Consider the following 55,539-nt stretch of genomic DNA (forward strand, 5'->3'; position numbering starts at 1 on the left):
TCCTCGCCTTCGCCGTGTCCGAACCGGGTGCGCCTATGCCTGCGGTGCAGGCGAGGGTCGGGGCGGGGGCGGTGCCGCGGTAGGTGCCGTTCCCGGCGGCGTAGCGGACCGACAGCGCGTACAGGCGCGTACAGGCCACCAGGATGGGGATTCGGCGTGCTCGTCCGCGCCGGCGGGCATGGCGGCCGGCGGCAGGAGCGACACCTGTGCGTGTCGGCCGGACGACGTCAACAGGTATGCGACGAGCAGGACTTGCGGAAGCCGAGTGGCGGAAGTCGGGTGCTCGGAACCGGCACCGTCCCTATGGTTGCCGCATGCGCACACACCATGCCGATCACCATGTCGACCGACCGGCCGACCTCGATGTCGTCCGTGAGTCCTATGACCGCGTGGCCGACAACTACGCCCACATGGTGGCGACGACGGGCATGGGTGACATCCGCCGTCATCCATGGTTGAAGGCGTCCATCGATGCCTTCGCCGACACCGTGAGCGGACTAGGTGCGGTTCTCGACGTCGGCTGCGGACCTGGAACGGTGACCGCGTACCTCGCCGAGCGCGGTATCGACGTGTCCGGCGTCGATCTCTCTCCTCGCATGATCGAGAACGCGCGCCGACTGCATCCGCAGTGCCGGTTCGGCGTCGCCTCCGCCACCGAGCTGGACCTCGAAGAAGCCTCCCTGGGCGGCGTCCTGGGATGGTGGTCACTTTTCAACCTCCCCCGTGACGTCCTTCCTCAGGTCCTCGCCGTGTTCGCGCGCGCCCTGGAGCCGGGCGGACACTTCATCACCGGAACCCACGTCGGCGACGAGGACGCGCTGCGCACCGAGGCCTACGGAGGCGTACCGGTTCGCTGGACGACCCACAAATGGCGGCCCGAACAACTCGTGGCCCTGATCGAGCAGGCCGGACTGCACCCGGTCGCCGAGCTTCGGCTTCCGGCGGACGAGCACAGCGGGCCGGGCGTTGTCGTCATGGCCAAGCGACCGGGTTGAGACGGGGCCTCCGCAGCGGCGGTGGTCAAGCGAGCCGGCTGAGAACGGGGACGCCTCCGCAGCGGCACGGTCACTGAACGCTGCCATACGGCCGCGCCCAGGACGACGGCCTGCGAACAGGTGCTCCAGTCGTCACCCGTTCGGTGCTCTTTCACCGGTCGGTGGAATGTCCCCGCGAGCTGCCGGAAAGGCCCGAGCAGACTCATGGGGACCGGCCCGACCCGAGCCGTCCTGGTCGGCCGCACCGCCGGGCCGGAGGTCCGGACCCCGGTCGGTGTGCCCCTATGGGGCGAGCTATTTGACGACTTGGGAGTGATGACACATGAGGACGCCCACGCGCGCCGTCCTGTCGGCGCTGACGCTGACCGCAGCTGCCGTGACAGCACACGCCACCGCTTCCGCCACCGCGTCCGCCGCGTCCTCCGACGAGAAGGGGGCGGTAGTCGCCGTCTGCACCGGGGAGTTCCAGGGGGATGCCCGCCTCGGGCCGGAGCACCTGCCCCGCGCGTGGCAACGCCCCGTCGGTCCTCTGCTGAGGCACTACCACCGCACCGGCCACCTCTCCCCGCGCGCGTTCGTGGCCAAGTACTGGAAGGGCGAGGACCCCACCGGCCCGGCCGGCTGGAAGTACCCGCCCAACGACGGCTTCGCCGAGACGAACGACGGCGGGATCGACAAGCACGTCGAAGTGCTCGAACCGGGGGAGGACCTGGACCGCTTCGGTTCCGAGTACGGCTCCTACCTCGCACCGGCAGGCGATCCGTACGCCAAGCGCGCGTTGCCCCCGCAGAACCTCGACACCCGTGATCCCGAGTACCCGTGCGACTACCACCATTACACGGTCAAGCAGCCCTTCCCCGTCTGGCAGGGGGCGATCGCCCCGTGGTTCGAACAGCCCGGCGGCGGCCAGCAGATCAAGCTCGACCCGGCGCTGCTCAGCCCCGGGGAGGGGCAGCGCCTGAACGTCAAGTGGCTGCTGGACCACGACTACCTCGACGCCGGCACCGCGACGGGCTGAGTCACCGACAGTGAACCGCCTCTCCCTGCACGGCATCCTCCGCGCCGCCGCCGTGCCGGACGGCCACTACTACATCCAGGATGTGCACGAGCCGGACCCGCTGCCCACCGACTTCCTCTACCTGCGCCGTTCTCCCGCGGCCTGCGGCATGTGGGAGGTCGGCGCGTACGAACGCGGCACCTGGCAGGCGGTGGCGCAGCATCCACGAGAGGAGGACGCCTGCGCACACCTGCGGCGTCTGCTCACGGGAGGCGGGCGGTGACGTACGGACGTCGGCCCGCACCCCGTCTCATCCCGCCGACGGCCGCCGCGTGCGTCGGCCGGCGGCCAGCAGCAGTGCTGTCACCAGGTACGGCGCCGCGAAGACCACGAACCCCGTGCGGTTGCCGCCGTGCGTGGCGACCGCCGCATATCCGCCGTAGACGGCGACGGTCAGCAGCTCGGTGCCCAGGCCCGCGACCGAGGTCAGCGTGGCCCGGCCGGTGCCGGCGATCGCGCGTTGCAGACGGGCGTCGGCCAGCACCTCGGCCAGCTGGAAGCCGCCGAAGGCGAGGCCCACCAGCGCGATACCGGCCGGTGTGCCCATCGCGGCGCCGGCGGCCAGCGAGAGGGCGGAGCCGGCGAGCAGTCCCGCGAGGCCCGTCACCCCCAGGCGTGCGGCCGCACCGGCCAGCAGACTCCCGGCCGTCGCTCCGGCCCAGATCAGCAGGAGCAGGCCGGGAACGGTCCCGTCCGCCACGCCGGTGTCCCGGACCAGGAGGGGTGTGTACTCGTCGAGTGCGCCCCACAGCGCGGCGACGGCCGGGACGAGCAGCAGCGCGCCGCGCACCGACCGGTCGCGGCGGGCCTCGGCGAGCCCGGACCGCAGCGTCGCGGCCCAGCCGTCGTCCCCGGTGGCCTGCGCCCGGTGCTCGGGCAACCGGGTTGCCGTCGCCGCCGTCAGCAGACAGGCCAGCACACTAGCCGCGCCCACGGCCGGGTAGCCGCCGACGGCGAACACCGGCCCCGCCAGCCCGGTGGCCGCCATGGTCCCCACCATGCCCGCTGCCCGCGACCGGCCCATGACCCGCGCGTACCGGTCGACGCTGCCGAGCCGATCCAGCTCGTCGTGGACCAGGGCCTCCAGCGCACCCGAACCGAGCGCTCCGCGCGCGCCCCACAGCACGAAGCCGAGCGCGAAGGTCCCGTACGAGGGCACGAGCACCCACAGGGCGAAGCCGACGGCCGTGAGCAGCGGCCCCAGCCACAGCAGCAATCGCCGGGAGAAGGCGTCGGCCCAGGCGCCGGAGGGGATCTCCAGCAGCATGCCCGAGAGCGACCAGATGACGAAGAGGGAGGAGATCTGCCAGACGGACAGTCCGGTGTCGCTGAAGAGCAGGGCGTACACCGGGTAGAGCAGGACGAAGTCGTCGAGGAACGCGTAGCCGTACAGCGTGACCGCGAGCCGCCGGACGCCGGTGGCGGCGGGCACACGCGCAGGTGAGAGTGTCATGAGGCCTTCCCGCAGGGACAGTTCGGATGCCGGGGGTACGGCGTCCGAGGCGGCCCGCGGGAGGCGGGGCGGTGGGGTCAATGTCGCCAGGTCATGACCCGATGGTAGGCCGAACCGGGTGCGTCGCGCAGGGCGTGCGGGTGGCACGGTCGGGCGGTGTCGGGGTCGCCTGCGGTCCCGCCGCCGGACTGGTCGTGGCTCACCCGGCGTGTGAAGTGCCGTAGGAGAACGTGTACCCGGCGAAATCGGCGATGCGGGCGTATCCGATGCGTTGGTACAGCGCGTTGCTGGTGGGGTTGGCCGGGTCCGTGAAGAGGACGACGTCCGTCGCCCCTGCCGCCAGCGCAGCCCTGCTCACCTCGACGGTCACGGCACCCGCGTAGCCGTGGCCCCGCAGATGGGCAGGGGTGTAGACGGGGTCCACCCGGACCATGCCGCCGACGACACGGGTCGTGGCCGCCATCGAGACGGGGGTGCCGTCCGGGGTCTCCCAGAACGTGAACCGCCTGTCGCCGAAACGGGAATCGGCCCAGCGGCCGGAGTCGATCAGGTCGATGGAGGACTGCTCCCCGACGCCGACGCAGAACTCACGGCACCAGCGCACGATGTGCTCGCGGTCCTCGCCGCCCGCGCCGCGCCCCTGACCCTGAGGGCGCGGCCGCGGTGGGGTGAGCGTGCCCAGGCGGTAGAGGTGCGTTCGCCAGAAGAGGGCCGGCACCGCGCCGGTGCGCCGCTGCTGTGACTGGGCGAAGGCGCCGGCGGTGTCCCGGTCCGCGATGACGTGGGCAGGGCGATGGCCGAGGTCGGCCAGGCGAGTTGCGAGGATGTCGGTCTGTTCGGCGCAGAGGGCAGTGAGGCCCAGACGGCCGCGCGGAGTGAGATAGAAGATCGCACGGACCTGGCCTGCTGTCTCCAGACGCCCGAACACGGCGGCACCGGCGCCGTGTTCGGCATCCGTGCGTACACGCAGCTTCTCGATGTCCGTAAGCGGCGTGTTGTGCAGCGCGGGACGCGAGCGCAGGAAGGCCCCGGCGGAAGCGAGGAAGTCGTCGACGTCTTGGGTGAGGCACCAGTCGTCCGGGGGCATGCGCGCGGACCCTACTGCTGCGCCCACTGCTCCTTGGTTATCTCGTACCGTACGCCTCCATGCTCGGAGCCCTCGACCATCTCCATGTCGGAGGGGGTGGTGAGGGTGCCCGCGAGCGTCATGCCGAGTTTCTCCATGACGTTGCGCGACGGCTGGTTCACGACCATCGTCTCGGCCCACACGGTCCGTATGCCGAGTTCGGTGAACGCCTTGCCCAGCAAGGCGCGCGAGCCCTCGGTGGCGTATCCCTTGCCCCAAGCCGCCTGCCGCAGCCGGTAGCCCAGTTCCACCTCGTCCAGGGGGCCCTGCGGCTCGGGGCGCAGGATGAACCAGCCGATGAACGCGCCGCCGTCCTTCTCGTGCGCGGCGAAGAGTCCGAGGTTGCCGTCCCACTTCTCGTACCCGGCGAGGATGTTCGGCAGCTGGCGCTCGCGGACGAGTTCCGGCGCGGTCGGAATGCCACCGCTCAGGTAGCGCATCACCGCCGGGTCGCTGTCCAGCTCGATCAGCAGGTCCGCGTCGTCGGCCGTGAGGTGCCGCAGGGCCAGGCGCTCGGTCTCCAGATAGGTGTCCACGACTGGATGATGCCTGAAGCAAGGGGAACAGCCCAATGATTTTCCCGGGTGCCTGATCACCGGCCGCGACGGGGCCGCGTGCGGTGCTCAACCGGTCACACGGTCGCGTCGGCAGGGGCGGTCACGGACGGTCGGTGACCGGTGGAGGCGGAGCCACGGACGGGACGTCGACCACTTCGGCGATGCCAAGGAAACAAGAGTCCATGCCGACCATGCTCCTGGCTCGACGGGAGCGGGGAACGGGGAACGGGCGGCCACCGGCAACCGCGTGCCGGGTCACAGCGCCGTGGGATAGCGGACGAACAGGATGCCCTGCACATCGCCGTGCGGGGCGCTGTAGAGGTGGGGGAGGTCGGCCCGCCAGGACACCGACGTCCCCGGTGTGGCCGTGGTGGGCGCGTCCAGGGCGCCCACGACGGCTGTGCCGCTGAGGATCATCAGGGTCTCGCTCGTGCCGGGCACGTGCGCGGCCGACTCCTGCGTGGCACCGGCGGCGATGGTGATGCGGAAGATGTCGGTGACCGCGTCGGCGTCCTCGTGCCGTTCGAGCAGGGCCGCGGTGACCGCGCTGCCGGAGACGGCGCCCGCGTGCTCCTCGGCGCGCGTGGGCGGGGCGTCGCTGAGGACCGCGCCGAGCGGCCGGTTCAGGGCCGTGGTCAGGGCGTAGAGGGTCTCCAGAGTGGGGTTGCGTGTCCCGCTCTCCAGCTCCGAGAGGGTGCCCTTGCCCACGCCGGAGCGCCGGGCCAGCTCCGAGAGCGACAGGCTCTGTTCGGTGCGCAGAGCGCGCAGCCTGCGCCCCACCTCGTGGTTCAGCCCCATCGCCGAACGCGCTCCCCGCTCCTTCTCGTCCGCCGTGGTTGACGGTGCCGGTCCTTCTCCCTAGTGTTCCACATACAGAACGTTCCGCAAACAGAACGCTTCCCTCCGGAAACCGTCCGTCGTGGAACAGCCCCTCCCTCGTCGAGAAGTCATCCATGTCCTCCTTCACCACCCGCATACGCGCGGCCGCGCCACCGTCCGCCGTGGCCGCCGGCCTGATCGCCGTCACCGTCGGCGTCACCAGCTCCGCCGCACTCGTGTTCACCGCCGCGCGGACCGCCGGAGCGGGCCCACGGGAGATCGGCTCGTGGATGTTCGCGCTCGGCATCGGGCTCGGTATCACCTGCATCGGTCTGTCCCTGCGCTACCGCGCCCCCGTCGTCACCGCCTGGTCGACACCCGGTGCGGCCCTGCTCGCGACCGGTCTCGCGGGAGTGCCGATGGGGCAGGCCGTCGGCGCGTTCGTGTTCTCGGCGCTGCTCGTCCTCGTCACCGGCGTGACGGGGTGGTTCGCCCGCGCCATGGCCCGCATCCCGGTGCCGATCGCCGCGGCCCTGCTCGCCGGGGTGCTGCTGCGGTTCGGCACCGGCCTGTTCGGCGCGATGCACCACCATGCCGCCATCGCCCTTACGGTGTTCGCGCTCTACCTCCTGGCGCGCCGCTTCGCGGCCCGGTACGCGGTGCTTCTCGCACTCGCCGGCGGAGCGCTCGCCTCGGTCGTCGCCGGCGGCTGGCACACGGACAGGCTGCGGGTCTCGCTCGCCGCCCCGGTCCTGGTCGCGCCGGACTTCGACCTGAGAGTCCTCGTCGGCGTCGGCGTGCCGCTGTTCGTCGTCACGATGGCCTCGCAGAACCTGCCCGGAGTCGCCGTGCTGCGCGGCTCGGGCTACGACGTCCCCGTGTCACCCCTGCTGTCCTGGACCGGAGCGGTCAACGTCCTGCTCGCCCCGTTCGGCGCGTTCGCACTGAACCTCGCCGCCATCACCGCCGCGATCTGCACCGGACCGCAGGCGCATCCGCACCATGCCAAGCGCTACGTCGCGGGTGTGTGGGCCGGCGTCTTCTACCTCTGCGTCGGTGTCTTCGGCGCCACGGTCGCCTCCCTGCTCACCGCCATGCCGCAGGCGCTGGTGCTCGCCACGGCGGGAGTCGGCCTGCTGGCCACGATCGAGAACTCCCTGGCCACGGCCCTGTCCGACCCGAAGTCCCGGGAAGCCGCGGTGGTCACCTTCCTCGCCACCGCGTCCGGCGTCACCCTCCTCGGCATCGGATCCGCCTTCTGGGGGCTGCTCGCCGGCGCCCTCACGGCCTTCATCGCCCGCGCCGGCCGACGCGCCGCCCCCGTACCGGCGGGCCCGGCGCCCATACCGGCAAGCCCGACGCCCGTACCCCCGCGCGAGGGCACGACGGACACACCCGAGCCGCGTCCCTGCGAGGATGCCGAGGCCTGATCCGCTCACGCCCCGATCGGGCGCAGGCGTACGGGGAGGGAGACGTGCCCGTTGCTGATCAGGCTGGGCAGCATCGCCAACTCGGACGGTGCCTTCGCCAGTTCGGCGTCGGGGAAGCGCTCGAAGAACAGCCTCAGGACGGTGGCCACTTCCAGGCGGGCCAGTGGCGCGCCCAGGCAGAAGTGGACGCCGTGTCCGAAGGCCAGGTGTTCCTTGCTGGGGCGGGTCGCGTCGAAGCGGTCGGCGTCCTCGTGCCAGCCGGGATGGCGGTTGGCGGCGGCATAGGAAGCGAGGATCGCCTCGCCCGCCCTGATCGTCCGCCCGTCGGGAAGGGGGATCTCGGCGCGGGCGTAGCGCAGGGGCAGGTGCTTGACCGCGGGCTGATGGCGCAGGGTCTCCTCGACCACGTCCGGCCAGGTGCAGCGGCCCTCGCGTACGTGGGCGAGTTGCTTGGCGTCGGACAGCAGGGTGGTGATGGCCTGGTCGATGACGTTGACGGTGGTCTCGTAGCCGGCGCTGATCATCAGCAGCAGCGTGTCGCGCAGCTCGGTGTGGCTGAGGGCGGAGCCGTCGCCCTCGTCGTCACGGGCCGCGATCAGCAGCGAGGTCATGTCCTCGCCGGGCCGGGCGCGCTTGACCTCGATCAGGGTGTCCAGCAGGCCGTAGAGGGCGGCGGTGTTCGCGGCCTGTTCCTCGGCGGAGAGGTGGGTGGCGAACACGTTGTCCACTATGACGCGGAACTCGGTGCGCCGGTCGGCGGGGACGCCCATGAACTGCCCGATGACGGCGATCGGGAGCGGGTAGGCGAGGTGTTCGCGCAGGTCGGCCACCTCACCGGCGGGGAGGGTGCCGAGTGCGTCGAGCAGGCCGGTCACGAGGGCCTCGATGTCCGCCTGGAGGGCGGCGGTGCGGCGGGCCGTGAGCGCGGGGGCGACCATGCGGCGCAGCCGACTGTGATTGCCGCCGTAGGCGGTGAACATGCTCTCGACCGCCACCCACAGGGCCAGGGGCCAGGTGGGTACCGTCTGGGCGAAGGCCGGCCAGTGGGCCCGCCCGTCCTTGGAGACGTCCTTGCTGGTCAGCAGCTTCTTGAGGAGGTCAGGATCGGAGACGGACCAGGCGTGCACGCCGAGGATGTCCACCATGGTGGCCGGTCCGCGTTCGAGCAGGGCCCGCTGTTCGGCGTCCGGGTCGGATCCGGTGGGGTCGAGGACGAGTACCTGCTGCTCAGGCATGGCGAGCCTCTCTCCGTTCATGGCGTTCATGGCCGGGCGCCGCAGGGCCTGGCACGGTCGTCCTCGCTGACCAGCGGCGTCCGGTTGCCCGGCGGAGCGGTCACTTGGTGACTGTACTGCCGTCACGGCCCTGCGGACGCGCCAAAGTCCGCCAGAATCAAGGCAGTTGCGGGTTGACCAAGCCGGGCGCGTCCTCGGCTGTGTCCGCCCCCAGGCCCGCCAGCAGACGCAGTCCGTCCTCGGCCGGGCTGCCGGGGGCCGCGGACAGCACGAGCAGCTCCATGCCGGATTCGTCCGGCAGCGCGAAGTTCTCCTGGTGCAGCTCCAGCACTCCCACCAACGGGTGCCGGTACGCCTTGCGTCCATGGGTGCGGGCGCGCACGTCCGCACGGGCCCACAGGCGGCGGAAGCGCTCGCTGCCCATCGCCAACTCACCTATGAGCGAGGCCAGTCGGGGGTCCTCGGGGTACTTGCCGGCGGCCAGGCGCAGATGCCCGACCACGTCGAGCGTGCAGCTCTCCCAGTCCGCGTACAGGCCGCGCTCGGCCTCCTCGAGGAAGATGTGCCGGGCCGTGTTCAGGCCCGGCAGCGGCCGGCCGTAGAGGAGCCCGGCGAGACGGTTGCCTGCGAGCACATCCAGCCGGTGGTCCATGATCAGCGCGGGTGCGTCGGGCACCAGGCCGAGGACGCGCAGCAGCTCCGGGCGGACGCGTCCGCCCGGCGCCTTCGCGCGGCGGCGGCGCTGCCGGGCGAGCCGGTAGAGGTGCTCGCGTTCGGTCTCGTCGAGGCCCAGGACGCGCGCGAGGGCGTCGAGGACCTGCTCGGAGGGCTGGGTCGCGCGGCCCTGCTCCAGGCGTACGTAGTAGTCGACGCTGACGCCCGACAGGTGCGCGACCTCCTCACGGCGCAGCCCGGCGACCCGGCGCCGGCTGTCGGCGGGGATGCCGACGGCCGCCGGATCGACCCGGGAACGCCTGGTGCGCAGGAAGCCCGCGAGATCGTCCATGTTCCCCAGTATGGCCTCGGTGGTGCTCGCGAAGGTGGTCCCGCCGGTACCAGGAAGTCCGGTCCGACGGAAGAGGCGCCCCTGAACGCCGGCCTCGGCCGCGCTCAGTATCGAGACGTCCCAACCGAAGCAGCTCAGGAGCTCTCATGAAGACGCTGATCGTCTACGCCCACCCGGAACCGAAGTCGCTCAACGGATCACTGAAGGACCTCGCGGTGTCCACCTTGGAGGCCGCCGGGCACGAGGTGCGGGTGAGCGACCTGTACGCGATGAACTGGAAGGCGGTCGTCGACGCCGCGGACTACGGTCCCGAAGCCTCCAGTCCGCTGAAGGTGCCCCTGGACTCGGGCCGGGCCTTCGACGCCGGGACGCTCACCCCGGACGTCCGCGCCGAGCAGGAGAAGCTGCTGTGGGCGGACACGATCGTCTTCCAGTTCCCGCTGTGGTGGTACACGATGCCCGCGATCCTGAAGGGCTGGGTGGACCGGGTGTTCACCTACCGCTTCGCGTACGGCGTCGGTGAACACAGCGACACCAGGTACGGCGACCGCTTCGGCGAGGGAACCCTCGCGGGCAGGAAGGCGCTGCTGTCGGTGACCGTCGGCGGTCCTCGGTCGCACTACGCCGCTCGCGGCATCAACGGCCCCATCGACGATCTCCTGTTCCCGATCCAGCACGGCATCCTGTACTACCCCGGCATCGAGGTGCTTCCGCCGTTCGTGCTGTACGGCACCGACCGGATAACCGACGAGGACTACCCGGGCATCGCCGAGGCCTGGCAGCAGCGCCTGCTCACCCTGGAATCCACGCAGCCGATCGCCTTCCGGCGGCAGAACTTCGGTGACTACGAGATTCCCTCGCTGACCCTCAAGGAGGGACTCGAGCCCGAGGGGCGGTCCGGCTTCGCACTGCATGTGCGGGACTGACCACCGCCGGGGTCCGCCGGTCCCCGAGGGGCCGCACCCGCACGCGCGCTCGGAGCGTCACTGCCCCAGCGCGGGGGGCCTACTCAGGGGGAGTTGAGTACGTGGGCTCATCCCGGGTGGTCGCCGCGCGGCCAGTATGGACGCAACGGCGCAGATGAGAGCGCCGGTTCATCCAGTGAACACTCCGAGGGGAATTCTCATGGCGCGTCGTATCGCTCTGTCCGTGGTTGCCGGTGTCGTCGTCCTGGGGGGTGCGGGTGCGTTCGCTCTGGCCTACGCCGGTGAGCAGCCTCCGGCGCCGGCCCACAGCACGGCCCGCTACACCGCTCCGGCCGGTGACCGGGACGGGTCGCTGACCTTCACCACCGACGTCACGGCGTCCTCCGGGGTGAAGAGCGTGAAGGTGCTGGCCTGGCCGGCGAACTCAGCCTTCGCCAAGCGCGGCCTGACCGTCAAGGACATGACGAGTGCGGAGTCGGCCGTGTGCGAGCCGTCCGGTGAGGACACCGTCCGCTGCACCTACAAGGTGGCCGTCACCCGTGCCGACGCCGACGGGTCGCCGCGTGGCCGGTGGCACGTATCGGTACTGGCCACCGCGAAGAACGGCGACACCACGCTCGACACCAAGGCGGCCGACTTCACCGTCGCGTGATCCACACACGCGGGTGATCGGCCCCGGATCGTCGTCGATGCGACTACGCGGCGCGGCGCGTCAGCGAGGACGCGCCCGCCGCGAAGCCCGTCTCAGAGGTCACGGACCCAACTGCCGTGGAAGCCGAGCGGCACCCGCCCCGGCAGGTGGACGCGGGCCAGCGGCGGCGCGGTGAAGTCCTGCGCGGCCAGGATCACCAGGTCCGCCGCGCCGCGGTCGGCATTGTGCACGTAGGCCAGCGCATAGCCGTCGTCCTCGGCGCCGGGCCGGAAACCGGCACCGGCGCGCGGGCCGTGCCCGCGCCGCCACTCGTCGCCGTCCGGGTCGCGCGGCACGAAAACCGCCTCCCCGGCAGGCGAGTTCTTCGGGAAGCGGTGCACCTGCGTGGTGCCGCGCAGCAGATCGTGCTTGATCAGCGCGTCACCGAAGTCCTCGTCCGGCGGGACGCCGTCCACCGTCTCGTAGGCCCGCCACATCGCCCCGGCGGTCGCCGCGTAACCGTAGCGGTGGCGGTGGGCGACCAGGCCCTCGCGCACCCGCGGGAACTCCTGCGGCCGGTCGTCGATCCGGTGCGTACGCACCCGCCCGTGCTCCAGGTCGATCGTCCACCGGTCCAGCCGTGGCGTGCCGGTGGCCGACGGGCCGTCGGCACCGCGTCCGGCCGCGAAGAACGGCGCCGGCATGGACACGAAGTCGACGACCACGCGGGAGCCGTCGTCGTAGGCGTTCAAGGTGTGCGAGTAGTACGCCGACGGGTCCGCCTCGAACCAGCGGACCGGGCCGCCGACCCGGGGCATCACGCCCACCCGCGCGGGATGCCGGTCGTTCCACACGTACGGCACCGGCGCGCCCGCCTCGGCCGCCGCCATGTCGAAGGTCACCGGTGTGTCGAAGACGACGACGTACCGTTCGGTCAACGCGAAGTCGTGCATCATCGGGCTGTCCGCGACCGGGATACGGGTGGTCCTGGCCACCCTGCCCGTGTGATCGACCACCAGGTGCCGCACATGGTCCCAGGTCGGGTAGTACGTGATCGCGTGCAGTTCGTCGGCCTCCGCGTCGTACTTGGTGTGTGCGGTGAACGCGTCCTTCAGCGAGCCGCCGAAGTCGAACGTGCCGACAGTGCCGAGGTCCTCGCCCAGCTCGTACGGCATGGGGCCGCTCTCCTGGCAGGCGAGCACGCGGCCCTTGTACGGGATCACGTGGGTGTTGGCCGCGAAGTCGTTCGCGGGCACGGGCCCGGGGTAGGGCTCGCCGAGTTCGGCGGCCACGTCACAGGAGCGCACCCAGCGGTTGCGGTACCACTCGGCGCGGCCGTCGCGCAGCCGCACGCCGTGCACCATGCCCTGGCCGAGCATCCAGTGGTGCGCGCGGGGATCCTCCAGGCCCAGCACGTTGGGGCCGTTGCGCAGGTAACGGCCGTTCAACTCCCGCGGGATGCGGCCGGTCACCGGCAGGTCGAAGGCGGTGACCTCGTCGGTCACCGGCGCGAACGCCCCTTCCAGGAAGGGGAAGCGGCCCGGCGCGGCAGCGGCGTTCGCGACCGCGGGCGCGGCCCGGGTCGCACCTGATCCGCCGGCCGCCCACACCGGGCCGCCCCGCAGCGTCGCGAACCCGCCCACCGCGGCGGCCGCACCGCCGCGCAGCACCCGCCGCCGGGTCGCCCCGGAGCGCGCGGCTGCCGAAGTCCCGCCGCCCCGGCCGTCCCTGCCGCGTCCACGGTCCTCGCCGCTCGCACCGCCGTACGCTCCGCCCCGTCCGGTCCGCGTCATGCTGTCCCCACTCCCCGCGCCGTCGTTCGTCCTGATGCAGTGGTGCCGTGGTGCCGTACTTCCGCTCACCACGACCTTCTCCCGGCACCGGGTGGGCGGTCATTAGGGGCCGCACCCGTCCCGGGGGTGTCGACAACCCCCCTCCGCGCGGGGGGCCGGACCCGGCACGTGGTTCCGTCATCGGCGGCGGCCGGTCAGGGAGATGACCTACGGTGCTCCCGTGGTGCACATCAGGGTGATGAACGAATCCGACATCGACGCCGTCGCCTCCATACGTGTGGCCGGCTGGCAGTGGGCCTACACCGGGATCATCCCCCGGGCGTACCTGGACGCCATGACGGTCGAGGAGGACGCGCGGCGGCGCAGAGCCGCCTTCGCTGCCGCGAGCCCGCGACGGGTGGATCTGGTGGCCGTGGACGACGGGCTCCGTCCGGTCGGATGGGCGTGTTTCGGGCCGTCTCGCGATCAACCGCATGATCCGGAGACAGGTGAGCTCGACGCGTTGTACGTGCATCCGCGCCGGATCGGTGAGGGGATCGGGCGCGCTCTCCTCGAGGCGGTCCACGCTCATGAGGCGGGCCGTGGATTCACCACCTGGCAGCTGTGGGTGCTGCGGGACAACGTACGGGCCCGGCGTTTCTACCGCGCGGCGGGATACGCGCCGGACGGTGCGGTCGAGACAGGGACTTACGGAGACGAAGAAGTCGAAGAAGTCCGCTACGGGCGCCCGGGCGTCTGACCGCTGCGCCGCGAAGCGGACGAGCTTCGCACAGTGGGGGCCCACAGAGGTGAGCGGCGCGGCGCCGTGCTGTCGCTCGTCGGCATCAGGACGTGTGCGGTGCCCGGAGTCCCTGCAGGAGGAGGGCGATCAGGCGTCGCGGCTCGTAGCGGGGGTCGTCGTCGCGTCCGATGCAGAGGTTGCCGATGCCGCGCATCAGCTCGTACGGCTGCGTGCCGGGCCTGATGGCGCCGGCCGCGACCGCGGCGTCGAGCAGTTCGGCGCAGACGGGCAGCAGGCGGTCGAGGAAGTAGTCGTGCAGCGCGGCGAACCGGTCGTTGTCGGACTGGAGGGCGTCGGCGAGTCCGTGCTTGGTGACGAGGAAGTCGACGAAGAGGTCGATCCACTCCCGCAGCGCGTCGAGCGGTGAGTCGGCGCTTGCCAGCAGCTTCGGCCCGGCCTCGGCGCACGCCTCGATCTGGTGGCGGTAGACGGCGGTGACGAGATCCGCCCGGGTCGGGAAGTGCCGGTAGATCGTAGCCATACCCACACCCGCCCGGGCGGCGATCTGGCGGATCGGCGCGTCGACGCCGGAGGTGACGAACACCTCGGCCGCGGCGGCGAGGACCGTCTCGCGGTTGCGACGGGCGTCGGCCCGCTTGCCCCGGGACGGCGACTGACCTGCGGGGCTGTCGGAGGTCACCGCGCACTCCTTCTCTACCGATTGACAAAGCGGAGCAGCGCTCCGGATACTTAATCGGAGCGGCGCTCCGCTTCAGGTTAGCGGAAGCGGGACGCCTCTGTCCGCCTTGCCCGTCGCCCGTCAGCCGTTGCCGGTCGCAGGTAGCCCGTCACCGGTCGCTCATCGCCGCTCACAGGAGACCGGCGAGCGGCAGACGCCAACAACAAGGGAACCCATCGTGAGCACACCCACGTCCGTCTTCACCTCCACCTCCACTGTCACCACCAGCGACGGGTTCGGCGCGCCCGCCCCGGTCCTGTCGTACAGCCCCGTGGTCCTCCCGGTGCCCGGGCGCCCCGTAGACCTCCAGCTGCGCGTCTCCGCACCCGCGACGGGAACCAACCTCCCCGTCATCCTCCTCTCCCACGGGCACGGGCCCTCGCACAACCTCTCCTCGCTCAACGGCTACGCGCCGCTGGCCAACCTCTGGGCCGCCCACGGATTCATCGTCATGCAGCCCACCCACCTCACCTCCAGGACACTGAGCCACCTGGTCACCGACGCTCCCGGCGCGCCCGACTTCTGGCGGTCCCGAGCCGAGGACATGACCCACATCCTCGACCGGCTCGACACGATCGAGCGCACCGTCCCGCAGCTCGCCGGGCGGATCGATCGCGCCAAGGTCGCCGTCGCCGGACACTCGCTCGGCGGCTTCACCGCGGCCCTCCTGCTGGGCGCCGGGCTCGACGACCCCGACACCGGGAACGTGGTGCACCTCGTGGAACCCCGGATCAAGGCCGGTGTACTGCTCGCCGCGCCCGGCAGGGGCGGCGACGTCTTCAACGGGCCCATGGCCGAGCAGTGGCCGGTCATCGGCGCCGTCGACTTCTCCACCATGGCCGCGCCCACGCTGGTCGTCGCCGGTGACAAGGACGACTCCCGGCACTTCACGGACATGGGGCCGGACTGGCACGCCGACCCCTACACCCTCGCCCCCGGCCCCAAGACCCTGCTCACCCTGTTCGGCGCGGAACACGGACTCGGCGGGATCGCCGGCTACGACGCGGCCGAAACGACTGACGAGAGCCCCGAGCGAGTGGCCGGCCTCGCCCGTCTCACCGCGGCCTACCTCCACACCCAGCTCCACACCGGCACCCTCACGTGGCAGCTGGCGTGCGAGGCGCTGACAACCGGCAGCCACCCCGTGGGACGGGTCGAGGCCAAGTAGGCAGTAGGCCGGTCGGCCTGGTTGGGTGCCGAAGCGTTACGCGGTGGCGGGCAGCACGTGGTCGCCGACCTTGTCCGTGCTCAGGCACAGGGAGCAGACCACCGCGTCGTGGGTGGCGCAGGCGGCGAGGTCGGGGCGTTCGTAGGGCTGGTGGCAGACGTGGCAGTCGTAGGTGACCGCGCTCGGGTTGCCGTCGGCGTCCAGCACGGGCTCGTCGATTCCGTCGTCGGTGCGGCGCAGGTAGTACCTGCCCTGGGTGACGACGGCCATCAGCGGGGTGAGGACGAAGGCGAGGACGGCGGCGGCGACGGGGGAGTACGGCTGGAGGGTGTCGCCGAGGGCGTGGAAGTACATGGCGATCGACAGCCCGGAAGCGGCGAGGAAGGCGACGACACCCACCGGGTTGACGGCGAACAGCATGCCCCGGCGGAACTCGGGCTGGAGCGGTGACAGTTTGAGCAGATACTTGTTGACTCCGATGTCGGTGGCGACGGTGACGACCCAGGCGATCGCGCAGTTGGAGTAGAAACCGAGGATGTCGTTGAGGAAGCTGAACATGTCGGCCTCCATCAGGACGAGGGCGAAGCCGAGGTTCACCAGCACGAAGACCATGCGCCCGGGGTAGTGCCGGGTGACGCGGGTGAAGGAGTTGGTCCAGGCGAGCGAACCGGAGTACGCGTTGGTCACGTTGATCTTGATCTGACTGATCACGACGAGGGCCACGGCCAGCGGGAGGACCATCCAGGACGGCATCATCGCGTCGAAGGCGCCCTTGAACTGCTGGATGGGCTCGGGCGCCGCGCTCGCGCCGACCTTGGCCAGGATGTACACGGCGAGGAAGACACCGATGGCCTGCTTGAGCGCGCCGAGCACCACCCAGCCGGGGCCCGCCATGATCACCGCGGTCCACCAGGTGCGCTTGTTCTCCTCGGTCTTGGGCGGCATGAAGCGCAGGTAGTCGATCTGCTCGCCGATCTGGGCGATGAGCGAGAGGCAGACGCCCGCGCCGAGGAGGACCGAGGCGGTGTTGACGCCGCCGTCGCCGTCGGTTCCCGCGTAGGACAGGAAGCGGTCGACGGTGCCCGGGTCGGTGGTGATCAGGTAGACCAGCGGGGCGATCATCAGCACCAGCCAGACGGGGGTGGTCCACACCTGGAGTTTGCTGAGCGCCTTCATGCCGTAGATGACGAGCGGGATGACCATCAGCGTGGAGACGGCGTAGCCCAGCCAGAGCGGCAGCCCGAGGCCGAGTCTGAGGCCCTGAGCCATGATCGAGCCTTCGAGGGCGAAGAAGATGAAGGTGAAGCTGGCGAAGATGGCGCTGGTGAGGACCGAGCCGTAGTAGCCGAAACCGGAGCCCCGGGTGATCAGGTCCAGGTCGATGTTGTAACGGGCGCCGTAGTACGCGAGCGGGAATCCGGTGACGAAGATGACCACCGCGGCGACGGCGATGGCGACGAGTGCGTTGCCCGTGCCGTGGGCCAGCCCGATGCCGGCACCGATGGAGAAGTCGGCCATGTACGCGATGCCGCCGAGCGCGGTGGTCGCCACGACCATCGGGGTCCAGCGCCGGTAACTGCGGGGTGCGAAGCGGAGGGTGTAGTCCTCCAGGGTCTCCTTGACGGCCTGGTCGGCAGCGTCCTTCAGCGTTCCCTGTGTCGCCTGTGGTGACTCGGTGGTACTCATGCCACGTCTCCCGGTGGGACTGGGTGCGGGTGCTGCCGTGTGTGGGAGCCCCGTGTGGCGTCGTCGGCGGCACGAGGGAGTCGGGCGGGTTGCCATGAGTCGTCGCGACGGCCCTGCTACGACTGCTGTCCCACGGCCGGTCACACTAGGGAGGGGTTGTTACCGACGGTTCCTATTGACGTGAACACGGTGTTGCCGCAGGTCCGCGTCTGCAGGCCCCCGACGGGGGCGAGGCCGGCATCCACAGCTTCTCTGCATCCGGCGACGACGCTTCCAGCTCCGGCCGAAGCGAACTGGTATGAGCCGGTAGGAATTCCGTTGTCGTGCCATCGTCACGGTCACATGCTTCAGAGCATGACCACTGAGGACGACTTCACCGACGCCACCGTCACCCTGCGCGTCAGCGTGCGCGATCTGCTGCCCCGGGATCTGCCCGCCTGCACCTGGTCCGGCTCGGCCACCCACCTGCGCCACGTGGAGCGGGAATTGGCGCGGGCCGCGTCGGGCGACGTGGACTACCTGGCGGTATGCACTCCCGCGGGTCTGCCGGTGGCGATCGGCGGCATCGACTATCAGGTCTCCAAGGGAGCCGGGACCCTCTGGCAGCTCGCCGTGCTGCCGGCGCTGCGGTCCTGCGGCCTGGGAACTCTGCTCATCCGCGCTGCGGAACTCCGGATCGGGCGCCGCGGGTCGCACAGGGCCGAACTCGCCGTGGAGGAGGACAATCCCCGGGCACGCGCGCTGTACGAGCGCCTGGGCTACGTCGCCTACGGCCGCGAACCGGACGCCTGGGACGCAGAGGGGCCCGACGGGTCGATCCATCGCCACGAGACGATGTGCGTCCTCATGCGAAAGAGTCTCTGAGCCCCGCGTCCAGCGGCACTCGCGGGCGGGGCGGGGCGGGGCGGCCTCGGCGTCGGTCGCGGCGGCGCACCGCGGCCAGAAGAGGGAGCGCCGAGCGGATCCAGCCCGACGACTGGACCGCGGCCGTCCATATCGTGAGTACCAGGCCCCGACGAGGGCGGTCAGCGGCCCGTGACGGCGGCGGACAGAACCTCGTCGGTGGTGCGTACGGCGGCACCTGCGTGCGCCAGTTCGTCGAGGGCCCGGTCCTGTTCGGCGGCCGAGACGGTGGCGGTGGCGTCGGAGACCACGGTGACCCGGTAGCCCGACGCGAGCGCCGTCCGGGCCGTGGCGGCGACCCCGTGCGCCGTCGACAGACCGGCGATCACCAGGCCGGTGACGCCCAGGGCGCCAAGTCGCTCACCCAGGTCGGTGCCCGCGAACGCGTCGAGGCCGTGCTTGGCGACCAGCACATCCCCGGGCCGCGGAGTGAGCCGATCGGGCAGCCGGTTGGCGGCGGCCCCGGCTCCACCGTCCGCGCCGGCGGGGTCCAGATGGCGAACCAGGATCACGTCCGCGAACGCCTCCCGCAGCCGAGCGCAGGCATCGACGACCTCCGATGCCGGCCTCGGTTCCCATGGGTGCATGTCCAGAATCCAGTGCTGCAGATCGATGACGAGCAGACCGGTACGGACGGTGGTCACGCGATTCCTCAAGTGCCGCTCGCAGACGTGCAGTTCGGCCGTCGAGGCTAGCAGAAGTGATCAGCCGGCGGCTCGGCACACCTCGGCTCGGCCACACCTCAGCCGGAAGCCCGTGGACCTGGGCGGCCTGCTTCGGTGGCTGTCGCGGTGCGCGGCCTCGGGGACAGAGCCGCGCGCAGTGCCGGGGTGAGGACGTGGCGGGTCTGGGACGGGGTGAGGGCGGCGGGCGTGGGGAGGGGGTTGAGGTAGCGGGTGTAGATGAGGCCACCGAGGATCGTCACCACGGCCGTGGCGCGGGCGGTCGCATCCCGGCCGCCGAGGAATTCAACAAGCCGGGCCAGCAGCTCGCGTTCCAGGTATTCGCGGATCACCTCGGCGGCCTCGTCGCCCTGGGCGGTGAGCTGGAGGAAGTCGGCGTCTTCCCAGAGGCCCGTGACCGCGTCGATCAGGCGGTCGGGGAGGGTGGCCGGGTCGCCGCCGAGGACGTCGTCGACCGCCAGCGCGTTCGCGCACTGGAACTGCATCACGTCCGCGAACAGGCCCTTCTTCGAGCCGAAGTGGTAGGCGATGAGCGCCGGGTCGACCCCGGCGGCCGCGGCCACCGCGCGCACCGTGGTGCGCCGGTATCCACGCTCCAGGAACAGCGCACGGGCCGCCGAGACGATCGACTCGCGGGTCGGCGGGTTGCCGCGGGGGCGGCCTCGGGTGCGGGCGGGGGCAGGGGTGGCGTTATTCATCAGCGTTGAGCCTGCGTCCCGTGATCGACACAGTCAAGGGCGTTCCGGACACCACACGAGGGGATGACCCGACATCATGCGTATCGCAGTCTTCGGCGCCAACGGACCGACCGGCCGCCACCTCACCGACCAGGCCCTCGCCGCCGGACACGAGGTCGTCGCCGTGACGCGTCGTCCCGGCTCCCTTCCCTCCCATCGGCCCGGCCTGGCCGTGGCCGTCGCCGATGCCACCGATCCGGCGGCCGTCGACGCCGCGGTCGCCGGGACGGACGCCGTCCTGTCCGCGCTGGGTGCGCGCTTCAGCAAGGGGCCCATCACCATGTACTCGGCGAGCGCCACGGCCATCACCGAGGCCATGGCCCGTCACGGCATCAAGCGGCTCCTCGTCGTCAGCTCCAGCATCGCCGACCCGGACTGGCGTCCCACCGGCGCCCACTTCTTCAACCATGTCCTCGACCCGCTGGTCAACCGGCGCCTCGGCCGTACCCTCCACGAGGACATGCGCCGCATGGAGGCCGTGATCCGCCGGACGGACCTCGACTGGACCCTCGTCCGGCCCTCGGGCCTCTTCGAGCACCCCGCCGTCACGGACTACCACACCGCCGAGCCCAGCGCCGACGGCGTCTTCACCGCCCGCGGCGACCTCGCCGCGAGCATGCTGCGCGAGCTGGAGGAGGGACGGTACGTCCGTACGGCCATGGGCGTCATCACCACCGCCGTGAAGCCGAACATCGCCCAGCTGATCTGGCACGAGGGCGTGAAGAAGAAGTGAGCCGGGCGACCGCCGAACTCCCTCTCACCGCGCGGGCATTCCTCACGACTCCCCACACGGCCGCCTTCACCACCCTCCGTCCCGACGGCACCCCGCACGTCACCCCGGTCCGCTTCACCTTCGACGCGGACACCGGTCTGGCCCGGGTGACCACCCGGGCGGGAACCCGCAAGGCCCGGAACGTGATGGCAGGCGGCCCGGAAGCCCGTACCGCGCTGTGCCAGGCGGACGGCTTCCGCTGGGTCACCCTCGAAGGCCGGGCCACCGTCACCGACGACCCCGCGCGCCTGGCCGAGGCGGTCCGCCGCTACACCGACCGCTACCGTGCCGCCCCGCCCGCCCCGTCGGACCTGGTCGTCATCGAGATCGCAGTCGACCGTCTCCTGAGCCTCAACCTCTGAGGGGACGCCCGCATGTGACCCTCCGCGTGAAACGCCGCATGGCAACCCTCTATTCGCCCCGCGCCGAAAGCGAAGTGACACCGCGATGCCCACCCTTCCCGTCCTCGACTCCACCCTCCACTACCGCGAGTCCGGCGATCCCGACGGGCTGCCGTTCGTCTTCCTTCACGGCAACCCCACCTCCTCCCACCTGTGGCGGAACGTCCTGCCGGGGGTGGCCGCACCCGGCCGTCGCCTCCTGGCACCCGACCTCATCGGCATGGGCGACTCCGGCAAGCCCGACATCGCCTACTCCTTCGACGACCACGCCCGCTACCTCGACGCCTGGTTCGACGCCCTGGGCCTTGCCGAGGCCGTCCTCGTCGGCCACGACTGGGGCGGCGCGCTCGCCTTCGACCGAGCCGCCCGCCTCCCGGGCCGCGTCCGCGGTCTCGCCTTCACCGAGACGATCATCAAGCCACTGGTCGGCGACGAGTTCCCGGCGGCAGGGCGGGAGTTGTTCACCCTTCTGCGGACCCCCGGAGTGGGCGAGGAGATGATCCTGGAGAAGTCGCTGTTCATCGAAGGGCTGCCGGACACGCTCGCCACCCCGCTCGACCCTGCCGACCTGGAGATCTACCGCCGCCCCTTTCCGACCCCGCGAAGCCGCCGCCCGGTGCTGGCATGGACACGCATGATGCCGCTGGACGCCGAGCCCGCCGATGTGGTGACCCGCGTCGAGCGCTACGACGCCTGGCTGGCCGCCAGCCCTGAAGTCCCCAAGCTGCTCGCCGCGTTCGAGCCGGGCCCGGGCGCGATGACCGACCGAGGCGCCGTGGCCTGGTGCGAGGAGAACATCGCGGGCCTGGAGGTGTCCCGACACGGCGTGGCCGGCCATCACACCCCGGAGGACCGCCCCGAGGAGCTGGCCGCGTCGATCCACGCCTGGGCCGGCCGTCACGGGTTGGTACGCCGGTAGGTGTCACGGTCGTGACGGCGCACCCCTGCCGTCGTGCGGCGACGCCCTGGGCAGTTCCACCGTGACGCGCAGCCCTCCGGCGGGGCGCGGGGTGAGGGTGAGGGTTCCGTCGTGTGCGTGGGTGATGGTCTTGACGATCGCCAGGCCGAGCCCGACGCCCGCGTGGTCGGTGCGCACGCGCTCGGTACCGCGCTGGAACGGCTCGGTGAGTGTCGCCGCCAACTCCGGGGTGACCGGCTCACCGGTGTTCTCGACAGTGAGCACCGCTGTCTCGGGACGGACCTCGGTGGTCACCCGCACGCTGCCGTGTTCCGGCAGGTTGTGGACGATCGCGTTGTGCACGAGGTTCGTGGTCAGCTGGAGCAGGAGCGCCGGCGATCCCGTCGCGGGGGTGATGACGCCCTCCGTCTCGAGGGTGATGCCATGCTCCTCGGCGAGGGGGAGGAGTGTTTCGGCGGCTTCCTCTGCCAGGAGGGACAGGTCGACGTGTTCTCGGCTGAAGGACCGCCGGCCGGCGCGGCTGAGCAGGAGCAGTGCTTCGGTGAGGTCGATGGCCCGGGTGTTGACGGCATGGAGACGGTCGATCAGTGCGGGGACACGGCTCGGATCGGCGCGGGCCACGTCGAGCAGTGACTTCGAGACCGCCAGCGGGGTGCGCAGCTCGTGGGAGGCGTTCGCCGCGAATCTGCGCTGTTCGGCGACGTGCGCTTCGAGCCGCGTGAGCATCGTGTCGAAGGCGTCGGCGAGTTCGCGGAACTCGTCCTGGCGGCCCGGCAGCCGGACCCGGTGGGAGAGCGAACCGTTCGCGGCCGTACGGGTGGCGTGCGTGATGCGGTTCAGCGGGGCGAGCATGCGGCCGGCGAGGATCCAGCCGCCCAGGAGACCGAATACCAGCAGGAATGTGAGCACCCCGGCCGTGGCCGGAGCGTAGTCGTGCAGAATGACGGACCTGATGGGCACGAATTCACCGGGTCTGCTCGAAACGACTTGTACGTCGCGCAGAATGAACTCCCACACGGTCGCGAGCAGCAAGGCGCTCGCGACCATGAGGAATCCGGCGTAGCTGAGGGTCAGCTTGAGGCGGATGCTCGGACCGGGTGCCCTGCCGGGTGCCCTGCCGGGTGTCCTGTCGGGTGCCCTATCCACGGTCCGCTTCCGCACGTCCGGTGCCGGGTGCCGTGCCGATGCGATAGCCCACACCGGGCACGGTCGTGACGAGCCAGGGTTCGCCGAGCCGCTTGCGCAGGGCCGAGACGGTGATGCGCACGGCGTTGGTGAACGGGTCCGCGTTCTCGTCCCACGCACGGTGCAGGAGTTCCTCCGCACTGACGACCCCGCCTTCCGCGGCGACGAGGACTTCGAGCACCGCGAACTGTTTGCGGGTGAGTGCCACGTAGCGGCCGTCCCGGTGGACCTCTCTGCGGAACGGATCGAGGCGCAGGCCCGCGATCTCCCGCACGGGCGGCCTGGTGTGCGCGCGCCTTCGGTCGAGTGCCCGCAGCCTGAGCACGAGTTCCCGCAGCTCGAACGGTTTCGTGAGGTAGTCGTCGGCGCCGAGCCCGAACCCGGAGGCCTTGTCGTCGAGACGGTCTGCCGCGGTGAGCATGAGAATCGGCATGCCGCTTCCCGAGGCGACGATGCGTGTGGCGATCTCGTCACCGGAGGGCCCGGGGATGTCGCGGTCGAGGACGGCGATGTCGTAGGTGTTGCTGCTCAGCATGTCCACAGCGGTGTCGCCGTCACCCGCGATGTCGGCCGCGATCGCCTCCAGACGCAGGCCGTCACGGATGGCCTCCGCCATGTAGGGCTCGTCCTCGACGATCAGCACACGCATGTGCTGGATGGTACGAGCCGGCGCATATCGTCGGCGTATCGAAAACCGTATACGCGCCGGCAACATCGTGTGGTCTTGACTGGCGGCATGCTTCGTACGGCACCATCAGCGGCAACCGTCACCCGGTGGACGCGACGCCTCCCCGCCGTCTTCCAGCCGGGCCCCTGGAAGCGCGGCCTCGTGCTCGCGGCGTCGGCACTGCTGCTCGGCCTGATCCTGCTGCTGCACGCGCGGATCACGGACCGCGGGGGACTGGGCAGCCTGGTGGAGACGACCCTGCCGTGGTTCGGCCTCGGCATACCCGTACTGCTGACCGGAGCGCTGTGGCGCCGTTCCGTCTCCGCGGTGGTCGCGCTGCTGCTGCCGGCCATGGTGTGGCTGAGCCTCTTCGGCGGGCTGCTCCGCGACAAGTCCCACCCGGGCGGCGATCTCACCGTGGCCGAGCACAACATCGGCGCCGGCAACCCCGACCCGGCGGGTACCGCCCGCGACCTGGCCGGGTCCGGGGCGGACGTGCTCGCCCTGGTGGAACTGACCGAGCAGGACCGGGGCACGTACGAGAGGGAGCTGGCGACGACGTACCCGTACCACACCGTGCAGGGCACGGTCGGGCTGTGGAGCAAGCTGCCGCTGTCGGACACCCGGGCTGTCGACACCCGGATCGACGTCGGGCCGCTGGGGGCCACCAAGCCGGCCGACGTCAAGCTGGCCTCCAACCGGGCGCTGCGCACCACGGTGACCACCGGCCGCGGTCCGCTGGCGGTGTACGTGGCCCACCTGGGATCCGTACGGCTGATGCCCAGAGGCGGCTTCTGGACGGACAGCCGGGACCGCAACGCGCAGGCACTCGGGGAAGCCCTCGCCGCGGAGCGGAGCAAGCGGGTGGTGCTGCTCGGCGACCTGAACGGCACGGTGGACGACCGCGCGCTCGACGGCATCACCTCACGGCTGCGCTCGGCCCAGACGGAGGCAGGGGACGGCTTCGGCTTCACCTGGCCGACGAGGTTCCCGGTGGCGCGGATCGACCAGATCCTGGTCCGCGGAGTGAAGCCGGAGAGCTCCCGGGTCCTGCCGGCCACCGGCAGCGACCACCTGCCGGTGACGGCCGCAATCAGCTGGTGACGCCGGCAGGAGGAAGGCGCTGTGGTCGCCGTCCGGAAGCGGTCCCGGCCACGCCTGTCCGGCGGCGGTCACGGAGGACCGGGGCCTGTCCCCGATGAGCGGTGTGCCGTCGGCATCAGCTACCGTCTGCCGGCGATGCGACGGTCCGGACCGGCTTCAGGTGCCGTGTGAGGAACTGGGCCGCGGCGTCGCCCGCGTACTGCGGGACGCCGGTGTGGCCGCCCATGTTGGCGTGCAGGGACTTCTCCTTGGAAGCGAAGGCGTCGAACAGGTCCAGGGACGCCTGCCGGTCGTTGCCTTCGTCGTCCCACTGCAGCAGGACGTGCAGCGGAATGGTGACCTGCCGGGCCTCCTCGAACATGACGCGAGGCACGAGGCTCCCCGCGAACAGAGCGGCGGCCCTGATGCGCGGCTCGACCACCGCCAGCCGGACGCCGATGGAGATCACTCCCCCCGAGTAGCCGACGGGACCCCCGATCTCGGGCAGCGACAGAAGAACGTCCAGTGCGGCCTGCCATTCCGGGACCGCCTTGTCGACCAGCGGCAGGACGAGGGCGTCGACGATCCCGTCGCTGACCGGCTCGCCGGTCCGCATCGCCCGGCGCAGGTCGGCGCGGGCCTCGTCGAGGGCGGGCCAACTGGGCCGGACGCCGCTTCCGGGGAGCTCGATGGTGGCCGTGGCGAAGCCCTCCGCCGCGGAGTGCCGGGCCCGGGCCACCAGGCGGGGGTACATCCTGCGCAGCCCGAGCGCGGGGTGCCCGAGCAGGATCAGTGGCACTGGTGCGGACGCGGATGCGGCTGCCGGCGTCCACAGGATGCCGGGGATCTCACCGAGGGCGAACTCGCGTTCGCGGACGCCGTCGGCAAGGCAGTGCTCGGAAGTGAATCGCATGGTCGTACCTTTCGGGAGTGCACTTCAACGGCGCTCCCGGACGACCTGTCTATCGCCCGACCGTGACCCCGGAGGGGAGCACCCACGTCAGAACTGTGTTCACGGGTACCACCTCCTCGCTCATCGCACGGCCTCCGGGAATGTAGCAGTGATCGGCCCTCCTCCACCAAACGGTTTTTCCGCGATCGGGAGCGGGCTGATCGCGACCGCTGCCGCAAGACCCAGTACGCCACCGAGAACTTCCCCCACCCATCAGCCCTGTTCGATGTGCAGGTGGACGGGGCCTCGCAGGACGGGGCTGGGCCGGTAGGGCGGCGGGTCGGTGACCAGCCTGGGCTCGTTCAGGTGGCGTACCAGCTCGCTGAGCGCGATCTGGGTCTCCAGCCGGGCGAGCGGGCCGCCGAAGCACAGGTGGATGCCGCTGCCGAATCCGAGGTGCTGGTTGTCCTCGCGTTCGGGGTCGAAGCGGTCGGGATCGCGGAAGCGGTCCGGGTCGCGGCTGCCCGAGGCGAGCATGAGCATGATCTGGGAGCCCTTGGGGACGACGGTGCCGGCGACGGTGATGTCGCTGTACGCCGCCCGCCAGGGAATGATGTGGACCGGAGGCTCGTAGCGCAGCAGCTCCTCGACCAGCGGCACGATCATGTCCGGTTCGTCGCGCAGCCGTTGCAGCACCTCCGGGTGACGCAGCAACGTCAGCATCCCGTTGGTGATGAGATTGACGGTGGTCTCGTGGCCGGCGATGAGCAGCAGGTTCGCGGTGCTGACGATCTCCTCGTCGGTCATCCGCCCGTCGGGTCCGTCGTCGTTGGCCAGCCGTGCCAGCAGGTCGTCGCCCGGCCGTCCGTGACGTTGTTCCAGCAGGCCGCGAAGGTAGTCGCGCAGGTCCTGGGTGGCCTGCATGCCATGAGTCCGCTTCTCATCCGGATCGGTCTCGGGGTTGAAGTCGATCGACTCGATGATGGCGTCCACCCAGCCGTGGAAGCGCGGTTCGTCCTCGCGTGGCACGCCGAGCAGGTGGCAGATCACGGTGACGGGGAACGGGTAGGCGAAGTCGTCGACGATGTCGATCCGCTCCTTGTCCGCGAAGCCGTCGATCAGGTCGCCGACGGTGGCGGTCAGGTCGGACTCCATGCCGGTCACCAGCCCCGGGGTGTGCGGCGGCCCGAAGTGGCGCATGGCCAGGCGCCGCAGACGGTCGTGCTCGGGCGGGTCGAGGTTGAGGAATGCCGGCGTGGCACGTTCCGCGATCCCGGGCAGCGGACGCGACAGGTTGCGGGTGTCGGAGCTGAGATGCGGGTTGTGCAGGATTCCCGTCAGCTCGCGATAGGTGCTGATGACGTAGCTGCCGTCTTCCTGAAGGGCCACCGGTGTCTCGCGCAGTTGCGCGTACAGCGGGTACGGGTCGGCACGGGAGGAGTAGTCGAGGATCCGGGGCAGGAGGTCGGAGGTCGGAGGTGTCTGGGTCGTGGTCATCTGGCGTTCTCCTACCGGTGGTGCTGCTGCACGGCCGTGACGCGCCGTTCGCTCGGGTCATGGCCGGTGACGACCACCGTGGCGCCCTGGCTGAGCAGGACGGGGCCGGGGAAGTCGACGGGCACCGGCTTGGCGTCGGCGGGCTGGTCGGGTGTGGGGCAGGGCGGCGGGAAGGGCGCGGCCGTCTCGATCAGCTGCCGGTAGTGGTCGAGCCACTTCGCGTTGTTGAAGCTGACCGCCGCGGTGACGCGGCCCTGGTAGCCGTATGCGGCGACGAAGCGGTGCTCGGGTACCGACCCCTGGGCGACGACCACCTCGTCGGCGAAGGTCGGCACGCCGACGGTCTTGATGTTGACGCCGAACTGGATCGACCAGAACGTCGGGATGGACAGATGGGGCCACCGGTCCGCCTGGGTGCTGACCATGTTGTGCGCCGCGACCTCCGCCTGCTCCACGGCGTTGGCCCAGTGCTCCAGCGAGATGAGGCGGTACTCGTAGATGGGGTTCGGGCAGCGTGCGACGTCGCCGGCGGCGAAGATGTCGTCGGTGACCAGGCCGTTGATGTCGAGGGCGCGGCAGCCCGTGTCGCAGGCGATGCCCCATGGCCCCGCCGCGAGCCCGGAGCCGCGCAGCCAGTCGGTGTTGCGGATGCCGCCCAGTGCCACCACCGCCACGTCGGCGTCGATCGTGCTGCCGTCGTCGAAGTGGGCGCGGCGGAAGCGCCCCTGCGCATCGCCCTCCAACCGGGTGACCTTCACACAGCAGCGCAGGTCCACGCCGTGGGCACGCTGCATGTCCGCCGCGACCTCACCGATCATGGCGCCGAGCGCACCGACCAGCGGGGCCGGCGCGAGTTCGGCGACGGTGACCGGGATGTCCCGCTCGCGGCAGATGGAGGCGATCTCGGAACCGGTGAAACCCGCGCCGATGACCAGTACCCGGGAGGGCCCGGCATCGAGGGCACGCCGCAGGCCGTCCGCGTGCTCGCGCGTCCGTACGACGAACACCCCGTCCAGGTCCGCTTCGCTCTCGACGAACCAGGGGCGGGCCCGCACCCCGGTGGCGATCAGCACCCGGTCGAAGGGAACCTCGCGACCGTCGGCGAGATGTACCTGGTTGGTCGCCAGGTCCAGTCCGTCGGCGGGCACGCCGAGCAGCCACTCCGCATCGATCTCGCGGCGCCGGGGGAGTACCGTCCCGTCGGCCGGCACCCACCCGGTGAGCACCTGCTTGGACAGCGGGGGCCGGTCGTAGGGCTCCCCCAGTTCGTCACCGACCATGGTCAGCGATCCGGTGAACCCCTCGTTGCGCAGAGCCTCCGCGGCCCTGAGCCCCGCGAGCGATGCCCCGACGATCACGACGCGGCCGTCGCGCTTGAACCCCTTCAGGGTGTCGGCGCTGGTCATGGGCGCGAGGTCCCCACCAGAGCGTGTGCCCCCTCGATCCGGTCGACCAGAATGGCCTGCAGCGGGCAGGCTGCCGCGGCGCGCAGCACGCGCTCGCGCTGGGCGTCGTCGGGGTTGGGGTCGTACATCAGCGCTTCCTCGCCGTGCATCCGGAACGCGTCCGGAGCCAGGAACGCGCACTGCGCATACCCCTGACACCGGGAAAGATCAACAGCGACTTTCATCCCGAACTCCATTCCAGGGACGCAGAACTGCGGACCCTGAGGGGCGCTACCGCAGCGCCCGAAGCGCGAGGCGCGCCTTCGAGGAACGGAATCGGCTGCTGCTCACCCCCGCGAACACGAAGGGGTGCACCACGCACGTCGGAGGTCTCCGCAGGAGATTGATCATGAAGGGGACCCGGACATCACCAGACGACCGCCGGGAGGACCTGACCTCTCATCCGAAAGCCTATGCCGCAGGCCTGCCGCCCGCACCCCAGGAAGGGGACCCCGCCGCCGGTCCTCCCGACGAAGGGAAGGCTCTGACCAGGTCCGATGCGGGTGGTGGAACACCGTGGCGTCCTGGTGGCCAGGGCGCGGGGCGAGAACCTGACAGTGGCCTCGGGACCGGGGTCACCGTCGCGGTCGAGCCGCCGGCGGCCGAGGCGACCCGGGCAGGGTGCGGGGGGCAACGTGTAGCCCGACGGTGTGATGTGCCCGGCCGAAGTACGCCCGGGTCGCGCGCCGGTCCGTGTCGCTCGTGGCGCCGGATGCTTGTGTCTGGGGGGCCTGGTACGCGACGGCTCCCTGCCCTGGTGGACCGGCTGACGCCCAGCCCATCTCCTGCGCGCGGTCCGGTCGCCGGCAGCGTCCGTCCGAAACGCAGAAGGAGACATCGTGGTGGCAGGAAGCGTCGACGAGACTCGCGGTGTCGTGCCCGCGCAGCTGCTGCGGGGCCAGAAGGCGCTGGTCACCGGTGCCAACTCGGGCATCGGTCTGGCGACCGCGATCGCTCTGGGCCGGGCCGGTGCGGACGTCGTGGTCAACTACGTCGTCGGCGCGGACGAGGCCGAGGAGGTCGTCGCACAGATCAAGGGCTTCGGGGTTCGCGCCTACGCCCACCAGGCCGACGTGTCCGACGAGGACCAGGTGACGGCCATGGTCGCGCGGATGGTCGAGGAGTTCGGCACCATCGACATCATGGTGGCCAACGCGGGCCTCCAGCGCGACGCGGCCGTCACGGAGATGACGCTCGCGCAGTGGCAGAAGGTCATCGACGTCAACCTGACCGGCCAGTTCCTGTGCGCGCGGGAGGCCGCCAAGGAGTTCGTCCGGCGCGGCGTGGTCGAGGAGGTCTCCCGCTCGGCGGGCAAGATCATCTGCATGAGTTCCGTCCACCAGATCGTCCCGTGGTCGGGGCACGTGAACTACGCCTCCTCCAAGGGCGGGGTGGGCATGCTGATGCAGACCCTCGCCCAGGAACTGGCCCCCAAGCGCATCAGGGTCAACGCGGTCGCGCCCGGAGCCATCCGCACGCCGATCAACCGCGACGCCTGGTCCACCCCCGAGGCCGAGGCCGACCTCCTGCGCCTGATCCCGTACCGTCGCGTGGGCGATCCGGACGACATCGCCAACGCCGTCGTCGCGGTGGCGTCGGACCTGCTCGACTACGTCGTCGGCACCACCCTCTACGTCGACGGCGGCATGACCCTCTTCCCCGGCTTCGCCACCGGCGGCTGACCTCCGGTGCGTGATCACATCACGCCCCGACGGGTGGTGATCGACGATCTGATCGTCGCGGTCGGCATGCGCCCGTGAAACGGGGCGGCCGGTCCTCCGGGCGAGCCGCTCCAGATCCTGTCCCTCCTCCGCCCCCCGCCCTTGCCCGGAGCAGACCATCGAGGCGTACATGCTCAGCACCGCCACCCTCCTCCTGGGGAACAGCACCCCGGCCCAACTCCTGCCGGCGCGGGAGCTGATGGCCTTCACCCTGGCCTCGCACATCCTGCTGGTCCCGTTCGGCGTCGCACTGCCGTTCATCACCTTGCTCATGCACCAGCGGGCGCTGCGCCGCAACGACCCGGTCGCTCTCCTGCTGGCGCGCCGCTGGTCCGCCGTGATGGCCGTGCAGTTCGCCATCGGCGTCATCACCGGCACCGTGCTCTCCCTGGAGTTCGGACTGCTGTGGCCGGGAATGATGGGCCGCTGGGGCGATGTGTTCGGTCTCGGCTTCGGCGTGGAGGCATGGGCGTTCTTCCTGGAAGCCGTCCTGATCGCGATCTATCTGTACGGCTGGCGCCGCCTCAAGCCCTGGACGCATTTCTGGCTGGCGGTGCCGCTGCCGCCGGCCGCGCTGATGGGCGCGTTCGGCATCATCGCGGCCAACTCCTGGATGAACACCCCGCAGGGATTCCGTCTGGACGCCCGGGGCAATCCCGTGGACGTCGACGTGCGGCAGGCCGTCTTCACGCCGATGTTCGGTCCGGAGTACTGGCACTTCGTGGTCGCGATGTTCCTGACCGCCGGATACGTGGTCGCCGGCGTCTACGCGGTCGGCTGGTTGCGCGGACGCCGCGACCGCTACCACAAGCTCGGGTTCACCGTCCCCTTCACCGTCGCCGCCATCCTCACCCCGGTCCAGTTCGTCCTCGGGGACTCCGCGGCACGGGCGGTCTTCCACAAGCAGCCCGTCAAGTTCGCCGCCATGGAGATCGTCTGGAACACCGACACCCATGTGCCCGAGTACGTCTTCGGACGGTTGAACAGCAACGGCAGCATCGCCGGTGGTATCAGGATCCCCCAACTGGACTCGATCCTCGCCGGCTTCAAGCCGGACACCTCGGTCACCGGACTGACCTCGGTGCCGGCGGCGAACCGGCCGACCCCGGTCCAGGCGACCATCGTGCACTTCGCCTTCGACATCATGGCCACCATCGGCAGCGTGCTGATCCTGCTGGCGCTCTGGTACGCCTGGTCCTGGCTGCGCCACCGTGACCTGCCGCGCACCCGCTGGTTCTACCGCTGCGCCGCGCTCGCGGGCGTCGCCTGCCTGATCACGGTCGAGTGCGGATGGATCGCCACGGAAGTCGGACGCCAGCCCTGGATCGTGTACAACACCATGCGGGTGTCCGAGGCCGTCACCACCACTAGGGCCGGAGGAATCTGGGCCATGCTCGGCATCGTCATGGCCGTCTACGTGGCCGTGTTCGGTTCCTTCCTGGCTGTCGTCCTTAAGATGCGCACCCGGTGGCGCATCGCTGATGAGACGGCGGCCGGCGGTCGTACCGCGGTGGCTCCGGAGGACGACACGCCCTACGGGCCCCGGGCCGAGCCGGACGCCGCGACCACCGGTGCCGCGGCCGGCGGGCACGACCGTCCCTCCGGAGGTGCGCGGTGATGGCTGACCTGATCGCCTGGGTCATGGTGGTGGCGATCGCCGCCTACGCCAGTGGCGGGGGAACCGACTACGGGGCGGGCTTCTGGGATCTGCTGGCGGGCGGCGCCGAGCGCGGCAAGCGGCCGCGCTGGCTGATCGACCACGCGATGGCGCCCGTGTGGGAGGTCAACAACGTCTGGCTGGTCTTCGTCCTGGTCATCATGTGGACCGGTTTCCCGACGGTGTTCCAGGCCGTGTTCACCGCGCTGTGGCTGCCCCTGGCCCTCGCCGCCGTCGGCATGGTCCTGCGCGGAGCGGGATTCGCCCTGCGCAAGCCGACCCGCCGGCTGGCCCGGCGCCGGGTCTACGGAGCGGCGTTCGCCATCGCCTCGTTGCTCACGCCGTACTTCCTCGGCGCGGTCCTCGGTGGCATCGCCTCGGGCCGCGTGGCGGTGGGCACGCCCGCCGCCACGCACGTGTGGGCCAGTTCCACGTCGATCCTGACGGGTCTGCTGGCCATCGCCGCCACCGCGTTCCTCGGCGCCGTCTTCCTGGGAGCCGATGCCCGGCGGTACGGGGCACCCGACCTCGTCGACTACTTCCGGCTGCGGGCGGTGCCGGCGTTCGGTGCCGTCGTCGTCCTGGCCCTGATCGCACTGCCCGTCACCCGTCATGACGCCCCGTACGTCTGGCACGGCCTCACCAGGGGACCAGGCCTGCTGCTGGTCATCCTCGCCGCGGTCAGCGGTGTGGCCACGGTGCTGCTGGTGATGCGGCGGGCTCACCGCTGGGTGCGGCACACCGCGGTGGCGACGGTCGCACTGGCCGTCGTCGCCTGGGGCTTCGCGCAGCGCCCCTACCTGCTGCCGACCTCCCTGACGGTGGCACAGGGGGCGGGCGCGGCACACAGCCTGCGCTGGCTCGGCATCGTGACACTCATCGCGGTGCTGCTGATCGGGCCCGCGCTGGTGGTGCTCTTCCGGCTCGACACGAGAGGTGAGCTGGAACCTCTCACCGACAGCGACACCAAATCCGCGGGTCTGGCCGGGGACGACGTGTAGGGAGCCCGGCGCCGGCGACGGCCTACCGGGTCCGGGCTGTCAGCGCAGACGCTCGATGAGGTGATCGCCGACCCTGAGGGCGTTGGCGATGGCGGTCAGGGACGGGTTCACGGCGCCGATGCTGGGGAAGAACGACGTGTCCACGACGTAAAGGTTGTCGAGGTCGTGGGCCTTGCAGTTGACGTCGAGCGCCGAACTGCGCGGGTCGTCGCCGAACCGCACCGTGCCGGCCTGGTGCGCGGTGGCACCGATCGGCATGCCCTTGTGCAGGTAGATGCTGTGGTCGAGCAGGTGATGCTCGTGCATCCCCAGGTGACCGAGCATCCCCCGCAGCTTGTGCTGGAGGCGCTTCAGCCCCGCGGTGTTGTTCTTCTCGTCGAGAGCCAGGTGGATGGCGTCGTCCCTGTCGAGGGTGACCCGGCTGTCGGGCAGCGGGAGATCCTCGCCGCACAGCCAGAAGTCGACGGCATGGTGCGCCAAGACCTCGAAGGGCATCTCGGGCGTGACGGTACCGGCCCAGCGGGGCGCCTCGCCGTGGATCTGGTCGGCGTCCGACTTGCCGAGCATCTGGATGCCGCCGAGCGGATAGTCCCAGTCGTCGGCGCCCAGGTACCAGTCGTTCAGTGCCAGGGTCTTCTGGAACCTCGTGGGATTCGGTTCCTTCGACACCGCCATCAGGGCCAGGTTGTTGTGGCGCATGTAGTGGCGCCCGACCACGTCCGAGCTGTTCGCCAGGCCGCCCGGGTGCTGGTCGTTGGCCGAACGCAGCAGCAGGACGGCGGAGTTGACCGCACCGGCGGCGACCACCACGATGTCGGCGCTGAACGCCTCGATCCTTTCGTCCGGGAACCGGGTGACGACCCTGGTGACCGTGCGCCCGGTCGGGTCGGTCTCCAGCCGCCGCACCTCGGCGTCGGTCACCATCGTGACGTTGTCGTACGCCAGGGCCGGATCGACGCAGATCACCTGCGCGTCCGACTTGGCACCCACCAGGCACGGGAAGCCGTCCACCCGGTCACAGCGGATGCAGACGCTGTCGTGAGCGGCCCGGCCGTTGCCGTCCTGGGTGAGGTTCACGCCGATCGGCAGGTGGAAGGGGTGCAGGCCGACCTTCTCCAGGTCGTCGCTGAGCTGCTGGATGCGGGCCTCGTGCTCGACCGGCGGACAGGCGTACTGCGCGCCGGCCGGCCCGGCGGTGGGGTCCTCGCCGTGCCTGCCGTGCACCAGGTAGAGGTGCTCGGCCTGGGTGTAGTAGGGCTCCAGGTCCTCGTAGCGGATCGGCCACGCGGGAGAGACACCGTCGTGGTGGCGCAGCTCGCCGAAGTCCTCGGGCCGTAGCCGGAACAGCGCGGCGCCGTAGAACTTGGTGTTGCCCCCGACGTAGTAGTTGACCTCCGGGGGGAACTGCTTGCCGTGCTTGTCGTACCAGAACTCCGGGGCGCGGTACTTGGCCTTGACGAAGACGGCGGTGGAATCCCAGTTGTCCCGCTCCCGCGGCAGGTAGCCGCCGCGCTCCAGGATCAGGATCCGTTTGCCGGTCGGTGCCAGCCGGTGGGCGAGCGTACCGCCGCCCGCTCCCGTACCGATGACGATGACGTCGTAGTGCTGTTCGTCGGCCATGAGGAAAATCCCGTCCTTGCCAAGGGTCGAGGGTCACAGGATGGCGATCGGATTGACCGGTGAACCGGTGGCGTCCGGCAGTCTCAACGGGGCGATCACGCAGAGGAACGACCAGCGTCCCGCCGCCTCGCAGACCGGTGCCAGGTCCTCGAACTGCAGGTAGTCCAGCAGGTGGAGGCCCATCGCGTGGATGGCCAGCACATGCACGGGGAAGTCGACGCCCTCGGTGCAGCTGGGGGCCGTGTCGTTGTTGCCGTCACCGCCGAGCACGGCGATCCGCCGGTCGGCGAGGAGTTCCAGCGCGGACGGGTGGAGCCCGGCGCGCTCCTGTGCGGCATGCCACGGGCCCAGCTCGGCACGGCGTCGGCGGTGACCGACGCGCACGAACAGCAGATCGCCCTCCTGCGCCCGCACGTGCTGGTCCCTCTCGGCCGCGGTGAGGTCGTCGGCGCCGACCTGGTCACCGGGTTCCAGCCAGGGCATCCCGCGCAGCCGCGGGATGTCCAGCAGCACGCCCCGGCCCACGATTCCGTCACGCGCCGCACCGATGGAGAGCGCCCCGGCCCCGGCGGGCGTGATGCTGCTCGCGCTCACCCCACCGTGCAGTGTGCCGTCATAGACCACATGGCACAGGGCGTCGATGTGGCTGTCGGCGTCTCCGTGGACGTTCATCGCGAAACTGTCCCGGGCGAACTGGAGCCCGCCGTCGGTGTGCGGGTCCGGCTGCCCGCTCATGCGGTGCCGTGCGGGTTCGGGGTTGTCCGGGCCGGGCCGCGTCTCCACCGGCGCGGCGAGCGTGACCGTCCGGCCGGTGCGCACCTCCCGGGCGGCGGCCGCCACCCGGGAGGGCGTGAGCGCGTCCAGGGCACCCCGGTGTCCCGAGGCCCAGGCGGAGCGCGAGCGAAGGCGCCGGTACAGCACGCCGAACTCGTCCTCGGTGAGCCGTGGCCCTCCTGCCGGGCGGGTACGGGTGACCATGGTCAGCGTCCCTGCTCCGCGTCCAGGGCCCGGTCGAGGGTGGTGGCGGCCATGATGAGCGACAGATGCGTGAACGCCTGCGGGAAGTTGCCCAGTTGCTCTCCGGTCGGCCCGACCTCCTCCGCGAAGAGCCCGACGTGATTGGCGTACGTCTGCATCTTCTCGAAGGTGTAGCGGGCCTGGGACAGCCGTCCCGCCCGGGCCAGCGCGTCGACGTAGAGGAAGGTGCACAGACTGAAGGTGCCCTCCGAGCCGCGCAGCCCGTCCGGTGATGCCGCCGGGTCGTAGCGGTAGACGAGGCTGTCGGAGACGAGCTTGCGGTCCATCGCGTCGAGCGTGGACAGCCACGCCGGATCCTTGGGGGAGATGAAGCCGACCCTCGGCATCAGCAGCAGGGAGGCGTCCAGCACGTCGCCGCCGAAGTGCTGGACGAAGGCGCCCTCCTGCTCGCTCCAGCCGCGTTCCATGACCTGTTCGAAGATGGCGTCCCTGGTCCTGCGCCACTTGTCCAGGTCGGCGGGCCTGCGGAAGTGCTCGGCCAGCCGCAGCGCGTGGTCGAAGGCGACCCAGGACATCACCCGGCTGTAGGTGAAGTCCTGGCGGCCGCCGCGGGTCTCCCAGATGCCCTCGTCCGGCCGGTCCCAGGCGTCGGCGAACCAGTCCAGGATCCTGGTCAGCGTCTTCCACGCCGGGTAGGTCGCCTGCGGCATGATCTCGCGGCCCTGGGCCAGTGCGTAGACGGCCTCGCCGTAGATGTCCAGCTGCAGCTGGTCGGCCGCGCCGTTGCCGATACGGACGGGGGAGGAGCCCCGGTAACCCTCGAAGTGCTCGAGCGTCTCCTCCGGCAGATCGGGATCGCCGTCGATGCGGTACATGGTCTGCAGCGGCTCGCCGTCCGTGCCCTCACGGCCCTCACGCTCGTGCAGCCTGCTCACGAGCCAGTGCACGAAGGCGGTCGCCTCCTCGACGAAGCCCAGGTCCAGCATGGCCCGCACCGACAGCGCGCCGTCACGCACCCAGGTGAACCGGTAGTCCCAGTTGCGCTCCCCGCCGACCTGCTCGGGCAGGCCCATGGTGGCTGCCGCCACGAGGGCGCCGGTGGGGGCGTAGGTGAGGAGCTTGAGGGTGATGACCGAACGGTGCACCAACTCCGGCCAGCGGCCCCGGTAGCGCGACCGGCGCAACCAGTCCTGCCAGAAGAGGCCGACCTCGTCGACCTGGGCGGTCAGGCCCTCCACCGTGAGGGGCGGGGGAGCCTCGCCCCCGGACGCGCAGACCGTGAGGACGACACCGGCCGACTCACCGGCGTTCAAGGTCACCCGGCCGCACGCGTCCTGGCCGTCCTGCTCCAGCGGGAAGGAGGCCTGCAGGTGTGCGTCCATGCCCGGCGCCCGGAACAGGCCCCGGTGCTCGCCCAGCTCCAGGCTGTGCCCGGCCCGGCCGTAATCGAAGCGCGGGCGGCATTCGAGGCGGAAGTCGACGGTCCCCCGCACGGCCCGCACCACCCGGATCAACGTGTGACGGTCGGTGGCGGTGCGGGTCCGCTCCGGCGGCATGAGGTCGACCACCTCGCCCACCCCGTCCGGCGACATGAACCGGGTCACCAGGATGGCCGTGTCCGGGTAGTAGAGCTGCTTGCAGACCAGCCCGGGGTGTTCGGGGGCCAGCCGCAGGTATCCGCCACCGTCGTGGTCGAGCAGGGCGGCGAAGATGCTGGGCGAGTCGAACCGGGGAGCGGCGAACCAGTCCACAACACCCTGCGACGAGACCAGCGCGGCGGTCTGGAGGTCGCCCACCAGGCCGTGTTCGGCGATGGGAGGGTAGCGGTCCATGGCTGCTCCGGATCTCGGGAGAACCCCCTAGGCCCACTATCGGCCACGCGGGTGATCCCTGCGCGCCGAAGCGGTGCGCCCCACCGCGCTGGGCCGGCCGGTCACGGCTGGAGCGCTGCGCCCGTGCGACTCGGCAGGGCGCCGGCTACTCGCAGCGCTGCACCGATGACACCCTCCCGTTCGGTTCGGCGTCGGCGCGCGGTCGCCGTCGAGCCGATGACCTGCCCGCCCGACGTCTTCCGCACCGGCACCGCACTCGTCCGCCTCGGCCCCGGCGAGCGGCACACCATCCGCTGGGGGACCACGCCGTGGCCGCGGTGTGCGCGTCCGCACGGCTACGGACGCGCATCCGCGGTGAGGCGATGACCTCGGCACGGCGATGACGGGATGCCGATCGGGACACGGCCGGGGATGATCGGACGGAAGCCGGGTTCCTGTCATTGCGCCCTGATCGCCCCGGCAGGAGCAACGAGCCCGGAACGATCAGGGGTCAGTGCCGGCGGCCGGAAGGGTGGCGATGGCCCAGGAGACAGGTGCTCCACGCCTGGCGGAGCCCGCCGTTCCCGAGGACCGGCCGGGACCCCCGCACGGACCGGAGGCTGCGTCGTGACCCCTCCCGGCCCCCCGGCGCCCGGCGCACGGTTCCCCGCGGCCGCCGCGGACCCCCAGTCACTCGTCCGCGGCCGCGCCTATGTGCTTCTCCTGCTGATGGCGGCGCTCCTGGGCATCCCCATCTCCGCGGCGGCCTTCGGTTTCCTCGCGCTCGTCAATACGCTCCAGTCGCTCACCTACACGGACCTGCCCCAGGCCCTGGGCTTCCACGGCACACCCGACTGGTGGCCGGTGCCACTGCTGACCGTGGCCGGACTCCTCGTCGGCCCGATCGTCCGTTACCTGCCCGGCAACGGTGGCCATGAACCGGCCCACGGGTTCGTGTCCTCGGGCCCGACCCCGGCGGTCAATCTGCCCGGCGTGGCGCTCGCCGCACTGGCCTCTCTCGGGCTCGGGGCCGTCATCGGACCGGAGGCCCCGCTCATCGCCCTGGGCAGCGGCCTCGCCGTCGCCGCGCTGCGACTGACGCGGAAGTCGTTCCCGAGGCAGGCGACCGCCGTCGTGGGAGCCTCCGGCAGCTTCGCCGCGATCAGCACGCTGCTCGGCTCACCGCTGCTCGGAGCGTTCCTGCTCATGGAGATGTCCGGCCTCGGAGGACCGATGCTCGGCGTCGTCCTCGTGCCCGGACTGCTCGCCTCCGGCATCGGTGCCCTCATCTTCATCGGCCTGGGCTCCTGGACCGGCCTGGGCACCTACTCGCTGGCCCTGCCGGACGTCCCCCGTGCCGCCACGCCCGATGCCGCCGGGTTCGGCTGGGCGCTCCTGATCGGAGCGGCGGCGGCCCTGCTCGGCGTCGGCATCAGGTGGCTTGCCCTCCGCCTGCTGAGCCTGGTGCGACCGCGGCGGTTGACGGCCACGGTGCTCGCGGGCGTCGTCGTCGGGGTGATCGCCCTGCTCTACGCGCGGTGGACCGGTCACTCGGCCGCGGAGGTCCTGTACTCGGGACAGAGCGGCCTGGGTCCCCTCCTCGTCGCGAACGCGCGGTATTCGGCGGGCGCCCTGGTGGTGCTCATCGTCTGCAAGGCAGCGGCGTACTGCGTGTCGATGGCGGCCTTTCGTGGCGGCCCGGTCTTCCCCGCCATGTTCGTCGGCGCGGCCGGCGGGCTCGCGCTTGCGCACCTGCCCGGGCTCGGCGTGACGGCCGGCCTGGCGATGGGCGTGGGCGCGATGTCGGCGTCGATGCTGAAGCTGCCCATGACCGCCTTGCTGCTGGCCACCCTGCTGCTGGGCACGCAGGGGCTCACCGTCATGCCGCTGGTGATCGTGGCGGTCGTCACCTCCTACGTCCTCACACTCAGGCTCACCCCGCCGCCTGCCGCCGCAGCCGCCACCCGGGAGACCGCCACGCCGGCGAGCAGTTGAGCCGGGGGCGTGCATGTGCCGTGGCACGGTGACCGCGCCCTCGATCAGCGCTGTGCCTGTGCGGCGGCGCGACGGGCCGCACGGCGCCACAGGCGGCGCTGCACACGCAGAGTGAGCACACCCACGACCACGAGAACCACCACGTTGAGCAGCAGTTGGATCAGCGAGCCCCACGCCTGGTGCCAGTCGGCGAAGGCGAGCGAGACGGCGACGTCCGAGGCGGCGGGGATCGTGGTCACCGAGATGAAGACTCCGAGCAACGCGCTGCCGCGGGCCTCGGTGAGCGAGACGATGCCGACGATGCCGGCGAGCACGGCGACGGCGAGGGAGAAGAAGTCCGGTGTGTCGATGAGATGGGAGACGGGCCGCAGACCCAGTTCGAAGGCTGTGGACTGCAGGCCTGCCGCTCGTACCAGTGCGGCGAAGGCCAGGGTGACCACCATGGCCAGCAGGAATCCGACCGTGAGGGCACGCGTTCCCTCCCGGACCCGGCGGCCGTGGTGGCGGTCCAGGCCGAGGGCGATACTGGTGATCGCGTTGTACTCGGGGCCGACCACCATGGCCGCCACCACCAGGATCTGCGAGTTCGTCATGATGCCGACGGAACCGATGAGGCCGGCGACGACCAGGAACAGATAGAAGGACGGCGGATAGGCCCCTCCTTTCCGGATGTGGGCCTCGACCGCGTCCCACAGCGGGGCGTGGACGAGCGCGCTGGGCTGGGCGGCCTCGATCTGCTCGGCGCTCTCGGAGAACATCATGTCCACGTCGTCGACGGCGATCGCCCCGGCACGGTCGACGCCCAGCTCACGCAGGCCGCTCAGGACGCCGTTCGCGGCGCCGCGCATCACGTCGCACTCCACGCAGTCACCGCCCGGGACGTGGGCCGCCTTCACGACGACCAGATTGAGGACCCGGTCGTGCGAGGAGAGCAGGGCGACGGCCGACTGGGTGAGCGAGGACGGCATGACCATACGGAAGTGGATCAGGTCCATCCAAGTCTCCTGACGGCGGGAGCCGGCGCAGTCACACCGGACCTGACCTCGTCGCCGCTCGATGTGCCCACGGCCGCTAGCCTTCCGGCTCGGTCACGGCTCGCAGCGCGGCTGCCACGACGTCGTCGAGGCTTCCGGTCGCGTCGACGGTCATGCCCGGTTCGTCGTCGTGCAGCGGCTCCAGGGTGGCGTACTGGCTGTCGAGCAGGCCGGCGGGCATGAAGTGGCCCTTACGGCGGGTCATCCGCTCCCGGGCGACCTCGGGGTCGAGCGCCAGATACACGAAGCACACGTCCGCTCCCATGCTCCGGAATCGGTCCCGGTACGCGCGCTTGAGCGCGGAACAGGAGGCGACACCGCCGCGCCCGCTCGCCGCCGTGGACCGGATCCACTGTGTGAACAGGACCAGCCAGGGTTCACGGTCGGCGTCACTGAGCGGGTGCCCGGCCGCCATCTTGGCGCGGTTCGACGCGGAGTGCAGCTCATCGCCCTCCAGGAACGGCACCTCGAGCCGACCGGCCAGCCGGGCTCCGACGGTGGACTTGCCGGAACCGGAGACGCCCATCACGATCACCACCCGCCGGCTGCCTGCCACCGCGGCCAACGAGCCTCCCTGAGATGACGGTGGAACACTGATACAGGTCCACTATCGCCCCGCAGCCCGCGACGCGCCCTGTGTGAGGAAAGTGTCCGGCCGGACCGCCGTGCCGGTGCGCCGAAGACGGCGCCTGGTCGGCAGGCTTGGAGTGCAGTCGATGACTCCCGACGAGAGACCCGGCAGACCCGCCGTTCTGATGCCGTTCACGCCGGCCGATGCGGGAGGTCCGCCCCCCGCGTGGCACGCCCTGTTCTGGGACGGCACCGGACGGCCTCCGGCCGACCGGGACATGGAGACGGTCGAGTTCTTCGTCATCCCCTACACGTTCACCGCTGAAGCCCTGCCCGTCCTGGCGCGGCTGCCCCGCCTGCGCGCTGTGCAGTCCCTGAGCGCGGGCGTCGAGGACTTGCTGCCGCACCTGCCGCCGGACGTCGTCCTCTGCAACGCCGGAGACATCCACTCCACGAGCACCGCTGAGCACGCGGTGGCACTGACGCTGGCGTCGCTGCGCGGCATCCCGGAGTTCGTCCGGTCGCAGCAGCGGCAGCGCTGGTCGTCCGGCTTCAGGCCCGCCCTGGCCGACCGCACGGTTCTGCTGCTGGGGTACGGGTCCATCGGCGCCGCCGTGGACGCCCGCCTCGCGTCCTTCGAGTGCACGGTGCTCCGTGTCGCTCGTACGGCGCGTCAGACATCACGGGGCCCCGTGCACGCGATGACGGAGCTGACGGACCTGCTGCCACGGGCCGACGTCGTCGTGCTCACCCTGCCGCTCACCCATGCCACCCGTGGGTTGGTCGACGCTCGGTTCCTCGGCCGGATGAAGGACGGCGCCCTGCTGGTCAACGTCGGACGGGGCCCGGTGGTGGAAACAGGCGCACTCCTCACCGAGGTGCTGGCAGGCCGGTTGTGCGCGGCACTGGATGTGACGGACCCCGAACCGCTGCCGTCCGGGCATCCCCTGTGGACGGCGCCCGGCACACTGGTCAGCCCGCACGCGGCCGCGACCACCTCAGCCTTCCGGCCTCGCGCTCTGGCGCTGGTCCGAGCCCAACTGGCCCGCTATACGGCCGGCGCACCGCTGGCCCACGTCGTCTCGGCTCCCCGGGACCGCGCTGCGGGGTCGGCACCGGACGGCTGACCGTCACCCTCAGGCGTATGCAGCGGGCCCGGGGTGCGGGCATGGTGCGCGCCACCGCCTGCTGGAGGTTCGGCGATCACGAGACCACCGTCAGTACGATCTTGCCCTGGATGTGGCCCTGCGCGGCTCGCGTGTGTGCCCTGCCCGCCTCGGACAGCGGGTAGGTGCTGTCCACCCGGACCTGAAGGGCGCCCTCGGCGAACAGTCGCCCGATCTCGGCGAGCTGGGGGCCGTTGGAGCGCACCTGGATGTTCGAGACGGTGATGCCCAGGCTCTCCGTCACTTCCGGGTCGTACTGGGCGAAGAACACCGGAAGCATCGTGCCGCCGCGCTTGAGCACGGTCAGGAAGCGTGAGCTGTCCGGGCCACCGACGGTGTCGATCACCAGGTCCGCACCGCTGACCACGTCCGCGGCCTGCGTCCTGGTGTAGTCGATGACCTCATCGGCGCCGAGCTCGCGCAGGAACCGCTGGTGCCGGCCCGAGGCCACCGCGATCACGTGTGCCCCCTTCCACTTAGCCAGCTGTACCGCGAAGTGGCCCACTCCACCGGCGGCCCCGTTGACCAGGACGGTCATCCCCGGGGTGATCGGCACCGGCCGGTGCACCTCGCCGGTGAACGGGGACGGCACGTCGTGGCCGAGATCAACCAGGTACTGCCAGGCCGTGAGCGCGGCCATGGGCACCCCGGCCGCCTGCGCGTGGTCGATGGCGGCAGGCTTGTGAGCCAGGTCCGAAGCCGGTGCGGCCACGTACTCGGCGTACGTCCGGCCGTCGAATCCCGGGAATCGCAGCATGCCGAAGACCTCGTCACCGACGGCGAATCCCGGCACGTCCGGGGCGACCGCCTGGACCACTCCCGACATGTCCGTCCCGGGGATCAGGGGAAACCGCAGGGTCGGCCTCATCGCGGCCGGCATGACCTTCATCCCCTCACGCAGGTACCAGTCCGGCGGGTTGATGCCCGCCGCATGCACCCGGACCAGCACCTCGCCCGGACCGATCTCGGGAACCGGCACCTCGTCGTACCGCAGAACGTCCGGCCCGCCCGCTTCGTGGAACTGGATCGCCTTCACAGCGCCTGTCGCTTTCTCTCGGGAACGTCGCTCCTTCAGTCAAGGCCCAGGACGTCATGGCCGTCCAAGACCTGTTCGGCAACCGCGTCATTCCGAAAGGGCATGACCCGTACGCTGGAAGCGTGAACGATCTCGGACGGGATCTGGAACTGCGGCTCGTGCGCTACTTCACCGTGGTGGCGGCGCACCAGCACTTCGGCCGGGCCGCCGTGGACCTGCACGTGGCCCAGCCGGCCCTGAGCCGTCAGATCCAGCGACTCGAGAAGTATCTCGGCGCACGCCTGCTGGACCGCACCCCCCAGGGCACCCGGCTCACTCGGGCCGGCCAGACGTTCCTGCCCCGGGCCGAGGCCCTGCTGCGGGCCGCCCGCCAGGCCGAGCAGGCCGTACGCGAACACGTCACGACCGGACGAATCATCATCGGCTACGTCGAAGACCTGGTGATCACCGACGCCGTGCGGGAGCTGCGCCGCCGTCATCCGGACGCCGAGATCACCACCCGGTACCTGAGCTGCCGGGACGTCGGGGCGCTGTCCGACAGGCGCGTCGACGCCCTGATCGCGCGGGCCCCGCTGCCGCTCGCCGCCGACGACGTCTCCACCGTCCCGCTGTACGAGGAGCCCCGGATGCTCGTGGTCCGGCGCGGACATCCCCTGGCCGACCGCGCGTCGGTGACCGCGGAGGAGCTGGCCGGCGAGGAGGCGGCGCCGTGTGCGTTCGAGACCGCGGACTGGACGTCGTACCGGATCCTCGGAGCCGGGGTGCCGCCGATCGAGAGCTACGAGGACAAGCTCGAACTCGTCGCGAGCGGCAGGGCGATCGCCGTGCTGCCGGTCGGCGATCGGCGTAGCTCACTGCGTCCCGACCTCGTCACCGTCCCGATCGAGGGCGCTCCCCCCAGCCAGGTCGTCCTGGTCAGCCGCAAGGGCGACCCGAATCCCATGATCAGCGATCTCCGGCGGGCGGCCAAGGCCGTCCTGTCCGCCCCGGCGGCCTGACCGGGACCGACCGACGCGCTGTCGAGGCTGCCTCGTCCGCGGCAGCCGGGCGACGGGGCCCGTGCGGGCGCGGGGGCATGCGATTCCAGGCCGACCGCGACGGCCATGCCGACCCCTTGCTAACCGGATAGGTAATCCGCCTATGTGCTAGTGTCACTCCTGCAAGCGGATTACGTATCCGTTTTTCTGCTCGAGTGGGGGAACACATGAAGAACGCCGTAGTCACCGCCGGGACGGCCGGCATCGGTCTGGAGACGGCGCTGGGGCTTGCCGCAGCCGGGTTCGCGGTCACCGTGGTGGGACGGAGCGCCGACCGGGGTGCCCGGGCGGTGGAGCGGATCAACGCCATGGGCCCGGCGCGGCCAGGTCGGTTCCTGGCCGCCGACCTCTCCTCGCTCGACCAGGTGCGTGCGCTGGCCGACCGGATCGCGGCCGAGCACCAGGCCTCGGGGGACCCGCTTTCGGTGCTGGTCAACAACGTCGGGGCGATGTTCCCCGACCGGCGCGAACTGAACGGCGTCGAGGCGTCGTTCGTCGTCAACCACCTCTCGCCGTACCTGCTGACCGAACTGCTCCTCCCCACGCTGACGGCGGGTTCACCGAGCAGGATCGTGAACGTGACCTCGGGAGCGGTCGGGGTCGCCAAGCGGGTGTTCGACGCCGTCGAACCGCCTGGCGGCTACTACGGCTTCCACTGGTACGGCCGCGCGAAGCTCGCCAACCTCGCCTACACCCTCGACCTCGCCGCGCGGCTGGACGGCACGGGCGTATCGGTCTTCGCCGCCGATCCCGGAGGCGCCGCGACCGACATGACCGACGGCACCCTGACCGACCCGAGGATCGTCTCTCCCGCCCTGCGACTGCTGTGGCCGCTGGTCCGCCGGAAGTTCGAACGGTCCACGTCCGGCCCGGCGTCCGCGGCGGCAAGGCCCTCGATCGTCGCCGCCACCGACCACGCGCTGAGCGGCCGGACCGGAGTCGTCATTGGTCCCCGTGCGCGTCCGGTCACCCCGTTCCGCCCGGCCACCGACCACCGCGTCGCCGACGCGGTACGACGGCTCAGCGAAGCCCACGCTCCCACGGCGGCCAGGTAGGCGTCAGGCCCCGCTTCGGCGGACCCCGGGCCGGCCTTACCCACGGTGGCGGCCCAGCACCACAGGTGACCGGACCGGCGGGCCGAGCCCTCGCGCACCCTCGCAAGCGCCGACTTGGCCACCGCCGGGACCGGTTGCGTATGATCGAACGCCGGACACACATGACGGGGCACGCGACAGAGACTGGCCACCCATGACGACGACACAGCTACGCAAGGACGCTGCCCGCAACTGGGACCGGATCGTCGCCATCGCCCGGGATCTGGTCGACCAGGGCGTCACGCTGCAGCTCAATGACGTCGCGCGCCGTGCCGGACTCGGGGTCGGCACCGTCTACCGGCACTTCGCCAGCCCCGAGGCGTTGCTGGAGTCCGTGGCCACCCCCTGCCTGGAAGCCCTGGCCGCCCACGGCGAACAGGCGCTGGCCGACACGGACCCCTGGCGCGCACTGCAGGGCTTCCTGACGCGGACTCTCGACGCGCAGATCACCGACGCCTCCCTGCCCCTGGTCACCGCCGCACCGACCGACGCCCTCCCACGCACCACGGAACTCAAGCAGTCCCTGACGACGACCGGCACCGAACTCCTCGACCGGGCCCGTGAGGCCGCAGTGGTCCGTCCCGACCTGTCCGCTTCCGATCTCGTCCCGTTGATGTGCGGCATCGCCCACGCCGTCGCCGTCCACGGCGGCACTCCCGCCGACCGGATCGACACGGCACACCGCTACCTCGCCGCGCTGCTCCGCGGTCTGCGGATCCACCACGTACCGGCAGGATCTGGAGTGCACCACCGAGATCCGACTCGGTCCCCCACTCAAGAGCCGTGACTGAACGACAAGTCCGGCCCACCGCGTGGTCGACGGTGTCGCTGTCGTCGCGCAGGCGTGTCCTTGCCGGACGCGCCTGCGCGACAGGAGCCATGCGCGGGCCGGTGGTCCACCGGAAGGTGACGCTGACGGGTGGCCCTGACCGGAAACCGACGCATCAGCATGCCGCCGCTGGGGCAGCCGGTCACTCGCGGGCTGCCGCCGTGCTGCTCATGTCCGCGTAGCGGGTACCCGCCACCTGAGCCGCCAGTGGCTCGAGCGCGGCGAGTTCGGCCGCGGACAGGGTGAGCGCCGTCGCCGCGGCGTTCTCCCGCAGCCGGGCGGACCTGCGGGATCCGGGTATGGGCAGGACGGTGAGGTTGTGGACGCGGGACTGCTGGTGCAACCAGGCCAGTGCGATCTGCGCGGGAGTCGCGGCGTGGTCCGCGGCGATCGCGCGCACGGTTTCGAGGAGCGCCGCGTTGGTGCGGGCGTGCTCACCGGCGAACCGGGGCATCGTCAACCGGGCGTCGTCCGCGCTCAGTTCGCTGCTGTCGGGGAGCGCGCCGGTGAGCAGGCCACGGCCGAGGGGCGAGTACGCGACGAACGCCACGCCGAGTTCCGCGGCCGTGGGGACCGCCGAGGTCTCGACGTCGCGGCTGAAAAGCGACCACTCCGACTGCAGCGCGGTGATCGGGTGGACGGCGTGGGCGGCGCGCAGTTCCTGGCCGGTCACCTCGCAGAGCCCCAAGTGGCGGACCTTTCCCTGCTGGACGAGTTCCGCCATCGCGCCGACGGTCTCCTCCACGGGGACCGAGGGGTCGCGGCGGTGGGCGTAGTACAGGTCGATCGTGTCGATGCCGAGGCGCTTCAGGCTCGCGTCGACGCACTGACGGACGTAGGCGCGGTCACCGCGGACCTGGGTCCAGGTCCGCCGGCCCGGGTCCCGTACGATGCCGAACTTCGTCGCGAGGAAGACCCGTTCGCGGTGGGCGCGGACGAAGGGGCCGAGGAGTACCTCGTTCTCACCGTGGCCGTACAGGTCCGCGGTGTCGAACATGGTGACACCCGTGTCGAGGGCGGTCCTCAGCGTTTCCTGCGCCTGGTCCGGTGCGCTGGGTCCGTAGAACTCGCTGAAGCCCATGCAGCCCAGCCCCTGGGCGCCGACCAACGGGCCGCTGGTGCCGAGGGGGACGAGCGGGAGAGTGAGGGCGGACATGAGGGATTTCTCCTTGTGCGGCGGTGGGCGGCCGGGAGGGCGCGAACATCACGCGTGGAGGGGGAGGACGACGTCGATGATCTCCTGTACACGGTCGGTGAGATCCTCGCGATTGTGCTGGACCCAGGAGATGTGCTGGCTGCCGAAGAAGGCGGCGACGACGACCCGGGCCAGGGAGGCGACGTCGGCGGTGGGCCGCAGGGTGCCGCCGGCCTGGGCCTGTGCCAGTAGCTCGGTGATCAGCTGGGTGAACCCGCTGAACGGCGTCGGCATGTCGGCGTCGACCAGGTTCCGTTCGATCTGGAGCCGGGCGCCGGCCTGCATCACCGGGTTGTCCCGCAGGGCGACCGCGGTCTGCAGGAGCAGCTGGGCCACCGCGTCGAGCGGTGGGAGCTGCCTGGACGTGACCGACTCGGCGATGGAGGGCAGTTGTGCGTAGAACTCCTCGGTGACCGCGACGGCCACCGCCTCCTTGTTCGTGAAGTGGAAGTAGACGGCTCCTTTGGTCACCTCGGCGCGGTCGGCGATGTCCTGGAGCGTGACGGTGGGGAACCCCTTCTCGGCGAAGGCCGTGGCAGCGGCGTTGAGCAGCAGCTTCCGGGTGCGGCTGGCCCGTTCCTGCTTCAGTTCCCGCGGGGGAGTGGCCTTGGACCCGGCGGCTGTCCGGAGAGCGCTGTTCGCGTTGCTCATGATTCCTCTTCCGTGCGCTTCGACGGTGCCTGGTGCGCGTGCCCCGCACGAGACAGTTCCCTTGCAAGATACCTGTGCGAAGGTATATTTTCACGTCGCACCACCACGGTATTCCCGAATCCAATGAGGGAGAGACCATGGAGCAGTCGTACGCACTGTCGACCAGGGTCCCAGGCCAACCGGGCACCGCAGTAGTGGATGCCTCTCTGCAGTTCCTTCAACCCGTCTCCCGGCACCTGGTCCACCGGGCCGCGGTCGCGGAGGTCTTCATCACGGACGCTCTGCGGGTGGGCGAGGACCGGTTCCTCGTGGGAGCCCAGTGGCCCCGGGACCACGCGCTGTACTACCCCGACGCCCAGGGCGTGTCCGACCCGCTGCTGCTGACCGAGACGGTGCGCCAGGCCTTGGTCTATCTGGCGCACGTGCACTGCGGGATCCCGCTGGGACACCGCTTCGTCGGCAACGACACCTACTTCGAGATCACGGACCACGAGGCGCTCCTCGTCGGGGACACCCCGGCGCACGTCACGCTGGACGTCCAGTGGTCGTGGGTGGCGAAGAGGCCGCCCCGGCGCTTCGGTATGCGGGTGGACGCCGTGGTGTCCGTGGCCGGACGTGAGTGCGCCCGGGCCGGGCTGAGCGTCTACGCCGTCGACGAGCGGCTGTACCGGCGGCTCCGCTGGCGGGGGGCGGAGCCGCAGGGCCAGGGCGAGACCGCCCGCGTCGGGCACGTGGCCGCGACGCGGCTGCCGGCGGCCGACGTCGGCCGGCTGCGGGCCAAGGACAGCGTGCTGGGCCGTACGGAGGCGGGGGAGTGGCGGCTGCTGGTCGACCTCCACCACGCCGTGCTCTTCGACCACCCCGGAGACCACATACCGCTGATGGTCGCCCTGGAAGGCGCCCGTCAGCTGGGACACCACCTGGTGCACCGCCGCCACGACGTTCCCGCGGGAGCGGTGCTGCGCGCCGTCCGGATGGACTGCCCGGCCTTCGCCGACCTCGACGAACCGGTGCGGCTGTGCGCCGAGGTGCGACGTCCGGCGACCGCGCCGGACGTCACGAGGCTGCACATCACCGCCGTACAGCGGGAGGAAGCCGTCGCCACGGTCGCCATGGAGTGGCTGACCCGAACCCTGCGGCCCGTCCCCGAGAGGGTCACCTTCTCTCGTGACACGGTCGGCTCCGGCGCGGCGGTGTAGCGGTGGGCGCGGGCCGGTTGGCCCTCCCCGACCGCGGCAGCGGCCCGCGAGGTACGGGGCGGGCACAGGCCCACCGCGCCCTGTGAGGTGTGCGGGCCCCGTCGGCCGCCCGGCGCCCGAGTGTGAAGCGGCGTCGGTCAGCGGGCCGGACGTCACGGCCGTGAGTGCCTCCCGTGCCGGAACGTGCGCCGGCGTGTGCGTACGCAGGGAGCGTTCCTGCTCTCGCGGCATCCGCACCTCCGAGTAAGAAACCATTAAGAAGGTATGTTTCCATATCCTGTCCGGCTCGACAAGGAGCTGAATCATGCTCGATCATGCTGAGCCGCAAGAAAAGCAGCGATCCGGCCTTTCCCTTCCGGAGCGAGCAGACGGCACGCTCACCGAGGACGCCGTACTGCGGGTCGCCCGGGCGGCAGGGCGTGCCGCCTCGGCGGCGGACCGGGACCGGCGGCTGGCCCCCGCGGTCGTGACCGCGCTCACGGAGGCGGGCGTCCCACGTCACTTCGTGCCGCGCCGATTCGGCGGCCGGGAGGGCGGCTTCGCCGACCTGATCACCGCCACGGCGCTGATCGCCGCACAGTGTCCCTCGGCCGCCTGGTGCGGCATGCTCTGGGCCGCGCACGGGCGGTACGCCGCCAGGCTGCCCGAACAAGGACAGCGGGAGGTGTGGGCCGAGGGCCCCGACACGCTGATCGCCGCGGCCCTGACCCCGCCCGCCGGAACGGCCCGCCCGGTGCCGGGCGGCTGGCTGGTGCATGGCCGGTGGGACTGTGTCAGCGGCGTGGACTTCTCCCACTGGGTGCTGCTCGCGGCCCCGGTCGACGACAGCCCGGCCGCGGCCGCCCCCGCCGGTCCGGCGCGGGCCGCGGCCTGGGTCCTGGCGGTGCCGCGCTCCGAGGTGATCGTGCGGGACACCTGGCGCAGCACCGGGCTGCGCGGCACCGGCAGCAACTCCGTCGACGTACGCGGGGTGTTCGTCCCCGACCGGCGCGCCTGCCCGCTGGGCGACGTGCTCGCCGCCGTGGTCGAGCCCGGTGCCTCACCGGCACGCCAGGCACCCGCGCATCTGGCCGGCGGCCCGATGTTCTGCGCGCCTGCGCTCGGTGCGGCCCGGCTCGCCCTGCGGTCCTGGACACGCTGGGCGACGACCCCGCCCGCCGGGCGCCCGGCGGCCCTGGGCGACACGGCCGTCCAGCGGGTGCTGGCTCGCTCCGCCGCCGAGATCGACGCCGTGGCCCTGCTGCTGGACCGGGCCGGAGCCCGCGCCGACGCCGACCCCACCGCGTCACGGGTCGAGGCGGTCAACCGGCGCGACGCCGCGGTGGCGGCCGAGTTGCTGGTGGAGGCCGTGGAACGGCTGTTCAGGACGGGCGGTGTCCACGCCCGTGACGACACCAGCGAGGTCCAGCGGGCCTGGCGGGACACGCACACGGTGGCGGCGCACGGCGCCCTGCGGCTGGACGCCTCGGCCGGCGCCTACGCCGTCTGGGGCGAGGGCGAGTGTGCGGCGCCGCTACCGCGGGGGCCGCGGTGAGCCGGTCGCGACGCCTGGTGTTCAGCGATGTCGACGAGACGCTCATCGCGGTCAAGTCGCTGTTCGACTTCCTCGCGTACTACTTCCACGGCACCCGCGGAACGCGGGGTGCCCGCCTCGCGGCGGCCGTCCGGCGGGACCTGACCCGCCGGACGGCCGCCGGCGTTCCCCGGGAAGCCCTGAACCGCCTGTACTACCGGGCCTGGGCGGGTGAGCCCGCCGCCCGGGTCGCGGAGCTGGCCGAGGCCTGGTACTCCGAACGGTCGGAGGCTCCGGGCTTCTACCTGGCCGCCACCCGCCGGGCGCTGGAACTGCACCGCGACGCGGGGGACACGGTGATCCTGGTGTCCGGGTCGTTCCCCGCCGTCCTCGCGCCCATCGCGGCCGACGTGGGTGCGACGCGCCTGCTGTGCTCGGTCCCCGAGACCCATGACGGAGTGCTGACCGGCCGGCTCGTGGGCGATCCCTGTATCGGGGAGGCGAAGCGCACGGCGGTCCGTGACACGCTGCGGCGCTGTCCGGACGTGCATCCGGCGCGGTGTTACGCGTACGGGGACCACCTCTCCGATCTGCCGATGCTGGCGGAGGTGGGGCACCCCGTCGTCGTGGGCGGCTCGGCGGAACTGATGGCGCGGTTGCCGGGGGCGCGGGTACTGCACCCAGACGCCGCGCCGGACGTCAGTGCCCCGGTCCCCACCGGTCGGGTGGCCGGCGTCCCTCACCGGGACGGCGCCTGACCGGCCGTACGGACGGTCGTCCGTCCTCGGCCCGGAGCCTCAGCGCTCGTGCGGGTCGGCGGCGGCCGGTCCGTCCCCCGGTTGCCCGGACACGGCCGCCCACAGGTCGTCGAACCGCCGCGCGGCGTCGGCGTCGTCACGCGGCACGGGATGCGGAACCCCGAAGAAGACCGACAGCAGCAGGCGGGCCACGGCCTCCGGAGGGTATCCGCCGGTGTTCCCGTCCCCGGCCTGTGCCTGCGTGACGGCACGTGTCAACGGCAGGGAGATCCGCTGGACCAGCCCGGGGTCGTGCCGGTCCAGATGGGGGCTCTCCACGGCCAGCCGCAACGCGGACCGGGCCCGCGTGTCCTGGCGCAGGTGCCGGGCGAGGTCCAGCACGGTCTCCCGCAAGGTGCGCACCGCCGCCGTGTCCGGCTCGGCGGCCCGTGCCGCCCGCTTGCCCAGCTCGTCCCCGGCCTCCTCGATCAACGCCGCCGCCAGCTCCTCCTTCGAGGAGAAGTGCCCGTACAGTGCGCCCTTGGTCATGCCGGTGCGCTGGATCACGTCGAGCAGCGTCGTGCCCATGTAGCCGTGCGCGGCGAACTCCTCCGCCGCGGCGTTGAGTACCTGCGCCCGGGTGCGGACGGCACGCTTCTGAGTCACGCGGAGCCTCCCTCATCAGAAAAAACCTTCGCAAAGGTATGTTCGGCGGACCTTCGACGCGGACCGCATGCAGGTGAGCATATCCACGCGGGACCGGATCGCGCGGCGATATCGCGAGGCCAACGCGCTCCTGGGCAGCCTGGAGGCCGGTGTTCGGCCGAATCCCGCCGCCCGGGCCGGCCAGGCCCGTGCGACGGGTGTGCGACCGGTGCGCTAGATCAGGCCCAGGTGCCGGAGATCCGCCACGTACTTCTCGATCAGCTGCCGGGACAGGTGGGGGATGTCCCGCTCGGCGCCGAGGCCGGCGGTGCGCACCGCCGCGCGGAACCGCTCGGCGGGCAGCACCGACGTCGTGCGGGGGACGAGCGGCTCCCGCCAGGCGGCCATCAGCGGCAGCAGGGAGTACGGGCGCTGCGACCGCGGCAGCGCCCGCAGAGCGGCCTCGAACCGCGCACGCCACTCCCGGTGGCCGCCGACCCGGCGGAGGGCGATGCCGCTGTCGGCCAGCCAGTCGACCACGGTGTCCAGTGAGACGCCGTCGTCGTGCGGGTTGACCACGTTGAATGTCCGGAACCCGTCGGTCCGCATGCCCAGGGCGGTGACCGCGGCGGCGACGAAGTCCCCCGGCAGGCCGTCGTAGTGCGCCCGCGGGCGCCGGCCGCCCTCCGCGCCGGCGTAGAACGACTCGGGCGCGATCCCCGTGGCGATCAGGCTCAGCAGCAGGCGGGTGAAGGTGTCCGGCACGTTGAGCTGCCCCGTGTACCGGGCGTGCGCCAGGATCATGCCGGAGCGGAACACGGTCACCGGCAGCCCGCACAGGTCGTGGGCCTCGCGCAGCAGCACCTCGCCGGCCCACTTGCTGGTGGCGTAGCCGCCCGCGTGGCTGTCGTCGATCGCGTACTCGGGCTTCCCGGCCCTGATGTCGGTGTCCTCGTCCGCCGTGGCGCCGCCGTGAGCGGCCAGGGCCACGGTGGACACGTACACGACCGGCTTCAGCCGGGTGGTCAGGGCGGCGCGGACGACCTCGGCGGTGCCGGCCACGTTGGGTTCGAACAGCTGCCGGTACGGCAGCACGTGGTTGACCAGCGCCGCCGGGTGCACGACGAGGTCCACCGTGGCGGTCAGCCACCGCCAGTCCTGCTCGCCGAGGCCGAGGCACGGCGCGCCGATGTCACCGGCCAGCACGCGCAGCGCGCCGCCGGCGGTCAGCTCGGCGAAGCGGCTCTTGAGCGTCGTGTCCCCGCTGTCCAGAGACTCCTCCAGGCGCTGCCGGGCGGCGTCGTCGTCGGCGGCGCGCACCAGGCAGACCAGCGTGCCGCCCACCGGGGCCAGCCGCTGCAGCCACTCCAGGCACAGCAGCCGGCCGAGGTAGCCGTTGGCCCCGGTGAGAAGCACCGTGCGCGGCTCGCCGGCCGGCCGGGGGAGCGCCGTGCTCGCGGTGAGGGTCGCGGCATCGATGAACTTGTCCAGAGTGAGGTCGCCGGCCCGCACCGAGGTGGCGTGCTCGCCGTGGACGGAGGCGAAGGTGGCCCGCCGCGCCGCGGCGGCACCGCGCAGGCGCTCCACGTGAGCGGCGATCCCGCCCAGGCTGTTGGCCGGCCCCAGGAGGGTTCCGACCGGCACCTCGACGCCGAAGATCTCCCGCAGCAGGTTGGCGAAGGACAGCGCCGACAGCGAGTCTCCGCCCAGGTCGGTGAAGCACTGCTCCGGGCCCGGCTCGACGTCGAGCCCTGCCAGCAGCGCCTGCGCGGCGCGGACGACCGTTTCGACCACCGGGCGGTCGCGGTCCTGCCACACCGTGCGCAGCTCCGCGGCCTGCCCCGCGGCGAGTTCCGCGTAGCGCTGCTCGAGCCGTTCGCCGTACCGCTCCTTCAGCTGCGGGCGCAGCTGCTTGGTCGAGTCGGTCAGCAGGCCGTTGCCCTGGCTGAACGGCACGGTCTCGACGATCAGGTCGCGCGGGACCTCGTACGGCGCCAGTCCGGCCTGCGCGGCGACGCTCTGCAGCGACCGGCTGAGCGCCGCCTTCAGCGCCGCCTCGTCGCCGGCCTGCGCGATCGCCTCCGGGGTCGGAACCACCACGGCGAGCAGGTAGGCGCGGGAGCTGTTGCCGTACACGAAGACCTGCCGCACCAGCGGACTGGCGACGAGCACCGCCTCCACCTTGGACAGGGCGACGAACTCGCCCTGGGAGAGCTTGAGTACGTTCTTGCGCCGGTCGACGTAGACCAGTTCGCCGGGCGCGGTCTCGGCCATGATGTCGCCGGTGCGGTAGTAGCCGTCCTGGTCGAACGCCTCGGCGGTGTCCTCGGGGCGCCGGTAGTAGCCGGGGGTGATGAGCGAGGTCTTGACCAGCAGCTCGCCGCGCGGGTGGGGCAGGTCGGCGGCGGAGTAGCCCAGTTCGGGTACGTCCACGAGCTTGTAGTGCGTCACCGGGGGGCTCTGTACGCGGTGGTCCAGCATCACCAGACCGGTCTCGGTCGTGCCGTAGCTGTTCAGGAGGGGGACGTCGAGGGCGTCGCGGAGGAACGTGGCCAGCTCCGGGGCGAGCGGGGCGGACCCGCAGGGTGCGTGCAGGACACGCCCTCCCAGCACGTGGTCCCGCAGGTGCGCGATGACCTCGGCGTGGTCGCACTCGCTCGGCCCGCCGTGTGCCGCGCGCCGGCTGAGCTGGGCGTGGTAACTCTCGAAGAGCAGCTCGCAGACCCGCGGCACCATGGCGATCTCGGTCGGCCGGATCAGCGACAGGTCGTCCAGGAGGGTGGACAGGTCGCTGTTGGCCACGAAGTGCGCGGTGCCGCCGGTGGCCAGCGTCTTGATCACCAGCCGCCTGGCGACGAGGTGGCTCTGCGGCAGGAAGTTGGCCGTGATCAACGGGTACTGGTCGTCGGGTCCCGCGGGCGGGCGCCACATCAGGGACACCGTCGACTCCGGGAACATCACGCCCTTGGGCGTGCCGGTGCTCCCGGAGGTGTACAGCAGCGCCGACAGCGCGCCCTCGGGGCCGGTTTCCGGGGGCAGTTCGGGCGCGGGCGGCAACGCGCCCGCGCGAGCGACGATGTCGGACAGCAGCTCCAGTGACATCGGGGCCCGTGTCGTCTCCAGCAGCCGGGCGGCGGCCGCCAGCGCCTCCTGGTGCTCGGTGAGTTCGGGGTGGTGGTCGAAGACGAGGATCCGCTGCACGCTGTTCTGCCCGGCCAGCGCTTCGAGCACGGTCGCCAGCCGGTCGGTGCTGGTGGCGAAGACACGCGGGGCGGCCTCTGCCACGAGGTGGCGGATGTGATCGACCGAGGCGTTGGTGTGCAGGGGCACGGCGACCGCCCCGACCTGACCGCACGCCAGATCGACCGTGGTGTAGTCGGTTCCGGCGAAGCCCAGGATCGCGACGAAGTCGCCCTCGCGCAGCGGGTGGTGCGGGTGGTGGTACCAGTCGGCGGCGACCGCGCTCAGCCGTTCCCACAGCACGCCGTACGAGATGGTGTCGAACCGGGGCAGCAGCCGCGCGG

Annotated in this window: 50 protein-coding genes and 1 pseudogene (1 of these 51 cut by a window edge); 24 read left to right on the forward strand and 27 right to left on the reverse strand. The window is 71.4% G+C overall.

The window, feature by feature from the left end:
- Positions 1 to 314 precede the first annotated feature (314 nt).
- From ACZ6CZ_RS07255 to ACZ6CZ_RS07265, 3 genes are all read left to right on the forward strand, one after another.
- The gene (locus tag ACZ6CZ_RS07255; RefSeq protein ID WP_469015991.1) at positions 315 to 995 is read left to right on the forward strand and encodes a methyltransferase domain-containing protein; all 681 of its coding nucleotides are present in this window, start codon (positions 315 to 317) and stop codon (positions 993 to 995) included.
- Positions 996 to 1,317: 322 nt separating this feature from the next.
- A complete protein-coding gene (locus ACZ6CZ_RS07260; protein WP_469015993.1) occupies positions 1,318 to 2,013 on the forward strand; it encodes a TNT domain-containing protein in 696 nt (231 codons plus the stop codon).
- A gap of 10 nt (positions 2,014 to 2,023) precedes the next feature.
- On the forward strand, positions 2,024 to 2,275 hold the full coding sequence (locus tag ACZ6CZ_RS07265) for a hypothetical protein (protein ID WP_469015995.1): 252 nt from the start codon (positions 2,024 to 2,026) through the stop codon (positions 2,273 to 2,275).
- Between the two features lie 27 nt (positions 2,276 to 2,302).
- On the opposite strand, the gene ACZ6CZ_RS07270 is transcribed toward ACZ6CZ_RS07265, so the two are convergent.
- From ACZ6CZ_RS07270 to ACZ6CZ_RS07285, 4 genes are all read right to left on the reverse strand, one after another.
- Positions 2,303 to 3,505 (reverse strand): MFS transporter, encoded by a 1,203-nt coding sequence (locus tag ACZ6CZ_RS07270; RefSeq protein ID WP_469015998.1) that lies wholly within the window; start codon positions 3,503 to 3,505, stop codon positions 2,303 to 2,305.
- Positions 3,506 to 3,704: 199 nt separating this feature from the next.
- Positions 3,705 to 4,592, reverse strand: coding sequence for a GNAT family N-acetyltransferase (locus ACZ6CZ_RS07275; RefSeq protein ID WP_469016001.1), 888 nt, complete (start codon positions 4,590 to 4,592; stop codon positions 3,705 to 3,707).
- Positions 4,593 to 4,603: 11 nt separating this feature from the next.
- Positions 4,604 to 5,167: a GNAT family N-acetyltransferase gene (locus tag ACZ6CZ_RS07280; protein WP_469016004.1), complete on the reverse strand. Its 564-nt coding sequence runs from the start codon at positions 5,165 to 5,167 to the stop codon at positions 4,604 to 4,606.
- Between the two features lie 276 nt (positions 5,168 to 5,443).
- A complete protein-coding gene (locus ACZ6CZ_RS07285; RefSeq protein WP_469016008.1) occupies positions 5,444 to 5,986 on the reverse strand; it encodes a helix-turn-helix domain-containing protein in 543 nt (180 codons plus the stop codon).
- A gap of 155 nt (positions 5,987 to 6,141) precedes the next feature.
- Here ACZ6CZ_RS07285 and ACZ6CZ_RS07290 point away from each other — a divergent pair, with 155 nt between their 5' ends.
- Entirely contained in the window at positions 6,142 to 7,437 is a 1,296-nt protein-coding gene (locus ACZ6CZ_RS07290) for a benzoate/H(+) symporter BenE family transporter (protein WP_469016011.1), read from the forward strand.
- 5 nt (positions 7,438 to 7,442) lie between these two features.
- Here the strand turns inward: ACZ6CZ_RS07290 and ACZ6CZ_RS07295 are convergent, their stop codons facing one another.
- Positions 7,443 to 8,672, reverse strand: coding sequence for a cytochrome P450 family protein (locus ACZ6CZ_RS07295; RefSeq protein WP_469016013.1), 1,230 nt, complete (start codon positions 8,670 to 8,672; stop codon positions 7,443 to 7,445).
- 157 nt (positions 8,673 to 8,829) lie between these two features.
- Positions 8,830 to 9,678: a helix-turn-helix transcriptional regulator gene (locus ACZ6CZ_RS07300; RefSeq protein ID WP_469016015.1), complete on the reverse strand. Its 849-nt coding sequence runs from the start codon at positions 9,676 to 9,678 to the stop codon at positions 8,830 to 8,832.
- A 146-nt stretch (positions 9,679 to 9,824) separates the two neighbouring features.
- Here ACZ6CZ_RS07300 and ACZ6CZ_RS07305 point away from each other — a divergent pair, with 146 nt between their 5' ends.
- Together ACZ6CZ_RS07305 and ACZ6CZ_RS07310 are read left to right on the forward strand one after the other, a co-directional pair.
- The gene (locus tag ACZ6CZ_RS07305) at positions 9,825 to 10,604 is read left to right on the forward strand and encodes an NAD(P)H-dependent oxidoreductase (protein WP_469016017.1); all 780 of its coding nucleotides are present in this window, start codon (positions 9,825 to 9,827) and stop codon (positions 10,602 to 10,604) included.
- 199 nt (positions 10,605 to 10,803) lie between these two features.
- Positions 10,804 to 11,256 (forward strand): DUF5707 domain-containing protein, encoded by a 453-nt coding sequence (locus ACZ6CZ_RS07310; protein WP_469016020.1) that lies wholly within the window; start codon positions 10,804 to 10,806, stop codon positions 11,254 to 11,256.
- 92 nt (positions 11,257 to 11,348) lie between these two features.
- Here ACZ6CZ_RS07310 and ACZ6CZ_RS07315 read toward each other — a convergent pair whose 3' ends face one another.
- A complete protein-coding gene (locus ACZ6CZ_RS07315; protein WP_469016022.1) occupies positions 11,349 to 13,028 on the reverse strand; it encodes a carotenoid oxygenase family protein in 1,680 nt (559 codons plus the stop codon).
- Between the two features lie 220 nt (positions 13,029 to 13,248).
- Between ACZ6CZ_RS07315 and ACZ6CZ_RS07320 the strand changes: the two genes are divergently transcribed.
- Positions 13,249 to 13,767, forward strand: coding sequence for a GNAT family N-acetyltransferase (locus ACZ6CZ_RS07320; protein ID WP_469016024.1), 519 nt, complete (start codon positions 13,249 to 13,251; stop codon positions 13,765 to 13,767).
- Between the two features lie 85 nt (positions 13,768 to 13,852).
- Here ACZ6CZ_RS07320 and ACZ6CZ_RS07325 read toward each other — a convergent pair whose 3' ends face one another.
- Positions 13,853 to 14,449 (reverse strand): TetR/AcrR family transcriptional regulator, encoded by a 597-nt coding sequence (locus ACZ6CZ_RS07325; protein ID WP_469016027.1) that lies wholly within the window; start codon positions 14,447 to 14,449, stop codon positions 13,853 to 13,855.
- Between the two features lie 217 nt (positions 14,450 to 14,666).
- On the opposite strand from ACZ6CZ_RS07325, the gene ACZ6CZ_RS07330 reads away from it, so the two are divergent.
- On the forward strand, positions 14,667 to 15,656 hold the full coding sequence (locus tag ACZ6CZ_RS07330; RefSeq protein ID WP_469016029.1) for an alpha/beta hydrolase family protein: 990 nt from the start codon (positions 14,667 to 14,669) through the stop codon (positions 15,654 to 15,656).
- A gap of 36 nt (positions 15,657 to 15,692) precedes the next feature.
- Here ACZ6CZ_RS07330 and ACZ6CZ_RS07335 read toward each other — a convergent pair whose 3' ends face one another.
- Positions 15,693 to 17,342 (reverse strand): purine-cytosine permease family protein, encoded by a 1,650-nt coding sequence (locus ACZ6CZ_RS07335; RefSeq protein WP_469016032.1) that lies wholly within the window; start codon positions 17,340 to 17,342, stop codon positions 15,693 to 15,695.
- Between the two features lie 354 nt (positions 17,343 to 17,696).
- On the opposite strand from ACZ6CZ_RS07335, the gene ACZ6CZ_RS07340 reads away from it, so the two are divergent.
- Positions 17,697 to 18,206: a GNAT family N-acetyltransferase gene (locus ACZ6CZ_RS07340; RefSeq protein WP_469016035.1), complete on the forward strand. Its 510-nt coding sequence runs from the start codon at positions 17,697 to 17,699 to the stop codon at positions 18,204 to 18,206.
- Between the two features lie 161 nt (positions 18,207 to 18,367).
- Here the strand turns inward: ACZ6CZ_RS07340 and ACZ6CZ_RS07345 are convergent, their stop codons facing one another.
- Both ACZ6CZ_RS07345 and ACZ6CZ_RS07350 read right to left on the reverse strand, forming a co-directional pair.
- Positions 18,368 to 18,889, reverse strand: coding sequence for a cysteine hydrolase family protein (locus ACZ6CZ_RS07345; RefSeq protein WP_469016037.1), 522 nt, complete (start codon positions 18,887 to 18,889; stop codon positions 18,368 to 18,370).
- Between the two features lie 98 nt (positions 18,890 to 18,987).
- Positions 18,988 to 19,626, reverse strand: coding sequence for a TetR/AcrR family transcriptional regulator (locus ACZ6CZ_RS07350; RefSeq protein WP_469016040.1), 639 nt, complete (start codon positions 19,624 to 19,626; stop codon positions 18,988 to 18,990).
- 76 nt (positions 19,627 to 19,702) lie between these two features.
- Between ACZ6CZ_RS07350 and ACZ6CZ_RS07355 the strand changes: the two genes are divergently transcribed.
- From ACZ6CZ_RS07355 to ACZ6CZ_RS07365, 3 genes and pseudogenes are all read left to right on the forward strand, one after another.
- Positions 19,703 to 20,398: an NAD(P)-dependent oxidoreductase gene (locus ACZ6CZ_RS07355; protein WP_469016042.1), complete on the forward strand. Its 696-nt coding sequence runs from the start codon at positions 19,703 to 19,705 to the stop codon at positions 20,396 to 20,398.
- Positions 20,395 to 20,799 carry a pyridoxamine 5'-phosphate oxidase family protein gene (locus ACZ6CZ_RS07360; RefSeq protein WP_469016044.1) on the forward strand — a complete coding sequence of 135 codons (405 nt, stop codon included), beginning with the start codon at positions 20,395 to 20,397 and terminating at the stop codon, positions 20,797 to 20,799. The genes ACZ6CZ_RS07355 and ACZ6CZ_RS07360 overlap by 4 nt, the downstream gene beginning before the upstream one ends.
- Before the next feature lie 79 nt (positions 20,800 to 20,878).
- A pseudogene (locus ACZ6CZ_RS07365) lies at positions 20,879 to 21,757 on the forward strand (haloalkane dehalogenase); the annotation flags it as partial.
- A gap of 3 nt (positions 21,758 to 21,760) precedes the next feature.
- Here the strand turns inward: ACZ6CZ_RS07365 and ACZ6CZ_RS07370 are convergent.
- Complete coding sequence (locus ACZ6CZ_RS07370) at positions 21,761 to 22,804, reverse strand: sensor histidine kinase (RefSeq protein ID WP_469016589.1); 1,044 nt, start codon at positions 22,802 to 22,804, stop codon at positions 21,761 to 21,763.
- 91 nt (positions 22,805 to 22,895) lie between these two features.
- On the reverse strand, positions 22,896 to 23,591 hold the full coding sequence (locus ACZ6CZ_RS07375; protein WP_469016047.1) for a response regulator transcription factor: 696 nt from the start codon (positions 23,589 to 23,591) through the stop codon (positions 22,896 to 22,898).
- 87 nt (positions 23,592 to 23,678) lie between these two features.
- On the opposite strand from ACZ6CZ_RS07375, the gene ACZ6CZ_RS07380 reads away from it, so the two are divergent.
- The gene (locus ACZ6CZ_RS07380; RefSeq protein WP_469016049.1) at positions 23,679 to 24,713 is read left to right on the forward strand and encodes an endonuclease/exonuclease/phosphatase family protein; all 1,035 of its coding nucleotides are present in this window, start codon (positions 23,679 to 23,681) and stop codon (positions 24,711 to 24,713) included.
- A 115-nt stretch (positions 24,714 to 24,828) separates the two neighbouring features.
- Here ACZ6CZ_RS07380 and ACZ6CZ_RS07385 read toward each other — a convergent pair whose 3' ends face one another.
- From ACZ6CZ_RS07385 to ACZ6CZ_RS07400, 4 genes are all read right to left on the reverse strand, one after another.
- Positions 24,829 to 25,605: a dienelactone hydrolase family protein gene (locus ACZ6CZ_RS07385; protein WP_469016052.1), complete on the reverse strand. Its 777-nt coding sequence runs from the start codon at positions 25,603 to 25,605 to the stop codon at positions 24,829 to 24,831.
- A gap of 252 nt (positions 25,606 to 25,857) precedes the next feature.
- Positions 25,858 to 27,081, reverse strand: a complete 1,224-nt coding sequence (locus tag ACZ6CZ_RS07390; RefSeq protein WP_469016054.1) for a cytochrome P450 — start codon at positions 27,079 to 27,081, stop codon at positions 25,858 to 25,860.
- 11 nt (positions 27,082 to 27,092) lie between these two features.
- Positions 27,093 to 28,487, reverse strand: coding sequence for an NAD(P)/FAD-dependent oxidoreductase (locus ACZ6CZ_RS07395; protein ID WP_469016057.1), 1,395 nt, complete (start codon positions 28,485 to 28,487; stop codon positions 27,093 to 27,095).
- Positions 28,484 to 28,711, reverse strand: a complete 228-nt coding sequence (locus ACZ6CZ_RS07400) for a ferredoxin (RefSeq protein WP_469016059.1) — start codon at positions 28,709 to 28,711, stop codon at positions 28,484 to 28,486. Before ACZ6CZ_RS07400 ends, ACZ6CZ_RS07395 begins: the two co-directional genes overlap by 4 nt.
- 657 nt (positions 28,712 to 29,368) lie before the next feature.
- Between ACZ6CZ_RS07400 and ACZ6CZ_RS07405 the strand changes: the two genes are divergently transcribed.
- The 3 genes from ACZ6CZ_RS07405 (at position 29,369) to ACZ6CZ_RS07415 (ending at position 32,905) form a co-directional block, all read left to right on the forward strand.
- Positions 29,369 to 30,208: an SDR family oxidoreductase gene (locus ACZ6CZ_RS07405; RefSeq protein ID WP_469016591.1), complete on the forward strand. Its 840-nt coding sequence runs from the start codon at positions 29,369 to 29,371 to the stop codon at positions 30,206 to 30,208.
- Positions 30,209 to 30,377: 169 nt separating this feature from the next.
- Entirely contained in the window at positions 30,378 to 31,865 is a 1,488-nt protein-coding gene (locus ACZ6CZ_RS07410; protein ID WP_469016062.1) for a cytochrome ubiquinol oxidase subunit I, read from the forward strand.
- Positions 31,865 to 32,905: a cytochrome d ubiquinol oxidase subunit II gene (locus tag ACZ6CZ_RS07415; RefSeq protein ID WP_469016063.1), complete on the forward strand. Its 1,041-nt coding sequence runs from the start codon at positions 31,865 to 31,867 to the stop codon at positions 32,903 to 32,905. The genes ACZ6CZ_RS07410 and ACZ6CZ_RS07415 overlap by 1 nt, the downstream gene beginning before the upstream one ends.
- 39 nt (positions 32,906 to 32,944) lie before the next feature.
- Here ACZ6CZ_RS07415 and ACZ6CZ_RS07420 read toward each other — a convergent pair whose 3' ends face one another.
- Genes ACZ6CZ_RS07420 through ACZ6CZ_RS07430 form a run of 3 tightly spaced genes read right to left on the reverse strand, consistent with a single transcriptional unit; the run spans position 32,945 to position 37,335 of the window.
- The gene (locus ACZ6CZ_RS07420; protein WP_469016066.1) at positions 32,945 to 34,525 is read right to left on the reverse strand and encodes a GMC oxidoreductase; all 1,581 of its coding nucleotides are present in this window, start codon (positions 34,523 to 34,525) and stop codon (positions 32,945 to 32,947) included.
- Between the two features lie 33 nt (positions 34,526 to 34,558).
- Positions 34,559 to 35,503, reverse strand: a complete 945-nt coding sequence (locus ACZ6CZ_RS07425) for a cyclase family protein (protein ID WP_469016069.1) — start codon at positions 35,501 to 35,503, stop codon at positions 34,559 to 34,561.
- 2 nt (positions 35,504 to 35,505) lie between these two features.
- Positions 35,506 to 37,335: a glycoside hydrolase family 15 protein gene (locus tag ACZ6CZ_RS07430; RefSeq protein ID WP_469016072.1), complete on the reverse strand. Its 1,830-nt coding sequence runs from the start codon at positions 37,333 to 37,335 to the stop codon at positions 35,506 to 35,508.
- A 606-nt stretch (positions 37,336 to 37,941) separates the two neighbouring features.
- Between ACZ6CZ_RS07430 and ACZ6CZ_RS07435 the strand changes: the two genes are divergently transcribed.
- The gene (locus ACZ6CZ_RS07435) at positions 37,942 to 39,309 is read left to right on the forward strand and encodes a chloride channel protein (RefSeq protein ID WP_469016074.1); all 1,368 of its coding nucleotides are present in this window, start codon (positions 37,942 to 37,944) and stop codon (positions 39,307 to 39,309) included.
- Between the two features lie 44 nt (positions 39,310 to 39,353).
- Here the strand turns inward: ACZ6CZ_RS07435 and ACZ6CZ_RS07440 are convergent, their stop codons facing one another.
- Both ACZ6CZ_RS07440 and ACZ6CZ_RS07445 read right to left on the reverse strand, forming a co-directional pair.
- Positions 39,354 to 40,304 carry a DUF389 domain-containing protein gene (locus ACZ6CZ_RS07440; RefSeq protein ID WP_469016076.1) on the reverse strand — a complete coding sequence of 317 codons (951 nt, stop codon included), beginning with the start codon at positions 40,302 to 40,304 and terminating at the stop codon, positions 39,354 to 39,356.
- A 76-nt stretch (positions 40,305 to 40,380) separates the two neighbouring features.
- Entirely contained in the window at positions 40,381 to 40,899 is a 519-nt protein-coding gene (locus ACZ6CZ_RS07445) for a gluconokinase (RefSeq protein WP_469016594.1), read from the reverse strand.
- 160 nt (positions 40,900 to 41,059) lie between these two features.
- On the opposite strand from ACZ6CZ_RS07445, the gene ACZ6CZ_RS07450 reads away from it, so the two are divergent.
- On the forward strand, positions 41,060 to 42,040 hold the full coding sequence (locus tag ACZ6CZ_RS07450) for a 2-hydroxyacid dehydrogenase (RefSeq protein ID WP_469016079.1): 981 nt from the start codon (positions 41,060 to 41,062) through the stop codon (positions 42,038 to 42,040).
- Between the two features lie 76 nt (positions 42,041 to 42,116).
- Here the strand turns inward: ACZ6CZ_RS07450 and ACZ6CZ_RS07455 are convergent, their stop codons facing one another.
- Positions 42,117 to 43,115, reverse strand: a complete 999-nt coding sequence (locus ACZ6CZ_RS07455) for an NADP-dependent oxidoreductase (RefSeq protein WP_469016081.1) — start codon at positions 43,113 to 43,115, stop codon at positions 42,117 to 42,119.
- A gap of 122 nt (positions 43,116 to 43,237) precedes the next feature.
- Here ACZ6CZ_RS07455 and ACZ6CZ_RS07460 point away from each other — a divergent pair, with 122 nt between their 5' ends.
- The 3 genes from ACZ6CZ_RS07460 to ACZ6CZ_RS07470 all read left to right on the forward strand — a co-directional run bounded on the left by ACZ6CZ_RS07460 (position 43,238) and on the right by ACZ6CZ_RS07470 (position 46,033).
- Positions 43,238 to 44,113, forward strand: coding sequence for a LysR family transcriptional regulator (locus ACZ6CZ_RS07460; protein WP_469016083.1), 876 nt, complete (start codon positions 43,238 to 43,240; stop codon positions 44,111 to 44,113).
- A 206-nt stretch (positions 44,114 to 44,319) separates the two neighbouring features.
- Positions 44,320 to 45,207: an SDR family NAD(P)-dependent oxidoreductase gene (locus ACZ6CZ_RS07465; protein WP_469016086.1), complete on the forward strand. Its 888-nt coding sequence runs from the start codon at positions 44,320 to 44,322 to the stop codon at positions 45,205 to 45,207.
- A gap of 193 nt (positions 45,208 to 45,400) precedes the next feature.
- Positions 45,401 to 46,033 (forward strand): TetR/AcrR family transcriptional regulator, encoded by a 633-nt coding sequence (locus tag ACZ6CZ_RS07470; RefSeq protein WP_469016089.1) that lies wholly within the window; start codon positions 45,401 to 45,403, stop codon positions 46,031 to 46,033.
- Positions 46,034 to 46,217: 184 nt separating this feature from the next.
- On the opposite strand, the gene ACZ6CZ_RS07475 is transcribed toward ACZ6CZ_RS07470, so the two are convergent.
- Positions 46,218 to 47,231: an aldo/keto reductase gene (locus tag ACZ6CZ_RS07475; protein ID WP_469016092.1), complete on the reverse strand. Its 1,014-nt coding sequence runs from the start codon at positions 47,229 to 47,231 to the stop codon at positions 46,218 to 46,220.
- A 48-nt stretch (positions 47,232 to 47,279) separates the two neighbouring features.
- A complete protein-coding gene (locus ACZ6CZ_RS07480) occupies positions 47,280 to 47,921 on the reverse strand; it encodes a ScbR family autoregulator-binding transcription factor (RefSeq protein ID WP_469016095.1) in 642 nt (213 codons plus the stop codon).
- A 194-nt stretch (positions 47,922 to 48,115) separates the two neighbouring features.
- On the opposite strand from ACZ6CZ_RS07480, the gene ACZ6CZ_RS07485 reads away from it, so the two are divergent.
- The 3 genes from ACZ6CZ_RS07485 to ACZ6CZ_RS07495 all read left to right on the forward strand — a co-directional run bounded on the left by ACZ6CZ_RS07485 (position 48,116) and on the right by ACZ6CZ_RS07495 (position 51,391).
- Entirely contained in the window at positions 48,116 to 49,120 is a 1,005-nt protein-coding gene (locus ACZ6CZ_RS07485) for a ScbA/BarX family gamma-butyrolactone biosynthesis protein (RefSeq protein WP_469016098.1), read from the forward strand.
- A gap of 304 nt (positions 49,121 to 49,424) precedes the next feature.
- On the forward strand, positions 49,425 to 50,654 hold the full coding sequence (locus tag ACZ6CZ_RS07490; protein WP_469016101.1) for an acyl-CoA dehydrogenase family protein: 1,230 nt from the start codon (positions 49,425 to 49,427) through the stop codon (positions 50,652 to 50,654).
- On the forward strand, positions 50,651 to 51,391 hold the full coding sequence (locus ACZ6CZ_RS07495) for an HAD family hydrolase (protein WP_469016104.1): 741 nt from the start codon (positions 50,651 to 50,653) through the stop codon (positions 51,389 to 51,391). Before ACZ6CZ_RS07490 ends, ACZ6CZ_RS07495 begins: the two co-directional genes overlap by 4 nt.
- A 39-nt stretch (positions 51,392 to 51,430) precedes the next feature.
- Here ACZ6CZ_RS07495 and ACZ6CZ_RS07500 read toward each other — a convergent pair whose 3' ends face one another.
- Both ACZ6CZ_RS07500 and car read right to left on the reverse strand, forming a co-directional pair.
- Positions 51,431 to 52,036, reverse strand: a complete 606-nt coding sequence (locus ACZ6CZ_RS07500; protein ID WP_469016106.1) for a TetR family transcriptional regulator — start codon at positions 52,034 to 52,036, stop codon at positions 51,431 to 51,433.
- Between the two features lie 213 nt (positions 52,037 to 52,249).
- Positions 52,250 to 55,539, reverse strand: the 3' portion of a protein-coding gene (car, locus tag ACZ6CZ_RS07505; protein ID WP_469016108.1) for a carboxylic acid reductase. The gene runs 250 nt beyond the window's last position; the window shows 3,290 of its 3,540 coding nt (coding positions 251–3,540); its start codon lies off the right edge, out of view; its stop codon occupies positions 52,250 to 52,252.

It is taken from the genome of Streptomyces sp. NPDC041135 (assembly GCF_055592085.1).

Bases quoted from the DNA above. Each gene is read 5' to 3' on its own strand.
- ACZ6CZ_RS07430 (WP_469016072.1), bottom strand. From the start codon at position 37,335: ATGGACCGCTACCCTCCCATCGCCGAACACGGCCTGGTGGGCGACCTC.
- ACZ6CZ_RS07285 (WP_469016008.1), bottom strand. From the start codon at position 5,986: ATGGGGCTGAACCACGAGGTGGGGCGCAGGCTGCGCGCTCTGCGCACC.
- ACZ6CZ_RS07420 (WP_469016066.1), bottom strand. From the start codon at position 34,525: ATGGCCGACGAACAGCACTACGACGTCATCGTCATCGGTACGGGAGCG.
- ACZ6CZ_RS07355 (WP_469016042.1), top strand. From the start codon at position 19,703: ATGCGTATCGCAGTCTTCGGCGCCAACGGACCGACCGGCCGCCACCTC.
- ACZ6CZ_RS07410 (WP_469016062.1), top strand. From the start codon at position 30,378: ATGCTCAGCACCGCCACCCTCCTCCTGGGGAACAGCACCCCGGCCCAA.
- ACZ6CZ_RS07380 (WP_469016049.1), top strand. From the start codon at position 23,679: ATGCTTCGTACGGCACCATCAGCGGCAACCGTCACCCGGTGGACGCGA.
- ACZ6CZ_RS07490 (WP_469016101.1), top strand. From the start codon at position 49,425: ATGCTCGATCATGCTGAGCCGCAAGAAAAGCAGCGATCCGGCCTTTCC.
- ACZ6CZ_RS07465 (WP_469016086.1), top strand. From the start codon at position 44,320: ATGAAGAACGCCGTAGTCACCGCCGGGACGGCCGGCATCGGTCTGGAG.
- ACZ6CZ_RS07255 (WP_469015991.1), top strand. From the start codon at position 315: ATGCGCACACACCATGCCGATCACCATGTCGACCGACCGGCCGACCTC.
- ACZ6CZ_RS07400 (WP_469016059.1), bottom strand. From the start codon at position 28,711: ATGAAAGTCGCTGTTGATCTTTCCCGGTGTCAGGGGTATGCGCAGTGC.
- ACZ6CZ_RS07425 (WP_469016069.1), bottom strand. From the start codon at position 35,503: ATGGTCACCCGTACCCGCCCGGCAGGAGGGCCACGGCTCACCGAGGAC.
- ACZ6CZ_RS07335 (WP_469016032.1), bottom strand. From the start codon at position 17,342: ATGAGTACCACCGAGTCACCACAGGCGACACAGGGAACGCTGAAGGAC.
- ACZ6CZ_RS07275 (WP_469016001.1), bottom strand. From the start codon at position 4,592: ATGCCCCCGGACGACTGGTGCCTCACCCAAGACGTCGACGACTTCCTC.
- ACZ6CZ_RS07260 (WP_469015993.1), top strand. From the start codon at position 1,318: ATGAGGACGCCCACGCGCGCCGTCCTGTCGGCGCTGACGCTGACCGCA.
- ACZ6CZ_RS07415 (WP_469016063.1), top strand. From the start codon at position 31,865: ATGGCTGACCTGATCGCCTGGGTCATGGTGGTGGCGATCGCCGCCTAC.
- ACZ6CZ_RS07375 (WP_469016047.1), bottom strand. From the start codon at position 23,591: ATGCGTGTGCTGATCGTCGAGGACGAGCCCTACATGGCGGAGGCCATC.
- ACZ6CZ_RS07295 (WP_469016013.1), bottom strand. From the start codon at position 8,672: ATGCCTGAGCAGCAGGTACTCGTCCTCGACCCCACCGGATCCGACCCG.
- ACZ6CZ_RS07350 (WP_469016040.1), bottom strand. From the start codon at position 19,626: ATGAATAACGCCACCCCTGCCCCCGCCCGCACCCGAGGCCGCCCCCGC.
- ACZ6CZ_RS07270 (WP_469015998.1), bottom strand. From the start codon at position 3,505: ATGACACTCTCACCTGCGCGTGTGCCCGCCGCCACCGGCGTCCGGCGG.
- ACZ6CZ_RS07370 (WP_469016589.1), bottom strand. From the start codon at position 22,804: ATGGTCGCGAGCGCCTTGCTGCTCGCGACCGTGTGGGAGTTCATTCTG.
- ACZ6CZ_RS07450 (WP_469016079.1), top strand. From the start codon at position 41,060: ATGACTCCCGACGAGAGACCCGGCAGACCCGCCGTTCTGATGCCGTTC.
- ACZ6CZ_RS07470 (WP_469016089.1), top strand. From the start codon at position 45,401: ATGACGACGACACAGCTACGCAAGGACGCTGCCCGCAACTGGGACCGG.
- ACZ6CZ_RS07340 (WP_469016035.1), top strand. From the start codon at position 17,697: ATGACCACTGAGGACGACTTCACCGACGCCACCGTCACCCTGCGCGTC.
- ACZ6CZ_RS07385 (WP_469016052.1), bottom strand. From the start codon at position 25,605: ATGCGATTCACTTCCGAGCACTGCCTTGCCGACGGCGTCCGCGAACGC.
- ACZ6CZ_RS07440 (WP_469016076.1), bottom strand. From the start codon at position 40,304: ATGGACCTGATCCACTTCCGTATGGTCATGCCGTCCTCGCTCACCCAG.
- ACZ6CZ_RS07480 (WP_469016095.1), bottom strand. From the start codon at position 47,921: ATGAGCAACGCGAACAGCGCTCTCCGGACAGCCGCCGGGTCCAAGGCC.
- ACZ6CZ_RS07390 (WP_469016054.1), bottom strand. From the start codon at position 27,081: ATGACCACGACCCAGACACCTCCGACCTCCGACCTCCTGCCCCGGATC.
- ACZ6CZ_RS07315 (WP_469016022.1), bottom strand. From the start codon at position 13,028: ATGACGCGGACCGGACGGGGCGGAGCGTACGGCGGTGCGAGCGGCGAG.
- ACZ6CZ_RS07290 (WP_469016011.1), top strand. From the start codon at position 6,142: ATGTCCTCCTTCACCACCCGCATACGCGCGGCCGCGCCACCGTCCGCC.
- ACZ6CZ_RS07475 (WP_469016092.1), bottom strand. From the start codon at position 47,231: ATGTCCGCCCTCACTCTCCCGCTCGTCCCCCTCGGCACCAGCGGCCCG.
- ACZ6CZ_RS07395 (WP_469016057.1), bottom strand. From the start codon at position 28,487: ATGACCAGCGCCGACACCCTGAAGGGGTTCAAGCGCGACGGCCGCGTC.
- ACZ6CZ_RS07310 (WP_469016020.1), top strand. From the start codon at position 10,804: ATGGCGCGTCGTATCGCTCTGTCCGTGGTTGCCGGTGTCGTCGTCCTG.
- ACZ6CZ_RS07300 (WP_469016015.1), bottom strand. From the start codon at position 9,678: ATGGACGATCTCGCGGGCTTCCTGCGCACCAGGCGTTCCCGGGTCGAT.
- ACZ6CZ_RS07305 (WP_469016017.1), top strand. From the start codon at position 9,825: ATGAAGACGCTGATCGTCTACGCCCACCCGGAACCGAAGTCGCTCAAC.